35 protein-coding genes, 1 tRNA gene and 2 pseudogenes (1 of these 38 only partly in view) are annotated in these 43229 nt (G+C 62.0%); 10 read left to right on the top strand and 28 right to left on the bottom strand.

Annotation, left to right across the window (positions count from 1 at the left end; all coding sequences use genetic code 11):
* Together HMPREF2912_RS12765 and HMPREF2912_RS11050 are read left to right on the top strand one after the other, a co-directional pair.
* Positions 1 to 245, top strand: a 245-nt coding sequence (locus HMPREF2912_RS12765; protein WP_148139419.1) for an integrase core domain-containing protein, incomplete at its 5' end; no start/stop codon positions are given.
* A gap of 19 nt (positions 246 to 264) precedes the next feature.
* On the top strand, positions 265 to 1311 hold the full coding sequence (locus tag HMPREF2912_RS11050) for an ROK family transcriptional regulator (RefSeq protein ID WP_070532436.1): 1047 nt from the start codon (positions 265 to 267) through the stop codon (positions 1309 to 1311).
* Here HMPREF2912_RS11050 and HMPREF2912_RS11045 read toward each other — a convergent pair.
* The 6 genes from HMPREF2912_RS11045 to HMPREF2912_RS11020 all read right to left on the bottom strand — a co-directional run bounded on the left by HMPREF2912_RS11045 (position 1308) and on the right by HMPREF2912_RS11020 (position 6337).
* Positions 1308 to 1514, bottom strand: coding sequence for an HAD-IA family hydrolase (locus tag HMPREF2912_RS11045; protein WP_070524703.1), 207 nt, complete (start codon positions 1512 to 1514; stop codon positions 1308 to 1310). The genes HMPREF2912_RS11050 and HMPREF2912_RS11045 overlap by 4 nt on opposite strands.
* 442 nt (positions 1515 to 1956) lie before the next feature.
* The gene (locus HMPREF2912_RS11040) at positions 1957 to 2325 is read right to left on the bottom strand and encodes a hypothetical protein (protein ID WP_083299238.1); all 369 of its coding nucleotides are present in this window, start codon (positions 2323 to 2325) and stop codon (positions 1957 to 1959) included.
* A gap of 135 nt (positions 2326 to 2460) precedes the next feature.
* Positions 2461 to 2949 carry a ferritin gene (locus HMPREF2912_RS11035; RefSeq protein WP_070524707.1) on the bottom strand — a complete coding sequence of 163 codons (489 nt, stop codon included), beginning with the start codon at positions 2947 to 2949 and terminating at the stop codon, positions 2461 to 2463.
* A 228-nt stretch (positions 2950 to 3177) separates the two neighbouring features.
* Positions 3178 to 3960 (bottom strand): HtaA domain-containing protein, encoded by a 783-nt coding sequence (locus HMPREF2912_RS11030; protein ID WP_083299245.1) that lies wholly within the window; start codon positions 3958 to 3960, stop codon positions 3178 to 3180.
* Positions 3961 to 4086: 126 nt separating this feature from the next.
* Complete coding sequence (locus HMPREF2912_RS11025) at positions 4087 to 4749, bottom strand: biliverdin-producing heme oxygenase (protein ID WP_180963879.1); 663 nt, start codon at positions 4747 to 4749, stop codon at positions 4087 to 4089.
* Positions 4750 to 4927: 178 nt separating this feature from the next.
* On the bottom strand, positions 4928 to 6337 hold the full coding sequence (locus HMPREF2912_RS11020) for a SulP family inorganic anion transporter (RefSeq protein WP_070524759.1): 1410 nt from the start codon (positions 6335 to 6337) through the stop codon (positions 4928 to 4930).
* A 348-nt stretch (positions 6338 to 6685) separates the two neighbouring features.
* Between HMPREF2912_RS11020 and HMPREF2912_RS11015 the strand changes: the two genes are divergently transcribed.
* Positions 6686 to 7861: an esterase/lipase family protein gene (locus HMPREF2912_RS11015; RefSeq protein WP_070524711.1), complete on the top strand. Its 1176-nt coding sequence runs from the start codon at positions 6686 to 6688 to the stop codon at positions 7859 to 7861.
* A gap of 15 nt (positions 7862 to 7876) precedes the next feature.
* Here the strand turns inward: HMPREF2912_RS11015 and HMPREF2912_RS11010 are convergent, their stop codons facing one another.
* Genes HMPREF2912_RS11010 through HMPREF2912_RS10990 form a run of 5 tightly spaced genes read right to left on the bottom strand, consistent with a single transcriptional unit; the run spans position 7877 to position 13766 of the window.
* Positions 7877 to 8935, bottom strand: a complete 1059-nt coding sequence (locus HMPREF2912_RS11010; RefSeq protein ID WP_070524713.1) for an HtaA domain-containing protein — start codon at positions 8933 to 8935, stop codon at positions 7877 to 7879.
* Positions 8936 to 8938: 3 nt separating this feature from the next.
* Positions 8939 to 9745: a heme ABC transporter ATP-binding protein gene (locus tag HMPREF2912_RS11005; RefSeq protein WP_070524714.1), complete on the bottom strand. Its 807-nt coding sequence runs from the start codon at positions 9743 to 9745 to the stop codon at positions 8939 to 8941.
* The gene (locus HMPREF2912_RS11000; RefSeq protein WP_180963883.1) at positions 9745 to 10788 is read right to left on the bottom strand and encodes a FecCD family ABC transporter permease; all 1044 of its coding nucleotides are present in this window, start codon (positions 10786 to 10788) and stop codon (positions 9745 to 9747) included. The genes HMPREF2912_RS11005 and HMPREF2912_RS11000 overlap by 1 nt, the downstream gene beginning before the upstream one ends.
* Positions 10781 to 11839, bottom strand: a complete 1059-nt coding sequence (locus HMPREF2912_RS10995) for a heme/hemin ABC transporter substrate-binding protein (RefSeq protein WP_070532438.1) — start codon at positions 11837 to 11839, stop codon at positions 10781 to 10783. The genes HMPREF2912_RS11000 and HMPREF2912_RS10995 overlap by 8 nt, the downstream gene beginning before the upstream one ends.
* A gap of 43 nt (positions 11840 to 11882) precedes the next feature.
* The gene (locus tag HMPREF2912_RS10990; protein WP_070524721.1) at positions 11883 to 13766 is read right to left on the bottom strand and encodes an HtaA domain-containing protein; all 1884 of its coding nucleotides are present in this window, start codon (positions 13764 to 13766) and stop codon (positions 11883 to 11885) included.
* 125 nt (positions 13767 to 13891) lie between these two features.
* Between HMPREF2912_RS10990 and HMPREF2912_RS10985 the strand changes: the two genes are divergently transcribed.
* Positions 13892 to 14413 carry a hypothetical protein gene (locus HMPREF2912_RS10985; RefSeq protein ID WP_070524723.1) on the top strand — a complete coding sequence of 174 codons (522 nt, stop codon included), beginning with the start codon at positions 13892 to 13894 and terminating at the stop codon, positions 14411 to 14413.
* Between the two features lie 18 nt (positions 14414 to 14431).
* Here the strand turns inward: HMPREF2912_RS10985 and HMPREF2912_RS10980 are convergent.
* From HMPREF2912_RS10980 to HMPREF2912_RS10955, 7 genes and pseudogenes are all read right to left on the bottom strand, one after another.
* Positions 14432 to 14842: pseudogene (locus tag HMPREF2912_RS10980) on the bottom strand (Sir2 family NAD-dependent protein deacetylase); the annotation flags it as partial.
* On the bottom strand, positions 14740 to 15516 hold the full coding sequence (locus tag HMPREF2912_RS10975) for a type I restriction endonuclease (RefSeq protein ID WP_070524725.1): 777 nt from the start codon (positions 15514 to 15516) through the stop codon (positions 14740 to 14742). The gene HMPREF2912_RS10975 and the pseudogene HMPREF2912_RS10980, both read right to left, overlap by 103 nt.
* Before the next feature lie 9 nt (positions 15517 to 15525).
* Positions 15526 to 16173, bottom strand: a complete 648-nt coding sequence (locus tag HMPREF2912_RS13285; protein ID WP_227485839.1) for a restriction endonuclease subunit S — start codon at positions 16171 to 16173, stop codon at positions 15526 to 15528.
* Between the two features lie 90 nt (positions 16174 to 16263).
* A complete protein-coding gene (locus tag HMPREF2912_RS13280) occupies positions 16264 to 16752 on the bottom strand; it encodes a restriction endonuclease subunit S (RefSeq protein WP_232748495.1) in 489 nt (162 codons plus the stop codon).
* Positions 16753 to 16759: 7 nt separating this feature from the next.
* Positions 16760 to 19300: pseudogene (locus HMPREF2912_RS10965) on the bottom strand (type I restriction-modification system subunit M); the annotation flags it as partial.
* 168 nt (positions 19301 to 19468) lie between these two features.
* A tRNA-Met gene (locus HMPREF2912_RS10960) sits at positions 19469 to 19545 on the bottom strand.
* 157 nt (positions 19546 to 19702) lie between these two features.
* A complete protein-coding gene (locus tag HMPREF2912_RS10955; RefSeq protein WP_070597329.1) occupies positions 19703 to 22681 on the bottom strand; it encodes a UPF0182 family protein in 2979 nt (992 codons plus the stop codon).
* Between the two features lie 123 nt (positions 22682 to 22804).
* On the opposite strand from HMPREF2912_RS10955, the gene HMPREF2912_RS10950 reads away from it, so the two are divergent.
* Both HMPREF2912_RS10950 and HMPREF2912_RS10945 read left to right on the top strand, forming a co-directional pair.
* Positions 22805 to 23395, top strand: a complete 591-nt coding sequence (locus HMPREF2912_RS10950; RefSeq protein WP_070520224.1) for a PPA1309 family protein — start codon at positions 22805 to 22807, stop codon at positions 23393 to 23395.
* A 93-nt stretch (positions 23396 to 23488) separates the two neighbouring features.
* Positions 23489 to 24163, top strand: a complete 675-nt coding sequence (locus tag HMPREF2912_RS10945) for a beta-N-acetylglucosaminidase (RefSeq protein WP_070684161.1) — start codon at positions 23489 to 23491, stop codon at positions 24161 to 24163.
* 20 nt (positions 24164 to 24183) lie between these two features.
* Here HMPREF2912_RS10945 and HMPREF2912_RS10940 read toward each other — a convergent pair whose 3' ends face one another.
* Entirely contained in the window at positions 24184 to 25260 is a 1077-nt protein-coding gene (locus HMPREF2912_RS10940) for a YlbL family protein (protein ID WP_070684159.1), read from the bottom strand.
* A 93-nt stretch (positions 25261 to 25353) separates the two neighbouring features.
* Between HMPREF2912_RS10940 and HMPREF2912_RS10935 the strand changes: the two genes are divergently transcribed.
* Entirely contained in the window at positions 25354 to 26772 is a 1419-nt protein-coding gene (locus tag HMPREF2912_RS10935) for a zinc-dependent metalloprotease (protein ID WP_070520214.1), read from the top strand.
* Here HMPREF2912_RS10935 and HMPREF2912_RS10930 read toward each other — a convergent pair.
* Positions 26769 to 27266, bottom strand: a complete 498-nt coding sequence (locus HMPREF2912_RS10930) for a M48 metallopeptidase family protein (protein ID WP_070520212.1) — start codon at positions 27264 to 27266, stop codon at positions 26769 to 26771. The genes HMPREF2912_RS10935 and HMPREF2912_RS10930 overlap by 4 nt on opposite strands.
* 74 nt (positions 27267 to 27340) lie before the next feature.
* Between HMPREF2912_RS10930 and HMPREF2912_RS10925 the strand changes: the two genes are divergently transcribed.
* Positions 27341 to 28171 carry a TOMM precursor leader peptide-binding protein gene (locus tag HMPREF2912_RS10925; RefSeq protein ID WP_070520210.1) on the top strand — a complete coding sequence of 277 codons (831 nt, stop codon included), beginning with the start codon at positions 27341 to 27343 and terminating at the stop codon, positions 28169 to 28171.
* Here HMPREF2912_RS10925 and HMPREF2912_RS10920 read toward each other — a convergent pair.
* From HMPREF2912_RS10920 to HMPREF2912_RS10885, 8 genes are read right to left on the bottom strand one after another with little or no spacing between them, the layout of a single operon-like run.
* Positions 28168 to 30222 carry an ATP-dependent DNA helicase UvrD2 gene (locus tag HMPREF2912_RS10920; protein WP_070684157.1) on the bottom strand — a complete coding sequence of 685 codons (2055 nt, stop codon included), beginning with the start codon at positions 30220 to 30222 and terminating at the stop codon, positions 28168 to 28170. The genes HMPREF2912_RS10925 and HMPREF2912_RS10920 overlap by 4 nt on opposite strands.
* Positions 30191 to 30925 (bottom strand): NAD(+) diphosphatase, encoded by a 735-nt coding sequence (locus HMPREF2912_RS10915; protein WP_070684155.1) that lies wholly within the window; start codon positions 30923 to 30925, stop codon positions 30191 to 30193. Before HMPREF2912_RS10915 ends, HMPREF2912_RS10920 begins: the two co-directional genes overlap by 32 nt.
* Complete coding sequence (locus HMPREF2912_RS10910) at positions 30925 to 32037, bottom strand: potassium channel family protein (protein ID WP_070520204.1); 1113 nt, start codon at positions 32035 to 32037, stop codon at positions 30925 to 30927. Before HMPREF2912_RS10910 ends, HMPREF2912_RS10915 begins: the two co-directional genes overlap by 1 nt.
* 42 nt (positions 32038 to 32079) lie before the next feature.
* Positions 32080 to 35292: an ATP-dependent helicase gene (locus HMPREF2912_RS10905; RefSeq protein WP_070684153.1), complete on the bottom strand. Its 3213-nt coding sequence runs from the start codon at positions 35290 to 35292 to the stop codon at positions 32080 to 32082.
* A complete protein-coding gene (locus HMPREF2912_RS10900) occupies positions 35285 to 38461 on the bottom strand; it encodes an ATP-dependent helicase (RefSeq protein ID WP_246816533.1) in 3177 nt (1058 codons plus the stop codon). The genes HMPREF2912_RS10905 and HMPREF2912_RS10900 overlap by 8 nt, the downstream gene beginning before the upstream one ends.
* 3 nt (positions 38462 to 38464) lie before the next feature.
* On the bottom strand, positions 38465 to 39238 hold the full coding sequence (locus HMPREF2912_RS10895; protein WP_070520200.1) for a hypothetical protein: 774 nt from the start codon (positions 39236 to 39238) through the stop codon (positions 38465 to 38467).
* 32 nt (positions 39239 to 39270) lie between these two features.
* Entirely contained in the window at positions 39271 to 40212 is a 942-nt protein-coding gene (locus HMPREF2912_RS10890) for a DUF3152 domain-containing protein (protein ID WP_070684151.1), read from the bottom strand.
* A gap of 32 nt (positions 40213 to 40244) precedes the next feature.
* On the bottom strand, positions 40245 to 40466 hold the full coding sequence (locus tag HMPREF2912_RS10885) for a DUF3107 domain-containing protein (RefSeq protein WP_070520196.1): 222 nt from the start codon (positions 40464 to 40466) through the stop codon (positions 40245 to 40247).
* Positions 40467 to 40570: 104 nt separating this feature from the next.
* Here HMPREF2912_RS10885 and HMPREF2912_RS10880 point away from each other — a divergent pair, with 104 nt between their 5' ends.
* Together HMPREF2912_RS10880 and HMPREF2912_RS10875 are read left to right on the top strand one after the other, a co-directional pair.
* Positions 40571 to 41959, top strand: coding sequence for a DEAD/DEAH box helicase (locus HMPREF2912_RS10880; protein WP_070684149.1), 1389 nt, complete (start codon positions 40571 to 40573; stop codon positions 41957 to 41959).
* On the top strand, positions 41956 to 43229 hold the 5' portion of the coding sequence (locus tag HMPREF2912_RS10875; RefSeq protein ID WP_070684147.1) for an Rv3212 family protein. 28 nt of this gene lie beyond the right edge of the window; 1274 of the gene's 1302 nt are visible here — the first part of the coding sequence; the start codon lies at positions 41956 to 41958; its stop codon lies beyond the right edge, outside the window. Before HMPREF2912_RS10880 ends, HMPREF2912_RS10875 begins: the two co-directional genes overlap by 4 nt.

The following is a 43229-nucleotide window of genomic DNA, read 5'->3' as shown; positions in this document are numbered from 1 at the left end:
TTCGCCAATCCATGGGAGCGGTGGGAACGAGTGCTGATAATGCCCTGGCAGAATCATTTAACGCCACCTTAAAGCGTGAAGTCCTGCGTGATCGGAAAGTCTTTGACAATCCCATCGTCTGCCGCCAAGAAGTCTTTCGATGGTGCATGCGCTACAACACGCGCAGACGGCATTCCTGGTGCAACCTTCTAGCCCCCGATGACTTCGAAGCACTCACATCAGCTACACTGACCCAAGCAGCATAGCTAACCCCCGACGTGTCCACTGTCCGGGGGTCAGGCCCGTCTCCACCTCGTACGCCTCAATCCCATCATCACGCGCAGCGAGCTCGTGGAGGCCACCGGACTGTCCCAGCCCACCATCACCCGCGCCACCGCCGCTCTCCTCAAGGCCGGCCTCATCCAAGAGCGCACGGACCTCACCCGCTCCCAAGGTCGCGGCCGCCCCACGGTTCCGCTCGAGGCCTCCGATAACGGCTGGCTCCTTTCCGGCATCGCGGTCGGCACCACCTCGACGTATATCGGCCTCTACGACACCCGCGGCCGCATTATCCGCGAAGACAACGTTCCCACCCCGGTCTCGAAGCTCAGCCCCGATGACTTCGTCGAGCACGTCATCGCTGGCGTCAACCGGCTCACCACCGGTGTCGACCGCACACTCGTTTCCGTCGGCGTGACCACCTCCGGCTCCGTCGACGAAGAAGGCAAGGTCCACGCGGCCAACCTCGGCTGGGACGGCATGGATATCGCAGGACGCCTCGACTTCCAGTTCGGCGTCCCCGTCACTGTCACCCCGGCCGTGCCCGCCATCCTCGCTTCGGAGACGCAGGCCGCTCCTCTCGGCGACGAAGCCCGCACGCTCGTCCTCTTCGCGGATGACTCGATTGGCGCCGCCCTGTCCGATGAGGACGGCGTTGCCTCCATCGAGCTCCCACAGTTCGACGGCGCCGACCCACGCGACACCCTCGTCAACGCCGCGCTTGCGCCCCGTCTCGCTGAGGCTGCCGATGCCCCCTCGGTCCTTGCCCAGCGCGCCTCCGACCTCGGCCGCCTTACGGCCCAGCTTATCGATGCCCACCGCCCCGACACCGTGGTCATCGCCGGCTCCGCCTTCTACGACGTGCCCACCGCGCCGAAGCTCTTTGCCTCGGCCGCACGCGGCGAGCTCGACCCCGATCTCGCGTCCGCGACGGAGCTGCGCATGATCCCCAACCACAAGGAGATCGTCCGCTCCATCGCCCGCGCCGTCGCGCTCGACCCGCTCCTGCGCACGCCGCTTGAGCTGAACACCGCGAAGGTGCGCGCCGCCTAGGCCAGCCCGCACTCCGCACGCAGTTCGGCAAGGTTGCCGTCGTAGAGATACCCGCGCAGCCCTGCCGCCCGTGCTGCGTCGACGTTGCCCTGGGTGTCATCAATAAAGAGTGTGTCTTTCGCACTCGCACCCAACGCGTCCATCGCCACGTCGAAGGCCCGCTTGTCGGGCTTGACCACGCCAATCTCGCCACTGAGCACCACGGCGGTGAATTCCTTGAGTCACGAGTCGTTGCGCTCGCGCACCATACGACCGAGTCCCACCGGAATATTGGACAGCACGCCCACCGCATTGCCCGCGCCAAGCAACTCCTGGGCGACCCCACGACGTCGAGGTCCGGCGCCGTACACGGCTCGAAGTCCTGAGCGACGGCCTCAGAGATATCGAAGTCCGGAAGGCCTAGGCGCACCTGCATCTGGCGCCACCAGCGTTCGTCGCTCACCACGCCCGCGTCATAGGCCGGGCGCAATTCGTTATACGCCGTCCAAAAAGCGGCCGGATCCTCGGCACCGACGAGACGTAGCAGCGCCTCCTTCGGCTCCGGTGGGCGATGACGGAGCAAGACTCCGTAGAAATCGAAAAGATACGTCGACATACATCCAGACTACGGAAAGCCGCGCAGACTCGTCCCAAAACGACAGAGTTCTAGAAACGGAACAAGCGTCCGGGCAGCCCCGTGGGCACGAGCAGCACCGCCACGGCACCCAGCGCCGCGCCTCCTGCATACAGCGGCACAATGGCGTCCGGAATGATGCCGAGCGGCGTGAAGATCACCAAGCCCACGGCGGCAAGCACGAGCGCGCCGCCGACTGACGCAATGGACTTCTGCGGCAGGCTCACCGCGATGAGCGCAGCAAAAAGAAAGAGACCCGCCCCCGCGAAGGGCCCCAGCATGAGTGCCGCACCAAGCAGAAAAGTGCCGAGCGCAACGTGCGTACTGCTCAACGCCATGCCGACGCCCAAGGCGACGGCGAGCGCGAGGAGCACGACCACGGTCCAGGTTTTCTGCTTCATAGACATATAAAACGCAGTCTCCCACCAACCATGGGGTTGGTGGGAGATATTAGGACAATCTTGATGGGTTTGTTACCGCATGGTCACTGTCCCTTGACCTTTGTGTATTAGCTAGGCCTTGATGGCCACGCGTGACTACTTTGCGCGGGAGCCCAGAGTGGCGTCGATGCGCAGGAGGCCGGAGCCATCGTTGCCCACGAGCTTGATCTGGTCAATAATCTCGGTGACGGTGTCCTCTTCCTCAATCTGCTCGTCGAGGAACCAGTTCACGATCTGGCGGGACTCAAGGTCCTTCACCTCATCAGCGGTACGAGCGATCTCGCGGATCTGCTCGGAGACCTTCTGCTCGTGTGCGTAGGCAGCCTCGAAAGCGTCGAGCGGGGTCGCGGCCTTCACAGACGGAACCGGGACATCGGTGAGCTCCACGCGGTAACCGCGTGCGAGGAGGTGGTTGGCAAACTTCTGAGCGTGCTCGCGCTCTTCCGCAGCCTGAGCGTAGAACCAGTCACGCATGCCCGGGAAGGAAAGATCATCCATCTCGTAGGCCAGCTGGGTGTAGATGAGGGCGGCGCCGTGCTCGTTAATAACCTGTGCGTTCAGCAGGCTCTGCAGCTTCTCGTTCATTGAATATCCTTGCCTTTCGGTACCTGTTCAATAGGTAAATTTCTGTCTTTTCCGACGGCTATCCAACGGGTTTCCGGCGGTATAGTCTCCCATAATACAGATATTCAAAAATGCCGCTAGCTAGGTTAGGGTTCCCAAACATGCAGGCCAAAGACAATTTTGGTCACGGTAACCTAAGTTACCACAACCTGATCAACGCCCGAATCCACACAAACGGAAGCAATCGAACTAGAGTCGGATGCCCGCCCGCTTGAGCGCATCAAGCACCAAAGGCATCCCTGCCACCGCGGTACCCACGAGCGCCACAACGCCCGCAATCACCCCCACGAGGATGCCGATACCCTCGCTCGACGGTTCCTCCGAGCTCAGCGTTCCCAACTGCGCGGAAGCCCGGGCAAGTCCCGTCGACTTATGCCCCTCGACTACCCCGGCATCCTTGCCATCAGCGAAGTCCAGCACGAGATCAACGTCGCCGCCCTCAAGTATCTGACCTTCCTTATAGCGCAGTAGCGAGCCCTCCAGGCCTGCACCCGCGGTGGCCTGGCGATCCTGCGCGCTCACATCGGTCCCAACCGCGATGGGGGCATCGAGGGTGAACGTGACCAGCACGTCATCATCGCCATCCCTGTCGACCTGCGCGCCCTTATCGCCCGGATCCCCGGACAAAACGTAGTCTCCAACGAGCTCGACCTTCGTGCCTTGCACCTGCAGCTTGAGATCTGAGTAGGTGAGATCGAGGCCGGCCGAGCCGCCCGCGCCCAGGCCTTTGTAGGCCACGATATGCGCCGAACCGTCAAGGACGATGGTGCCGTTGCCGTCCGCATCTAACGTCGTCTCAGCGACGTTGACCGGAAAGAGCAGCTGATTGTCCTTATACGTCGCCCCATCCGTGGTCGTCCAACGGCCAGCTGCCATTGGGCCAGCAAGATGCTCCATAAATGAGGTCTTGATGGGCCAGGCGAATGTACCCGCCGTCAGGTCCTGCGTTGCAGCAGTAGCCGGAACAGCCATTGCAGAGACGATAAGAGCAGATGCGAGAGAAGCAGAAGAGATTTTCTTCACGCGACAGACCTCCAGGTCACTTTAGAAATACAGATAAAACAAGAAGGGGGAAGAGAGGAAATAGTGAACCCGGCGCTACGCTGCGCCCGGATACAGCTTCGCTAGCTCGGCGAAGACTGCCGAGTTACACGCGAAGGCGGCCTGTGCCTCGGCGATGAGAGCGGCACGCTGGGCATCAGAAAGCGCGAGCTCGTCGAGCGCCTTGCGGTACGCGCTGCGGTAGGGCGGAATCTTGCCAATCGCCGCGAAGTTATAGAAATTGAGCGCATCCGGGTCGATACCGTAGAGAGCCCCCAGGCGCGCGGCAATAACCTGCCCACCCGAGATATCGCCAAGGTAGCGCACGTAGTGGTGAGCAACGACCCGGGGCTCCGATCCCGGCGTATCGAGCGATTCCAGGCGCGCGACGTAGCGTGCGGTGGCGGGAAGGATACGCACCTCGTCGCGCCACTGCGGGCCGTACATTTCCGCGAGGTCGAGTTCCAGCGCATCGCGGCGTTCCAACCGGGGGTCGGCCACCGCTCCGGCGATGCGAGTATCCGCTACCGTGCGGACCGCGCGCTCAAGCGCCTCATAGATAAACCACAACTGCCCAGTAAAGGTGGCGAGTGCCTCTGCGCTGAGCTCACCCGCCATCAAGCGGGTCATAAAATCTGAGCCCTCTGCGCTGGCGTGCGCTCGCGCGGTTTCCTCACGCAGCATCTGCGAAAGCGGCGTCGTGGTCATGGCAACGGTCATGGCCAAATTCCTCCTGATTAAGTAACGCTTGCCTAACCTTAATGTGGATAGTCTAAACAAGGCAAGCCTTACATATCAAGACCTATGCCATACTTCATGCCCACAGTGACGCATATTCGACCGAAAGTATGACTAATCGTCGCACCCCCATGCTCAGCGCACATCTCTCCCCCAGGTTTTAGTCCCCCAAATTGCCCGAGAGCCGGTCGAGGCGCTGCTGACTGACCGGATCAAGACCCCGAATATCCACGGTCACGCCGCGCTGCGCGTATTTCTCACGCACCGCATCCAGCGTCGCCACAGTCGAGGCATCCCATACCTGCGCAGCCGACATGTCGATATCGACCTCAGAGACTCCCAGCGTGTAGTCAAAGGAATAGACAAGGTCGTTGGACGAAGCAAAGAAAAGCTGGCCGGTGACGCGGTACGCGGCGCGGGTGGCATCGGAAGCAACGAGCTCGACCTGGGTGAGGTGCGCGACGCGACGCGCGAACGCAATCATGGCCGTGAGCACGCCGGCGATGACGCCGACCGCCAGGTTGTGAGTAACCAATGTCCCCACAACCGTCACGAGCATGACCAGCGTTTCCGACAGCGGCATGCGGTGGATGGTGCGCACCGAGTGCCAATCCACCGTGTCCGCGGCGACGAGGATCATGACGGCGACAAGCGCAGTCATGGGAATCGCACCCACGGTATCGCCCAACACAAGGATGAGAATGAGGAGGAAGATGCCAGCGAGCAGGCTCGACAGGCGCGTGCGAGCACCAGAAGCTTTGACGCCAATCATCGTCTGGCCAATCATCGCACACACGCCCATGCCGCCGATGCTCGCCGCAAGGACGTTGCCAATACCCTGACCGAGGGACTCGCGCGTTTTATCCGAGTGGCTGTCCGTAATGTCGTCGACAAGTTTGGCTGTGAGCAGCGACTCCATGAGGCCGACGAGGGCCACGCCTACCGCGTACGGGCCGATGAGCGTGAGCGTGTCGAGCGTGAGCGGCACGTCAGGGAAAACGAAGCCCGGCAGGCTCGTGGGTAGCTCGCCTTGGTCCGCGACGTCCGGAATGTCCCAGCGGAAGACGACGACGAGCACTGTGATGACGAGGATCGTGATGAGCGGGGCGGGGACGACCTCCGTGAGCCTCGGCCACAGAAGCATGATGACCACACCGAGCGCCACGAGGGGATAGACGATCCACGGGACGTGCATGAGGTGCGGCAGCTGCGCGGTAAACATCATGATGCCCAACGCGTTGACGAAGCCAGTCATAACGGAGCGCGGGATAAAACGCATGAGCTTGGCGACCCCGAGGAAAGCGAGAACGATCTGCAGGACTCCCGCCAGCAGCACCGCCGCGAGGACGTACTGCAGACCGTGGGAGGCAGACAAGGGAGCAATGACCAACGCGACCGAGCCGGCCGCGGCGGAGATCATGGCAGGACGACCACCAGTAAAGGAGATGGAGATTGCCATGATGACGGACGCGAAGAGTCCAACGCGTGGATCCAGCCCCGCCAGGATCGAAAAGCTTAAGACCTCGGGGATAAGCGCGAGGGCGACGGCGAGGCCGCCGAAGACTTCCATGCGCAGGCGCGCGGGGGAAGAAAAGACGTAGCGAAAGCTCGCGAGCACGCCGGTAGGCGCAGGAATTTGGGCTCGTCCCCCAACTACCACTTCCAGAGATAAACGAAGGCCCGTCAGCTGCGCGCTGACGGGCCTTCTCCCCATGACTAATCTTTCGGCACTTACCGTAAGAAGGAAGTGGAGCGCGACCTTCCTAGTAAGCAACCGCCCGTGATTAGGCAAGGCTTAGTTTATAAACCTTTAGTTGGATGGTCAAGGGGGAACGAGAACTTTCTCCCGCGATCCCGCGAAATATCACCGTTACCACTAATAATTCCGAAAAATTAATGTATCGCGGCACGAAATAGGATGAGAGTTATGGCAACAGATTCGTTCAAAGAACCGCTCAAAGAACTCGAAACCCTCATCTCCGAGGGACTCGGGCGGTTCTGGCGTTCAGACCCGACTCCCCCTTCCGTCAGCTACGACGCCACCGAAGGCCTGCCGGAGACACCGGCGGCGGAACAAGTTTCAGACTCTCCGCGCCACGGCATTACCACCCCTGCGCCCGCTAACGCCTTGCGCGAGGAAGTGGCCGACGAAATCGCCGAGCTATTGCGTGCCGAGCGCCGCAGCTTCTTCGACCTCGACTTTCGCCATCCACGCGGGTCCGCAGGCGACGACCACGAGGCAGAGACCGCGGCACGCCTGGCATCGCTACCGCTCGGCGCACGCCTGAAGCCACGCGGCGTTTTCGAAGACGACTGGGCAGCGCGCCCGGATGAAGACCACCCATGGCCCATCATTCTCATCCACGGGACGACGGATACGAAAGGCGTATGGCAGCTGCTCGGCTCCGAGCTGCGCGAGGACGGCTGGACCGTGTTCGCACCGGACTATGGCGCCCGCGCCACCGGCCCCATCGCCGCCTCCGCCGATCAGGTCGGCGCGTATATCGACGCGGTCCAAGCCGTCACCGGCGCGGAACAGGTCGTGCTCATCGGACACTCTCAAGTCGGTATCGTCGCCCGCTACTGGATGCATAACCACGATGCGGTGGACCGCGTGCGCCACATCATCTGCCTGTCGGCGCCCAACCACGGCACCACCCAAGGTGGAATCGTCAGCTCGTTGATTTCCAGCCGCCGCCAAGAACACGTCATGCGCTCCATCATCGACGCTTACTTCGGCCCAGCCGGCATGGAACAAATCGTGGGCAGCGCGACGCTGGAGGAGCTCAACCGCAACGGTGACCTGGCCCCCGGTGTGAGCTACACGTGCGTGGCCACTAAGCAAGACTCCATCGTCGTGCCGCCGGAAACCTGTTTCTTGGATCCCGGCGACACTCCCGACGGAACGGTGCGCAATGTCTATGTGCAAGACGTCGACAAACGCGCCGTCGTCTCACACATGGATATGCCCATGGACAAGCGCGTGCGCGCCATCGTGCGCACGGTGCTCAAACAGCTCTCCCCCACCCTGGACAATCCTCACGACGCCCAAAGCCACGCCCTTGCCAACGCGGGTCACGCCGACTCGGAATAGACCCGTGCAGGTTCGCTAACGCAGGCGCGCCAGCAGGGGATTAAGAACGCCGGACTGCACGATGGCGCCGCCGATGACCGCAAACATGCCGCCCAGAGCGGTCAGCGCCAACACGATATTCCACACGTTGGAAAAAGAAGAGCCTTCTTCGCCCTTGTTATCCGTGCCGCCTTGGTTCTGATCCCGCCCCTTTTCCGGCTTCTTCTCTGGGTCCTTCTCAGGAGTCTTTCCTTGGTCTCCTGCCTGGTCCTTGCCCTGCTCGTCGCGGCCCGGCTCGTCCTGCTCCCCTGGGGTGGTCTCGGTGCCCTCATCGGCAGGACCCACACACTCGGACGCGGTCTTCAAGGTCACCTGTGCATCATCAAGTTCCGGCTTGTAGCTCTCGTTGTACATGCCCATGAAGATCACGTCGATACCCTCGATGTGCTGGATCTTCGACTCGCGATCGTAGTAGGTACCCGCCTTCGGCTTGTACGTCACGTCGGTCGCATTCAGCGTGAGCATATCGCCGTCCTTCGACCATGCGGCATTGCCCTCAGCGAAGGTATCCGTGCCCGACTTCTTGTTTTCTTCCGTGCGGTCCTCCGGGGTGTATTCCGTCATGCCCTTGCCCGGCACGTAGTAGCCCTCGTAGGACGTGCCCGCCTTTGCCTGCCCTGCCTCCGTGAGGACATAAGGCGAGAGCATCTTGGTGTACAGCGCACCGTGGTGGCCCTCAAACTCCAGCGTCGAATCCTTGGTTCGAATATCGGCTTTCGTGACGGTGCCGTCTTCGCCCAGGCTCACCGAGGACGCAGAAGGATCCACCTCGAAGTGGAACTGAAAGTCTGCTCCGCCTTTGTTACCCTCGTCCTGCGTTACCGCGCCGGACGTGGTCCACCCACCCCTCGCGATGGGGCCGGTGATGTAGTTGCGGAAAGATTCCTTGATGCCCCAATTCACAGTTCCGGAGACAATGCGGGTCTCCAGGGTCTGGCCAGGGGCGCAGGTGGGGGCATCGGCAGCAAAGGCTGCCGGAACGGTCAGCGCCGAGGCGGTCAGCGCCAGCGCGAGAGAAGAAGAGACAATACGCATGAGTTAAGACTCCTTAAGTAGATCGACAAAAGACTGCTCGGGATCGGCGACCTGACATCGCGCGGGATGGACTGAGATGTGGCCGTCTGCCTTGCTCACCTGGATGGGCCAGCGATAGACCTGCGACAAAATCTCGTCGGTGTAGACCTCGCGCACCGGGCCGGCGGCGGCAACTGCCCCGTCTGCTAGGCACACGATGTGATCGCAATAGGCCGCAGCGGCGCCCAAATCGTGGAGTACCACCAGCACCGCCACTCCAGCCTGCGCCGCGATCGAGCGCACCAATCCCAAGACTTGTTCTTGGTGGCGGATGTCCAGCGCCGCAGTCGGCTCATCGAGAAGAATCACCGGGGTCTGCTGCGCCAGTACACGGGCCAACGCCACACGCGCACGCTCCCCGCCAGAGAGCGTGGCAATATCGCGGCCGGCCAAGTGCGTCGCATCCACCGCCGCAAGCGCTGCGTCGATGATCGCGTCGTCCTCGGCCTGCCTGGCGGTGCCCTCCCAAGGGCGCCGGCCCATGGCCACTACATCACGCACGAGAAACTGGAAGGACACAGTAACGTCCTGCAGCATCACCGCACGCGCACGGGCCAACGCCCCTGGGGAGGACACCGCCGGATCCTGCCCCACGAGGGAAACGGAACCGGTGTAATCAATATCGCCGGCGATGGCCGCCAGCAGCGTGGACTTGCCCGCACCATTCGGGCCGATGAGGCCGGTGACCTCCCCTGGGCGGGCGACAAAGGAGACATCGGAAAGCAGGTTCCGCTCGCCGATCGAAACGGAAAGATTCGCAACGTTAATCATCAATGCATTCCCTTCTTCATCATCCGGCGCAACAGCACGAAGAAGGTGGGGCCACCCACGAGCGCGGTAAAGATACCGATGGGAAGGTCGGCGAAAGGAATGAGCGTGCGCGCAGCGACGTCGGCAAAGCCAATGAGTACGGCGCCCGCCACCGCAGAGGCCGGCAGCAAGACCCTGTTTTCTGGGCCGATGATCGTACGCAGCAGGTGCGGCACGATAAGGCCGACGAACCCAATAAGTCCGGCGAAAGCAACTGCGCCGGCGGTAAGGATCGCCGAGGCAGCGATGGCGATAATGCGCAGTCGCTTGACGTCGACGCCAGTGTGTTCCGCGGCGCGCTCGCCCAGCGCGAGCACATCTAGCTGGCGGCCAAGACGCAGCGCAATGGCCATCCCGAGGAGGGCGATGGGGAGGCCCACCCACACGTGTTTCCACTGGGAACCGTTGAGCGAACCCATTTGCCAAAAGATGATTTGCTCGCGGTTCGCGGTAGGCGCCAGGTACATCATGAAGGAGATGATGGCGTTGCACACCGCGTTGATAGCAATGCCGGTCAGGATCAGATTGACCACCGCCACACGCCCTCGTGAGCGCGCCAACTGGTAGATCAGCGCGGTAACCAGCAGCGCCGTAGCAAACGCCGCGAGCGGCACCGTGAAGGTACCCAGGACGGAGATATTAAAGACGATTACCACGGCCGCGCCTACACCGGCACCGGAGGTCACGCCCACGATGGAGGGCTCAGCCAGCGGGTTGGCGAACACGGCCTGCATGAGCGTGCCCGCCACTCCCAAGCACGCGCCGACCAAGAAACCGAGCAGAATGCGCGGCAGGCGGATCTGCCACACGACGTTGGCCGTCAAGCCACCGCCAGGGCCCGCGGCCATAATCTGCACCAAGTCACCCAGCGCGACGTAGTACTGCCCCAGCGCAAGCGACAGGATGAAGGCGACACCAAGCAGCACCCCAAGCGATACGAATACACCAACCCGCAGGCGGGAGCGCCGAGCGAAAACCTCCGTGGGGGCCGCCGGTTTAAGCATTGTCTGGGTCATAGATTGCCTGCGCAAGTTTGAGAAGGGTCTGTCCGGTCAAGGGCCCGAAGGCGAGCGATTGCCCGTCTGGGATGGTCACGATCCGCTGCTTTTGGCCCGCGGTGGTTTGTGCAATGCCGGGGCGCTCGAGGAGGCCTTCGACGCCGCCGGTCGACTCCAGGCCGCCCGTCATCATGATGATGACCTCAGGGTTAATCTTTGCCAAAGATTCGGCGTTGGCAGGTTCGGCGTAAGAGAGGTGGTATTCGGTGCCGAGGTCTACGCCGCCCACACCCTCAATGAGGTCCTTGGCACCCGTGCCTTCTCCCATGATGAAGAAGATGCCGCCGTTGCCGCGCGCGTAGAGGAACGCCATGCGCATTGGCTCCTCCGGCACGATGTCTGCGATGGCCGCCTTATCTTTTTCGATTTCTTCGACGGAGCGGTTGGCCAGCGTTTCGCCTTCGTCTGGCAGACCCACGACCGCGGCCAGGTTTGTGATGTCCTCGGCCACCGAGTCAATGGTGCGTTTCGGCTCCATGACCACGGTGGTCACCCCTGCGGCGCGAATCTGGTCGATGGCGTCGCGTGGGCCGATCGAATGATCGACGATGACCAGCGTGGGCCGGAGTTCGAGCACGGCTTCCACGTTGATGTTGTGTCCGCCCTGGGTCACGACGGGGCGATCGGCGATAGCGTTTTCCGTCGACGACACCGTGCGACCCACGATATTGTCCGTAAGCCCTAGGCCCTCGAGGGTTTTCGTATACGTACCGTAGAGATCCAATGCCACGATTCGGGACACATCCGTAACGGAGACGTCGTAGCCGTCAGCATCCGTGAGCTCTACCGGCAGCGCGGGAGTAGGCGACTCCGCCACCGCGACGACATCCTCGAAGTCCGTCACATTCGACACACCCGTAAACGAGCGCGGGTCTTTGGCCGACTGCGCGTCTGGGAGGGCGTCGCGCAGCTGCGCGTCTTGGGATTCATAGGCGCCTTGGACGCCGCACCCTGTGAGGGCGAAGACACACGCCAACGCCACCAAAAGTCGTTTCATGCGAAACGTATCCTTTCTCAAGTCTTGGGTAACAAGGGGTGCGCTACGCCGGGTTGCGCAGGACGACGGAGCCCATGGAACCGCCGGCGATGGCGAGGCCTGCGATAAGCAGCAGGAGCCACGTGCTCGCCTCCGGCGAGGAGCCCGCGGCCGCGGCCTTCTTGATCTGGAAGTTGCCGCTGCCGTCTTCATAACCAGACGTGCTCGTGCCGGCCGCGGCCTGCGGGCCGTCTCCCGCAGAGCTTTCCGATGCCGCCCGCTTTGCCGCCGCAGCGCTCTGACCGCCGGAGGTCGTCGCCGCACCAGTGTGTGCCGTAGTTCCGCTCGCCCCGGCGCAGTCCCCGGATCCGCCAAGTTGTGCATGCAACGAAAGCGGATCAAGGGTCGTGCCCGGCTCATAGAAATTCGCGAACGCATCATTGCCCGCTGCGGTCAGCGTGACGGTGGCTTCGCCGTCGACGGCGGAGTCACTCACGTCGAGCAGGCTAAACGACACGTCTCCGAGCACCGTGCGTCCAAAGTCCTTGCGCTCGCCCTCCATGTTGGAGGAACGCACGTCGGCGATGAGTTGACCGCTCGTCCCGTTGAACCGGACTTCCAGGTTCGCGATATTGAGATCGAGGACTCCGTTGTGGCCGGTAAAATGCATAGCGCCGCCGTAGCGGATGGAACCTGACTGTGCCGCAGTATCCACATCTCCGCCGGTGCCCGTGAACTGGAAACGCGAGTTGTCGTACCCTACGCCGTCGAGCGTCCAGGCGCCCTTGGCGATGGAGCCGGTGATATACGACTGGAAGGACTTCTTGACACCCCACTCGGCGGTCGCAGCCTGCACGCCCGTGGCTACGCAGGTTTCTGACTGCCCATCACTAGCCGCGGACCCGGGGTCCTGTGGCCGCGCGGTTCTTGTGGTTCCAGTAGCACCAGTAGTGCCGGAAGTACCCGAAGTACTGCCCGAAGTACTACCCGAAGTGCTCGAAGTACTACCCGAAGCACCCGAAGGGCTCGCGGTGCCCGAAGTGTTGGCTCCCGACGCGCCTGAACCACTCGTGGTGCTAGTGGTAGTGCTGGTGGTCGTGCCCGTGGCGGCTTCCGTGCGAGAACGGAAGGATTCTAGCTGGTCTAGGAAGGACTCCGTGTTGCCCATGAAGGTGGTCAGGCCATTCATGGTGTCGTTCGTTTCCTTCAGAATCGCCATGGCTTCTGCATTGCGACCAGTAAACGTGCCCGAGATTGTCCCCAAGGACTTCGAACCGCTGCCTGAACCGCCAGAGGACCCGCCGCAGCTGCCATCCGTGGCCACGGTCCCTGACGAGGGGTCCATCGACTGTCCCGACTCATAGGCAATGAAGAGTTTGTGTCCTTCGTCGGTGAGCGTGACGTCGCCGGAAAGGTCGAGCGTGTGCGCGGACGCGTCGACGGGTTGATCTAGATCGATCCCCGCGATGACCACGTTATCGCCGGTAATCTGCGGGCCGCGTGCGGACTTATCCACCATGTCAGATTCATAAGAGACGTAATCCACCACGATCGCCGCCCGGTTGCCGGAGGCCTGAATCTGCCAGTCTGTCAGCGTCATATCCAACAGATCGTCGCCGCCGTAGTTGTGTCCAGTGAAGTGGATGACGCCGCCGAAGGGGACGGTGACGGTATCGCCGTTTACGGAAGCCTTGCCCGGAGTGAAGGTAAAAGCACCGTCTGCGCCGGTTTCGGAACCGGTAAAACCAATGCCGTCCGTTTCCCACTGGCCCTTGGCGACTTGGCCTTGGATATAGCTTCGGTAGGACTGCTTAATGCCCCAATTCCAGGAGCAAGTGCCGGCAGCCGAGGCGACAGGAGCGTTGAGCGCGACCGAAGGGAGTGCGATGAGAGTACTGGCAGCAAGAGTGCCCAATATTCGACGGAGAATCACGGAGAGAGTCCTCATGAAGTATTGATGCGATGAACAAAAAGAATCAGAAGTTAGGCTACACATACCTAAGCAGTTTTGTATAGGCTATACTAACCTAGATTAGGTAAGCAACCCCCAACAAAGGACACCCTCATTCGGTCATGACATCGTCGTCTACCAGCGCCTTCAAAAATCTGTATCCCGACGTAGACCCCACGCGTGGGCTACCTCTCAGCGTCTCCGAGCGCCTTGCGCTGTCTCTCGCGCTCGCGATTGCAGCTTATGGAGCCGTCACCGCAGACATGCTCGTTGCAGGCGCCGGCGTGGCCTTCACCCTCATCGCCTCGGTGCTGCAACAGCACAAGACCGCGCGTCGGATTCGCTCCGAAGCGCGCACTCGCTTCCCCGGCGAAGACTGGGCCGAATACCGCGCCACGCGGCGGCTCAACCTCGGCGTCCTAGTCCCCTTGTGGGTCTGCATCATCATCGCCTTGTGCGCGGCCGGATACTGGTTCGTGCCGCTCGAATATGCAACTCCCGCCGCCATCGTCATCGCGGTTCTCGTTGCCCTGCTCGCCTGGTTCATGCCAGGCATCAGCCCCCTGTGGCGAGGCAAGCAGACCGATCCCCCGGCACCAGAGAAAAACACCGACACCGCAGTCATGTACTTCGAGAAGCTTTAGGCCTGCCGTACCCCAGCCTTACACATCAAGCAGATCCAGTAGCTCATCAAAAGCCGGCGCTACCTGCGTGCGCCACAGCGTCGTCGCCTTCGGGTCGCCGCGTCCGGGGCCGCCGTTCACCACAGAGACCTCTTTGCCCTGCTTGAGCGCGTCGAGCATGAAGCGATAGCCACTCATCACGGCGAGCGACGAACCGGCGACAAGCAGCGAGCGCGAGTCCGCAAGCAGCGCACGCGCGGCGTCCCGCCGCTCCACCGGAACCGGCTCGCCGAAGTAGACGACGTCCGGCTTGAGCAGCTCCGAACCGCAGCGGACGCACGGCGCCATCACGAACTCGTCGACCGCCTGCTGCGACAGCGCGACGTCGCCGTCCGGGTTAACTTCATCCGCGCGCACGACCCAGCGCTCCAGATAGCCCGGATTCGCGGCTCGTTGTTGAAGTCTGCCCAGTGGAAGAAGTAGTCCGGGTTGAACTTGCCTGCGCCCGGGTTGGCGAAGTAGATCGTCTCTTCTGGGGTCATGGCGACGAAGATTTGCACCAGTGAGAAGATTCCCTGGTAGACGCCCTCGTGGGCGTACTTGGCTATCTGGTTCGCACCTTGGGAGACCGGCACGCCGGAGCGCTTCAGCTCGATGTGGAAGACCGGCATACCGTTAATGAGCAGCATCAAGTCGCCACGTCGGGTGGGCAGCAGCTCATTGGCGGTCTGGAAGCGCGGCTGGACGGCAATCTGGTAGCGCGACTGGCCACCGGCAATCTCTAGGCGATCGTAGATTTTCAGGCTAACCTCAGAGCCGAAGTTGGCGGCCTGCGGTGCATCTCGGGTAATGGTCACGGTGCTACCGTTGATGAACTCGTTGAGCGCCAGCGGCGTACGCAGGTTGTTGACCTGCTCGATGATTTGCGCCATCTCGCCCTCGGTGAGCGGCACGTCGCCAAGCAGGTTACGGCCCCGGTTGTTGGCGTAAAGAATGTTCGCCCAGTTGTCGATGAGCTGCTGCTCTGTCGGGAAGCGCAGCAACTCCTTGCTCCAGCCGTGGCGGGTTAGCAGGTCGATGAGTACCGCCTCGAACTCAGCCTCAGAACGAAATGGTGTGGTCATAGCTGCTCCTTAGATGAACATCCGTTGCAGCAGCGCCGCCTTGGCCTGCTTAAGGGACTCGATGTACTTGGCCTCGGTAGCAATGAGCGTGTCCAGCCGTGTGAACACTGCACCGATGGCCTGTTGTTCTTCAAGGGTGGGTGGAATGGTAGCCGCCGCCTCTGCCAAGTGACGGGCGTTCAGTGACGGCAAAGCACCGCTCTGAGTGAATCGGGTCAGGTCCACCGTCTTGAGGTAGGTATCGGCAAACTGAACATCCCAAGATTTGGTGTCCAAGGAAAACGCCATGAGATTGTTGTCGAGGAGGAATGTATCGGTAGCGAGTCTTTTGCGCCCTAGGAAGACAGCAGCACCAACCTTGGCGAACAGAATCGCAGGTACAGCTGTTACAGGCACCCAGTGATTACGAACAATCTGTTCCTCCGTCACATAGTGGTTGGCGGAGCGCAGTTGCAGCTCATTCCCTGGTGCGGAGAGGTCCGATACCTTGTAGAAAGGTAGGCCTGCTTCCCCGCCTTGTTCACGTTCCGGGAATCCGACGCCTGACTTGAACGAGCCGAGTTCACCCAGTGTTGTCGTCTTCCACTCACCGTCGAAGCCCTCCAGCCGCAACTCCGGCACCGTCTGCCCCTCCTCCTGCGGGAACATCCGTTGCATGAGAGCAGTTTTGGCCTGCTGCAGGGCCTGGTGCTTCTTGGTGTGCTGGTTGATGGCATCGTCGAGGTTGGTGAAGATAGCGCCGATGGCCTACTGTTCTTCGAGAGCGGGCGGGAAATAAACAGCCTGATTGAACAGCTCAGTCTTCGTGATACCTTTGATGGTGCTACCCTGCAGCTGGTCAGCGAGTCCCTCCATACGCCGCTTAACAGTAAGAGCGATGTATTCAGGGTCACCGGAAAGGTCTGATAGCGATACAAAGTCCTGGCTGGTGGCGTAAGGGAACGGCATAAAAGAGACCTTGCCAACGCCAACACGAGTGACGACTGCAACAGAGTCGGCAGGAATCTGCATAGCAGCAGAGCGTGAAATAGCTTCCTCGGTGATGTGCTTACGAGGGGCGACCGGGGCGACCCCCTGCTCCGCAACATCAGAGGATTGAATCCAAGGGATGTCCCCGGACCAGTAGCCCGGTTCATCGCTAGATGGCGTACCGCCACCGTAAGTCCTTTCGCTGAGGTCTCCAATGGCTTTCAATTCCCACTCACCATCGAAGCCCTCCAGGCGCAGTGCGGGCACGTTGTGACTATGCATCGCGACCACCGCCCAGCAGCTCCTGGAGTGCAGCCACGGCCTGCATGTCGGCGGCGTTGCCGGTAAGCCCGCTCAGTAGGCCAGCGAGTTCTTGCTCCGTCTCGCGAATCTTCACGTCGAGGTCGGTCAGCGCGACGGCGTACTTGTCGTGCAGCGCCTGGACGCGGCCGGCCAGGCCTGCAAGCACGTGACCAGGGATTTCGCGCAGGTCATCCATAAGTGAAGTAATCCACTTGGCGGTGAGCACCTCATCGACCTGCGCTTCGGTAAGCGCTTCAATGGTCGCGTAGGTGTCTTTCTCCAACTGCTCTTGCGCAGCCTTGAGGTTCTTCTTGAGCTTGTCCCGCTGGGCGATAAGTGCCTTGGCGCTGAGCATGGCAGCCTCAGTGCTGTCCTCCGGCCAGGTCTCGCCCTTGGCCAGCTTCGGCAGGTCCTTGATGGCCTTGTTCAGCTCGGTCTTCTTGAAGGCGTCCTGCTTGTCGTTAAGTATCTCGGTCAGGTCGGTCTTGTCGACTTCGCTTAAGCCCTCGACAAGCTGTGTTAGCTCAGATACAGCTGTGTCCACGTCGCGACTTAGCTGCGTTACCTGGTCCTTCTGTTGCGCCAGGTAGAAGGTCTGCACCAACTCGTTGGGAGCAACGCGCCCGTCCCATCCGATTTGGACATAGACCTTTTTCTTTTCCTTGGTCTTCCACTCCATCACGGGGTGGTTGACCCGCAGGGCATCGAAGCCTTCGGTCTGGATGACTTCTAGGTCACCGGCGGTTTTGACCCAGCTGTCATGCAGTACCTGGTAGCCCTCGTAGGCATCAACCAACGGTACAGGGTCGAGTCGGTCGAACAGGTCTGCCTTAAGCTGGTCCTCGGTGGTGGTAATGGGCACGGTGGCCGCGCCGTCCACCAGCAGCGCGTGCAGCTTCTCCGGGAGGTCGGATAGTGCAGCGTCAACCTGGTTACGCAGTGCCTGGGCTGCAGGGTGCTTGTCGATGGTCTCGCGCAGGTTGGCGGTCTTCAGCTCCGCGTAGCCTTCTACCTTCTCGGTGAACAGCGCCTCACGCAGTCCCGGTAGGGCGGTCCAGTAGTGCTCCAAGGCGGCAATCTCACTGGTGGGGATGCCGCCGTGCATGGTGGCGTACAGGTCTACAGACTCTGGCGGCAGGGTGGCGGACACGTAGCGCGGGATGTTGAGGTTGTGGTCGTTGGCACGAATCTCGTCGCGGGTCACGACCTTAGCGAAGTGTGGCACGTCAACGCGGTTGCGGACGGCATCGACGATGCGCTGGATGTCGCGGGCACGCAGGTGGTTGTACTTACCCTGCTTGATGAAGCCCTGCGAGGCGTCGATGAACAGCACGTCATCGCGGTCACGTTCTTGCTTGAGCACCATGATGATGGTCGCGATACCGGTGCCGTAGAAGATGTTGGAAGGCAGGCCGATAATGGCATCGATGTGGTTGGCCTCGATGAGATTGCGGCGGATGTCGGCCTCCGAGCTGCCACGGAACAGCACGCCGTGCGGCAGGACGATGGTGAGGATACCGTCGGGTTTGACGTGGAACAGCTCATGCAGCAAGAAGGCGTAGTCGGCCTTGGTCTTCGGAGCTAGACCAAACCGTGCGAATCGCGGGTCAGCCTCGTTGCCTTCGGGTTCCCACTTCTGGGAGTAGGGCGGGTCGGAGACTACGGCGTCCACATAGAGCGGCTGGTAGGTCTGTACCGGGTCGAACTCGTCGAACATCGGCCAGTCATGGGCCAAGCTGTCACCGTTGCGGGCGACGATGTTGTCCGCCTTCACGCCGCGCATGACCAGGTTCATGCGGGTGAGGTTGTAGGTGTTCTCGCGCAGCTCCTGGGCGAAGTACTTAATACGGTCTGGGTCCCCCATGCGCTTGGCGACGGCATGGCCGATGTTAAGCAGCAGGGAGCCAGAGCCGGAGGTCGGGTCGTAAATCTGAATCTCGTCGCGGTCCTTGAGGTGGTCAGCGACGATGTTGCTCATGATGAGCGAGACCTCATGCGGGGTGTAGAACTCGCCTGCCTTCTTGCCCGCGTTAGCCGCGAACTTCTCGATGAGGTACTCGTAGATGTATCCCAGCACGTCATAGCCCTGCTTGCCATCAGTGGGGATGTCATCGATAAGGTCCAGTAGCTTCTTGATGGCTGAGGTACGGGCAGCGTCGGTTGTGCCCAGCTTCGACAGGCTGGTGTCCAGGGTGTTAAGGATGCCCTCGAAGACGTGCTTGTGCTCCGGGGCGATGTTGCGCTTGAAGGTAGCCAGGCCGTCGCGCACGTGAGCGATGGAAAAGTCGTTACCCATGTCCCGCCACGTCGAGTACAGGTTCTCGTAAGTGAGGAAGTAGCCCAAGTTGTTACGCACCAGGGCCACGGTGTCAGTGTCGGTCTCAACGAGCGCATCGGGCAGGTCTTCCGGTTCAGCGTCGTTATTGAGCATGAACTGCTCTACTTGGTCGGACAGGAACTTATAGAAGATGAAGCCGAGAATGTAGTCCTTGTAATCCTGCGCTTCGATCTTTGAGCGTACCGACGATACCGTACAGCGAGAAGATTTTACTTTCTAAGTGCATGGCTTGGGGGGAGCGGCGAAGTCCTACGTGGTGCAGGATTCAAAGCCCCAAATGGCGATTCCAGCACAAAACAGAAAAGGCCCCTACCGGTGTTTCCACTGGTAGGGGCGGGAAGTTGGTAGCGGGGGCAGGATTCGAACCTACGACCTCTGGGTTATGAGCCCAGCGAGCTACCGAGCTGCTCCACCCCGCGTCGAGATGTACTTCCGAACATCAAGCGCTTCAGCACACTGTGGTTAATCACTGGGATTGTTACCCCGTGTGCCGGCGACTCATGTAACTATACAGACGCCATGGCGCCTACCCAAATCCCCTGGGCAGGCGCCATTTTTCTGGACTATGCGGAGCTACTACTGAGACTGCAGCGAGCGGTACTCCTCCACTGCCTTGTCCAGCTCGTCCAAGGCCTTGCCGTACTCCTCAAAGGAACCGTTCTTAGCCTTGTCCACGCCATCGAGAGCCTTGTTGATGGCGTCGATAGCCTCGCCTTCACTCGATGCCTTCGGAGCGGAGGCCGGTGCGGAAGCGTCGGAGTCCTTGGAGTCAGCCGCATCCTTCTTGTCACCGCCAGCGTTTCCGGCCTGGTCACCGTCCTTGCCGGTATCGCCTTCGATCTCCGTGATGTTCTGAGCGGCCTTCGGGTCGATTCCAACCTGGTCGAGGGCCTCACCGATGGTCGGGGCATAGCCCACACGGCCCTTGTAAGAGACCAGCACGCGCAACAGCTTCGGGAACGCGGACTCTTGGCCCTTACGTTGCGAGTAAATCGGCTCGAGGTAGAGGATCTCCCCATCCCCCACCGGCAGCGCCAAGAGGTTACCGTTCTTCAGGTCATTCGAGCCCTGCCACAGCGTGCGGTCACGCGCCACCTGGTCGGAAGACATCATCGCGTCCTGTGCCTGCTTCGGGCCCTGGGTCTGGGTATTCGTCGGCAGCACGCGCACGGTGATGTTGCCGTAATTGTCCGGGTCAGAGGACACCGCCATGTGTGCGGAGAGGAACTGACGGTTCAGGCCACGGTAGGAAGTGATGAGCTGGAAGCTCGGCTTCTTGGTCTCCGGGTCGGCTGCCAACACGTAGTACGGCGGCTGGTTCAGTCCCTGAGATTCACCGGCGGTGGGGTCCTCCGGCACGGACCAGAAGGCATCGTTGTTGAAGAAGACGCCCGGGTCATCCACGTGGTACTTGGCCAGCAGATTGCGCTGCACCTTGAACATGTCCTCCGGGTAGCGCAGGTGCTGACGCAGCTCGTCGGAGATCTCCGACTCTGGCTTGACGACGCCCGGGAACACACCCTCCCACGCCTTGAGCACGGGGTCCTCGGTGTCGAACTCGTAGAGATCGACGGTGCCATCGTAGGCGTCGACAGTCGCCTTGACCGAGTTGCGGATGTAGCCCACCTGGTCGTTGACCAAGCGCTGCGTCGTGCCCGTCGGGTTCTGAGTGTCCTGGGTGGTCTCCGTCAGGGAGGTGCGCTGCGAGTACGGCAAGGAATCCAGCGTGGTGTAACCGTCCACGACCCACTTGACGCGGCCGTCGATAACCGCCGGGTAGGTGGAGGAATCCGTGGTCAGCCATGGGGCGACCTTCTCCACGCGCTCGCGCGGATCGCGGTCATAGAGCAGCTTGGATTCCGAGCCAACACGGTCCGAGAGTAGGAAGTTTAGCTCCTGGTATTTCAGGGCGTAGGCGGTGCGGTCGACGATGTTTCCGATGTCTACGCCGCCCTTACCGTCGTAGGTGTAAGTGGAGGTATCGGTATCGTATTCCACCGGCTTATCGCCGGTCTTGCCCACGATGGCGTAATCCATGCCGTCCTGTGCGCTAGCGATCACAGGGCCGAAGTAGGTGCGCGGCTGGTCTACCTTGATGCCAAGGGATTCCTCAGCGTTCTTGGTCTCGCCCTCGCCTTCGGCGTCCTTGCCCGCCTGGGTCTGCAGGTCAGCAACAGTGAAGATGGGGAAACCACCGCGGGCGGAACCGGCATCTCGAGCCACCTCATCGACGGTATTTGCCTGCGCGGCGATAAAGCCGTTGCCGTGGGTGTACACGGTGTGGCGGTTGATCCAGTTCTGCTGGTTCTCCTGCAGCTCGTTGGGATCCAGCTCGCGCGCGGCAACCACGAAGTCACGCAGCTCACCGTCGATTTCATAGCGGTCCATCGCCAGCGTCTCTGGGAAGCCATAGAAGTTCTTCAGCTGCTGCATCTGGGTGAACGTCGGCGCCAAAATGTCCGGGTCCAGCAGGCGCAGGTTGGAAATGGTGGAGTCATCGGAGGCGACCTTGTCATCGGAGACGTCGTCAGCACCCCAGTTCTCCTCGTAGGTCACCTTGTCATCGGTGAGGCCATAAGCAAAACGCGTGGACTCAATGTTGCGGGAGATGGACTCCGCCTCTTTAGCCTGGCGGTTCGGGTTCACGGAGAAGCGCTCCATGATGAGCGGCCAGCCCTGACCAATAACCAAGGAAGACAGCACCATGAGCACCACGGCCAGGCCGGGGATGCGCAAGTCCTTGATCACGACGGCAGAGAAAATCGCCACGGCCACGAACACGCCGATGATCATGAGAATGATCTTCGCCGGCAGGTAGGCGTTGATATCCGTGTAGGAACCACCCGTAAACAGCGAGTGCTGGTTATACAGCAACTCATAGCGGCCCAGCCAGTATCCAGCCACCTGAAGCAGCATCCAGATTCCGGCGGTCACGGCAAGTTGAGTTCGCGCCGACTTCGACAGCGAACCACGCACACCCGAGGCGCGGTTACCCAGGCGAATGCCACCGAGAATGTAATGCCCCACGAGTGCGATGAGGAAGCACACGGCAACCAGCATGGAAGCAGCGCTGACCAGCATCGACCACACCGGCAGGCGGAAGGCGTAGAAGCCGAGATCGTGGTTGAACTGCGGGTCCGTCACCCCAAAATCGTGGGAGTTCAGAAAGAGCATGACGGTGCGCCAATTTGCCTGGCCCAGCAGGCCAGAGACAACACCAACGAGGACCGGGATGACCTTGAGGAAGACCCTCATCGTGCTTTCAATGGATTTGCGATATTGATAAACCGGGGAATTGAAATCCGCCATGTCCATCGAATCGCCGCGCCCGCGCCAGACAATGAGCCCCGCTACGTAGGTGACGGCCGCCGCCACTAGTCCGAAGAGGACGAAGAGCACGATGCGCATGATCAGGGTCTTGGTGAAGACCCCGCGGTACTCAATCGCGCCGAACCACTTCCAATCCGTGTAGAAGCCCACGAGCATGGGGCCAATGAACAAGAGGACCGCGATGATGGCGACAACCCACGAGAGAAACTTGGGCGGACGTTTCATCGGGGCGGTGGGTCGGTTGAGTCCGGAAGCCAACTCCAGCTCCAATCAAGTGTCGTGCGAATATAGAGGTATCAAGCTTCTAGTCTAGAGAAGCACTATGACCGTCAACGAACAAGGACGCTTATGAGTTCCCAACCTTCCTCCCAGCCCGCTGTACACCGCGCGCTCAACAAGGCCATGCGCGAGGCCGTGGATTTCATCCACGCCGAGGGTTGGGATGCACCTCCTACCCTTTTTGCTCTCGTCCCCACTGAGCTGGTGGCCGCACAGCTCGGTGACGTCGACGACTCCTCTCCCCTCACCCTCGTGGTGCAGGAATTGCCGGAGGGCATCGAGCCGGGCTCGGAGCACCTCGCGGACTACGTCTCGCGGCTGGCGTGGCCGCGGGAGATCGCCGGCGTCATCCTGGCACAGGAGATCATGTTCAAGGACACCGCGGACGCCGCGCTTGGCGACGCCCGCCCCGCGCGCCTCTTCTCCGGAGTCCTGCGGGCTACCGCCATGGCCGGCAGTTCCACAGCCGATTCGGAGGATATCGACGAGGACGGCGCCGAACTCACGCTTCTTCAGCTGCGCCCCACGGAGGAGGAACTGGCAGAAGCTGGCCCCTTCGCGCAGGACGATATTCAGCTGCGCGGCGGCCCGAACGTGGCACCGGGGGTCATCGCCGCCCTGCGCTACGGATTGGAGCAAGATCCGGAGGAGATGCTCTAATCGGCTCAACCTCTCATCGACTAAACTCAGTCTGCAGTGGCCATTAACGCTCAGCTCTCGGGGCTGGGCACGGAATCGATAGAGGAGTCTCTCGTGCGCTTGACATCTCGCTTCACCGCCGCAGCATCGGCCGTGCTTGCCACCGGCTGCCTGCTCACCGCATGTGGGAAGGACGATGCGCCCTCCCCCGAGCCGGCTCCTGCAAGCGAAGAAACCACTGCAGCCGCGGAGAAATCCAGCGCGCCGGCCCCGGCAACCACTGCCGAGGAATCCGAGACGCTCTCTCCTGCCGCATCCGAGACTGAGACCAGCTCGGACGCGGAGGAAGAATCCTCCACCCGCAACCCCGCCGACCGAAAAGACAAGGACTCCAGCGAGTCCTCTGAACCAAGCGGCACATTCACTGATTCCGTGGAGCAGGCTTATGAGATCTTCGGTGGGCTCGTCCCGGAGGAGATCTTCGCTCAGTTCGACCGCTGCGATCCCAACGGCGTGACGGATTCCTTCAACTGCTCCGGTTCCGAGGTGGGACAGTTCCAGTTCTTCAAGTCCAAGACCAAGGCTTCCCAGACCACCCAGGTTCTCACCGAGCTGCGCAGCTCCCGCGTCATCGAGGACAGTGGCAACCGCGTGGTGGGCTGGTCCATGCTGGGCAACACGGCCATCCTCACCGTCGTGGACAACGACGAAGGCCTCATCATGCAGCAGATGATCTCCACGGACCAGGACGATCCGGAAGAGCGCCTCAAGGAGCTTGGCTTGGTCTAGGACCGCAACTTCCTTTAGGGCTAGCCTTCGCAGGTCTCGACGGGCTTGCCCTCTGCAAAGTCGTGCATGGCTGTGATGGCGTCATCCAGCGTGTGGACCTTGGCCACCACCATGTCGCCGGTGCCACGGCTGACCGCCTCCGCGCAATTATCTGCAGGTGCGAGGAAGAGCTCGGCGCCCGCTTCCTGCGCGGCGTGTACCTTGTGGACGATGCCACCAATGGGGCCGACCTCGCCGTCCTCACCGATGGTGCCCGTGCCGGCAACAAACCGGCCGCCGGTGAGATCCTCATCGGACAACTTGTCGATCACCGCCAATGTAAACATCATTCCGGCCGACGGTCCACCGATGTCCTGTAGGTTGTAATCCACGGTGATGTCTTCGGTGGGCACTGAGGTCATGAGGATGCCCAGCAAAGCTACGTCGTCGTGCTCTGGGTGTGCGCCGAGGGTCACCGGGACTGTCTTTTCCTCGCCCTTGCGAATAATCCCCAGCTTCACCTCATCGCCGGGCTTAAGAGCGCGGATCTTCTCCTGTATCTGGCCAGGCTCCGTGACCTTGTCGCCGTTGACGGCGGTGATGATGTCGGCGTCGTCAAGCGCGCCCGCAGCGGGGCTGTCATCGAGCACCTGAGCCACCTCGATACGCACGGGCTTGTGCAGGTAGTCCATGGCGGCGACGGTAGCCGCCGACTCAGACTGGGTAAAAGCCTGTTGATTGGCTTCCTGAACTTCCTCATCCGTCTTGCCTTGCGGGATGACGCTGCCGATGGGGACGATGGTGTCATCGGTGAAAAGCCACCGACCGACGGCCTGCGCTAGCGTCATGTTGGTGCGCACGGAGACCGTCGTCATGTTGAGATGCCCCTGCGGCTGGAACGTTTCCGGGGCCTCGACGTTGACCACCGGCTCCCCTTCCACTTCACCCAATGTGTCCACGGTAGGGCCTGGTCCTTCGGCGGCGTAGGGCACCGACAGGGTGATGTCGGTGCCGGGGATGTGGTCGACGCTGAGCAGGGCTCCCGTCAACACCACCGGAATGGCTCCCCACGTCAGGGTGGACAGGCGGCGGGATCGGGGGTTCTGCGAAGATTTCACGGAGGATCAGCCTACAGCCTCGTGATGCTTGTTCGCTCTCAGCGTTGCCGTGGTCCTAGAATCCGCGCTAGGAAACCTAGTAGATTAGGCCCCATGAGCAACGGATTCGGTTTTTCCTTCCCCAATAACGACGATGACGATGATAACGATCGTCGCGACCAGAACCCGTTCGGCGCCTTCGGCTTCAGCGCGGGCAACGGTGGCCTAGGAGACTTGTTGAATCAGTTTGGCCAGATGCTCTCCGGTATGGGTTCTTCCATGAATTCCCCGGAGGGTGCCGGCCCGGTCAACTATGACCTGGCCAAGCGCATCGCGCACCAGCAGATCTCCGGCGATAAAGAGATCAATGATAAAGACCGCACTGCAGTGCAGGAAGCCGTGCGGTTGGCGGAACTGTGGCTGGATGATGCCACGATTCTGCCCACTGCCTCCGGCACCGTGACCGCGTGGAATTCTGCGCAATGGTTGGATGAGACTCTGCCGATGTGGCAGCGCATGGTCACCCCGGTGGCGGAGCACATGAACTCCGCGCAGCTGGAATCCCTGCCGGAAGAAGCCCGCGAGATGATGGGGCCGATGACCTCGATGATGAACTCGATGTCCGGCATGAACTTCGGTATGAAGCTAGGCCACGCCCTGGGTGACTTGGCCGCACAGGCTCTTACCGGTTCTGACTTCGGCTTGCCGGTCTCCCCCGCAGGCACCACCGCACTCTTGCCGCACAACATCCAGGCCATAGCGCGCGATCTCAACGTTCCGGGCCAAGAAGTGTTGGTCTATATCGGCGCCCGCGAGGCCGCCCGCCAGCGCCTGTTCAAGCACGTGCCGTGGTTGGTTGAGCGCCTCGTCTCCTCCGTGGAGGAATACGCCATGGGCTTGGTCATCGACACTTCTCACATCGAGGAAGCCACACGCGAGCTCAACCTGGAGTCCGGTGACCCGCAGGCCATCCAGGATGCGATGAACAAGCTGCAGGGCATGGACCTGTCCCCGCGCATCACCTCCCGCAATGCGGGCGCGGCTTCCCGCTTGGAGACTCTCCTGGCACTCGTCGAGGGCTGGGTCGAGCACGTAGTGACCGAGGCCCTGGGTGAGCGCATCCCGTCCACGAAGGCGATGAATGAGGCGTGGGCTCACCGCCGCTCCACCGGCGGCTCCGCAGAAAAGGCCTTCTCCCAGGTCGTTGGCATTGAGCTAAACGCGCCGAAGGTAGAGGCGGCAGCTGAGCTGTGGCGCCGCGCCACCGTCGCAGTGGGCGCCGATAAGCGTGACTCCGCCTGGGACCACCCGGACCTGCTACCTACCGCAGAGCACCTGGAGAACCCGGCTTCCTTCATCGACGGTTTGCTCGATGACACCCCCGACGAGGGCTTTGAAGAAGAGTTTTCCAAGCTGGAGGAGATGCTCCGCCAGCAGGACGCCAGCGCCAGCGATGCTGCTGGCGAGGACAAGAACACGGACGCTGGCGAGGATAAAGAAAACAAAAAGGACAAGCCGGAAGACGAGAACTAGCGGAAGCGCTGGTAGGCCTCGAGGTATCCCTTCGCGCGCTCGGCTTTGGGGGCTCGATCGGCCCACTCCCAAAACTCCGGGCCATGGCCCGGGATGAAGGTGTGTGTTAGCTCGTGGATGATGACGGCGTCGAGGACGTAGTCGGGAACATCCTGCAGCCGGTCAGAAATCCGAATATCTCCCGTTGAGGTAGTGCAACTACCCCAGCGGGATTTTTGGTTACTCACCCACCGGATGGATCCCACCGTGGCGCGGCCCTCCAGAAAGCGGGCATTCAGGGTACGGGCGCGAGAGGACAAGGAGTCGTCGGAAAGCTGCGAAGAGCTGTGCTTCTTGCGGACCTTCGCCACGATGCCATCCACTGCTTCACGTTCCTCCGCCGCCGACATCCAGGCGGGGATGCGCACCTCCACGACGCCATCAACGACGCGGGCTTGGACAGTGCGGCGGCGCCGGGCGGAGCGGATAACGCGTACCTCGGGATTGCTCGACATGACAGGGCATTCTACCTGTGGTGCAATGGTGGCTAAACACAACTGGGGTGGGTTAAAGAACGGGGAGGAAAATCATGGGTGCTAAGACGTACATGTTGGCGCCAGAAACCGTGGTCATTGAACGCGAGCCTGGAATTCTCCAATGTGGGATGGATGCCACGCGCGTTGGGGTCTTCGAAGCCCACCCGCAGCTGGCGGGGCTGCTCAACCGGCTGCGCACTCCGCTGACCCGGCAGACCATTGAAAAGTCCATCGAGAACACAGGCGTTAGCGCCTCCGCTGCTCGCAGTCTGGTCGATGATCTGATTAGCTACCGCGTTCTGTGGCCGGCTCCCCGTCCCCAGCGCGTGGCGGTTTTGGGAACCTCGGTCCTGGCTAATGAGCTGCGCGACGTCCTGCTTAGCGATTCCTTCCAACCCCGTTCCCCTCTCCACAGCGAAACCCCCGCCGAGTACATCGCGAACGTGGCCGGGCACCTGCCTATCGTGGCCGTCGATATGTTGGATGGCGCCACGGAATGGGCACAAGCACTGAGCAATTCCCCGGCGACCTGGCTGCCAGTGTCCATGCTCGATGCCCGCGGCATCATCGGACCGGTCCGCGTAGCTGGAGCCGGTCCCTGTCCGATGTGCGCGCACCTGCACCGCATCGAAGCTGACGAGCAGTGGCACGAGGTGGCTCACCGCGCCGCAGCGGTAGAGCCACCGGGTGATCCCATCGTGCGCACGGCGATAGTGATGCATGCGGTGGTGACCATTCGCCGGCTCTTGGGAAGACCCGCCCCACCCGGGGCACCCGGCGGTAAACCGCTAGCTGGTGAGCTCACGGAGATAGACCTCTACGGCATGGAGCAACGCCGCCTGCTCATTGAACACCCGCGCTGCGCGTACTGCGCCGGTGTTTAAGCGCGGGCAGACGCGATGATCTGCAGCACCTCCGCGCCATAGCGCTCCAGCTTGGAAGGGCCTACCCCGGAGATATCGAGCAGCTCCGCTTCGTTTGTGGGAAGCGCCTCCGAGATCGCTTGCAGGGTAGCGTCAGAGAACACGACATAAGCAGGTACCTGAGAGTCCTTCGCCACGGACGCGCGCCACGCGCGCAGTGCGTTGAAGACATCCTCATCGCCCTCGTATTCACACCACTCGTGGCGGCCTAAGACCTTTTCCGCTGGGCTGCTGAGCTGGCCCGAGCACACCCGGCAGCGGCGCGGGCGATAGCGGCGGTTGGAGGACTGGCTTTCTTCGATTCCTGGCACCACGCCATCCAAGAAACGAGTGCGCTCACGCGAAGCCCGCGAGCCGGTGGTCTTTGCCAGAGCCCACGACAAAGCTAGGTGCTCGCGCGCACGAGTAATGCCGACATAAAACAGCCGGCGCTCCTCCTCCACGTGCTCATCGCCGGCCTTGATGGCGTGGTTGATGGGCAACAGTTTTTCGGTGAGGCCCACGAGGAAGACCGCATCCCACTCCAAGCCCTTGGCTGCGTGGATGGTGGCCAAGGTGACGCCCTCCATCGTGGGGTTGTGCTTATTTTCGGAACGGCGGTGCAGCTCACCGAGCACGCCGGGAAGATCGATGCCCTCGTTGTCCTCCACGATTTGTGCGATGAGATCCACCAGTGCGGTGAGCGACTGCCAGCGCTCACGGGCCTGCGCGCCCTGCGGCTCCGTGGCGGACAGTCCCAGCTCCACGAAGGCCGCGCGCGCCACGGCCACCGGATCGTTCGGCAGATCATCGCGGCGCGTGGCGGCGATGAGCACGCGGATGGCCTCCAAGATCTCTGGGCGGCGGAAGAAGCCTTCGCCGCCGCGGACCTGGTAGACCACTCCGGCGTCGGCAAGCGCCTGCTCAAACTGCTCCGACTGCGCGTTGATGCGGTAGAGGATCGCAATCTCCGAGGCCTTAACTCCCTGGTTGAGCAAGGTCAGAACCTGGCCCGCGACCTCCTTGGCCTCAATCTCCTCAGACTCATAGGCCTTAAACGTGGGCTCGGGCCCTGGCTCGCGCATACCCTGCAGCTCCAGACGGGTTCCCGCAGCGCGGCCCGAAGCCTTCGAGATAACTTCGTTGGCCAAGTCCGTCACCTGCGGGGTGGAGCGGTAGTCTCGCTGCAGCTTCACCACAGTGGCCTGCGGGTAAGTGCGGGAAAAATTCAGCAAGTACTCCGGAGAAGCCCCGTTGAAGGAGTAGATGGTCTGGTTAGCATCGCCCACAACCGTCAGGTCATCGCGCTCCCCCAACCACGCCTCCAATACTCGCTGCTGCAGCGGCGTGACGTCCTGGTACTCATCCACCACGAAGGTGCGGTACTGCTCACGGAATACCTCAGCCACCGAAGGAACGTTCTCGATGGCACCGGCGATATGCATGAGCAAATCATCGAAATCGAGGTACATGAGATCCGGGGTGGCCTTCATGTCCTCATAGCGGCGGAAGACCTCCGCCACCTTGGCCGGGTCCCCCGGTGCCTCGCGGTCCGTGGATTCGATGATTCCGGGATAGCCCTCGGGGCTGATCAGCGAGGACTTTGCCCACTCGATTTCCCCCAGGAAGTCACGGATGGTGTCCTTGTTGTTGTCCAATCCGAGTGAGCGCACCGCGCGCCCCACGAGGCTGAACTTGTTGTCGATGAGCTGCCAAGGCAGATCCCCCGCAACCTGCGGCCAAAAGTACTTCAGCTGACGGCGCGCCGCGGCGTGAAAGGTTTGGGCCTGCACTCCCCCGACGCCCATGTGATTGAGACGCTCACGCATTTCGCTTGCGGCACGAGTAGTAAACGTGACGGCCAGAACGCGTTGTGGGTTGACGAAGCCCTGGTCCACCATGTGGGCGATGCGATAGGTAATCGTGCGCGTTTTGCCCGTACCGGCACCCGCGAGGATGCAGACCGGACCGCGCGGCGCCGTGGCTGCGGCCCGCTGGTCTTCATCGAGCAGGGACAGATCCGGTCTCATCACCGTGGAACCACTCCATAATCATCGTGTGTGCAATTGAGCCCTTGCGGGCAATGGTCAGTTCTGGCAGTTCAGCGCGGGACACCCACCGCACTTCCGCGAGCTCTCCGTCAGTATCGCACACGGGCCGGACATCCTCCGTGACCGCGGAAAAGCCCACCATCAGCGAACCGCTCGGTGGCCAGGGTTGCGAGCCCCAGTAGGTAACTGATTCAACGCGGCGACCGGTTTCTTCCAAAGCCTCGCGGACCATGGCCTCTTCGAGGGTCTCGCCGGGATCAACATAACCGGCAATGAGCGAAAAGAACCCTGAACGGTGCCGGTTGCGAGCCAGAAGAATACGGTCCGTTTCCGGGTGGCGGATGATGCCGATGACGGCCGGATCGAGGCGCGGGAAAACGAGGCGCTCGCCATCGTGGCCCACAGCCCCCGGGGCAGGATAGGACAGCTCACGCCCAGTGCGCGGATCAAAGCGCGCTTCACGACGGTTACGAATCAGGTGCAGCGCTTTGAGAATATCGCGCTGGCCGTTGAAGAAGGTGGCATCGCGCAATGTCCCGAGCCGTTCGGCGGACTCAGTGTCCATGAGGAAAGCATGGATGGCCCCGGCTGTCACCACGATATCCCCCGCCGGCTCAGCCAGGTAAACAGGTTGCCCTCGTGGCGTTACCGGAACGCGGCCGGCTTCGGTGACGGGCAGGAACATTAGTTGCCTTCGTCCTCATCTTCATCGGTATCTTCCGCGGCTTGCTGCATCTCGTGCTTGATGTAGAGCAGGCGGTCACCGGGCTTGAGCGCGTAGGCATCTGCCGTGTCGACGCGGTGCAGCTCGTTATTACGCAGGACGGCCAGGACAATGTCCGCGAGGTGGCGCGGGTTGGAGCCCACCTCGAATTCGCGTACAGCGCGCTCGGCCACGGAGAAGCCCTCATTCGGAGAGAGGAGGTCCTCCATCATCTCCACCACCGTTGGCGTCACGGTGGCGAGGCCCAGGAGGCGGCCGGCCGTTTCCGCGGAGGTGACCACCGAGTCGGCACCGGACTGCAGGAGAAGGTGGCGGTTTTCGGATTCGCGCACAGACGCGACAACCTTGGCCTTCGGATTGAGCTCGCGCACAGACAACGTGCACAGCACCGCGGTATCGTCCGTGGACGGCGTCACCACCACGGAGGAGGCGTGCTGCGCGCCGGCGATGCGCAGGACATCCTGTTTGGTTCCGGAGCCATAGATGGTGACAAGGCCATGGTGCTCGGCGCTGGCTAGGGCCGCACGGTTATTGTCTACGACCACGATTTGGGAGGCTGGGACGTCATCGGCGATAAGCGCGGCGACCGCACCGGCGCCCTTGGTGCCATAGCCGATGACGACGGTGTGGTTACGCAATTGCTTTCTCCAATTCTGGATTTCAAACGTGCGACGGGCTCGATCCGTCAGAACCGACAAGGTAGCACCGACCAACAAAACAAGGAAGAGCAGGCGGGCCGGAGTAACAATAACGAGGTTGATAAAGCGCGCCGTGGGGGTCACAGGGACGATATCGCCGTAGCCCACAGTGGTCAACGACACCGCTGAATAATAGGCGGCATCGAGGAAGGACAGGTCTTCGCTGTAGCCATCGCCGTCGAAAAAGACGACGATGGTGACGAAGACCAACAGCCCCATGGCCCAAATAACGCGGCTTGCCAGCTGTTTCCACGGGCTGGTGCTCTGCGTGCGCGGAATCGTGATGACGTCGATCAGCGCATGATCTGGCTGCGAGGTCAGCTCAACCTGCGACAAGAAACGCGATGTAAAGCGTTTACCTAAGTGCTTGGGCACGAAGTGCCAACCTCCCTAGACAGTGCGGATTTCCTCGTGAGACTACCTTAGACTCAACCCCGGTGGCGTGGAAACTGCGGAGCTTAAAAGCTCAGCCAACCGTGCTCCGGTGGGCAAGTCATCCGGCTCCAAGAGATAATTCTCATGCACGTAGAAGAACGCCGCGCGGACGGTCTCCACACCGTGGATGCGCCGCCATGCTTCTGCGTAGACAGCCAGCTGAATCTGCGCCGAAGCCAATGCGGCGCCCTGCGGGCGGCGGCCGGTCTTCCAGTCCACGATGAGCCAGGAGCCATCCGGCTGCTGGAACACCGCGTCCATGCGGCCGCGGACAACCGAGTCCCCAATGGTGATCTCGAAGGGTGCCTCGACATAAGCGGGAGTGCGCTGTGCCCACTCGGAGGCCAGGAAAGACTCCTTGAGGGATTCCAAGTCATGGTCCGGTTCGTCGTGCGAGCCTGGCAGCTCGTCCTCCCCCAGCAAGGCTGGGGAACCGAAACGATCCTCCAGCCAGGCGTGGAAAGCTGTGCCGCGCTTGGCATAGGAATTGGGCTTGAAGGGAATGGGGCGACGCTGGCGGCGCGCGAATTGGGTGGGATCCGCCGACATAGCCACCATGTCGGAGGCCGTCAGCTCGCCAGGCAGTTCAACATCGACCACGGGGGCTTGAAGGGCCTTGTGTTCTTCGATGAGCGCACTCGCCTCCTGCTCCCAGAGCCCAAAGACTTCGCCATCACGCAGCGACGGTAAGTCCTCCATCGCCGCGCGCACCGCGTCTGCTGCTTTCAGCGCTTCCGCTTGCGGGGTCAGCGAGGGGAAAGACGCCTCTGCAACCGCGCCTTCCGCTTCTTCTTCCGGAACCTCGGGGACCTCCCAATGGACCACCAGATCTGGGTGCTTATCCGCCAGCAACTGCAGGTAGGAATAGGGTCCCTTCTTGTTCTTACCCTTCATCCTGTTGGTGCCGGAGCCCGTCACCGTCAACGTGGACTCCGTGCGGGTCATGGCCACGTAGAAAAGACGCGCCGCTTCCTCTGCTTGGAACTCGCGGTTTTGTTCTTTGAATGCTGTGCACGCCTTGTCGAAGTCGGTGCGTGTCACCGCATCCTCGGGGACATCGATGACGTCATCATCGCCCGGGGCCTTCTCGATCTTGGTCAGGAAGGTTTCCGCCTGTGCCTTGTAGCTCGAGGAATCCGCATGTGCCACGCAGACGTGCTCCCATTCCAAGCCCTTGGCCTTGTGCACCGTCATGATCTGCACGCGGTTGCGCACGAGCGGGACCTCTCCCAGCTCGAGTCCATCTTCCTTCTCCTTCGCCAGCTCAAGGTAGTCCAAGAGGCCCGCCAGGCCATCCCCGTGGAAGCCCGCGACGAAGTCAGCGAAGGCGTCGAGGTGCGTAGTCCCACCAGCCTTACCGGAAGCGAGGACTTCGGTGCGCAGGCCGAAGAGTAGCTCAATGTCGGCGATGATGTCATTCAACGACTTCCCCAGGGAATAGGTGCGCAAGTGACGCAGCTTGGAGGAAACCTCCTCCATGCGTTCCAATCCTTCGGCGCTGTAGCGATCGCGTTCGCCGAGGTCTGCGAGGGCGTCGGCAAGCCCCAGCACCTGGTCCGGGCCCTCCGCAGTGATCTCTTCGACCTGGATAGCCAGGTGCTCCAAAGGATCACCGCCCTCCCACCGCGTGCGGCCCTCGGTGGCGCCTGCGAGGTTGCGCTGACGCGAATGCAGCGCCTGGATATCGGCGATGCCCAAGCCGCACATCGGACCGGTCAGCACACGCAGTGCCGCCGCGCTGTCCTGTGGACGCACCAAGAGCGTAGCCACCGCCACGAGGTCTTGGATCTCTGGCTGCCAGAGCAGGCCACCCAGGCCGAAGATCTCATTGGGCACGCCAGCCTCATCCAAGGCGGCGGCGATCAAAGGCGATTGCCTATTGGTGCGCACGAGCACGGCGGCGCTGAAATCCTCGCCTTCCGGCGTGGACTCATAGAGCTGACGAAGGTGCTCAGCGATGAAGGCGCGCTCCTCGTCCTCAGATGTGAAGTAACCCAGCTCAACCGTGCCGGCCGGTGCCGTGGGCTTGGGCGACAGCTCATCGACGGGGCGCTCGCCGGGGCTTGAGGAGAAGAGCTCCGAAGCCACGTCATTGGCCAGCCCCAGCACCGTCGAAGGGTTGCGCCAAGAGGTGGTGAGCTGATCCTTCGGCGCCGGGGTGCCATCAGGCTGCGGAAAGTCCGTGACAAAAGCCTCCAGGTTTTCGGCCGTCGCGCCACGCCAGCCATAGATGGACTGCATGGGGTCACCGACCGCAGTAACGGATAGTCCCTCGCGCTCGCCACCAAAGAGGGAGCGCAATAGGATGCGCTGCGCGTGAGAGGTGTCCTGGTACTCATCCAACATGATGACGCGGTAGCGCGCGCTTTGTTTCTCACCCAAAAGCGGGAAGTTTTTGGCCAGGGTGGCGGCGATGGACATCTGCTCACCGAAAGTGATCACTCCGCGCTCCGCTTGCTCTTTCTTGAGAGCTTCCACCAAGGGCAGGTACTCCAAGCGCAAGCGCTGGGTATCCAAGTACTTCTGCAAGTCTTTGCCGAACTCGCCTTTAGTCCGCTTGCTCTTTTCTAGATCCTCAGCGGTCTTTCGGAAGATATCCTCGTGCTCATAGAGATCCTGCGGATCTTTGAGCTCCCCGTCCATCGTTTCCGCGAGCTTGAGCAAGGTCGCGGTCACCGTGGCCACCGCATTATCGGTGCTCAGCGAGCCCGTGTAGTTGCTGACCACCTCATGAGCGATGGCGTAGCGTTCCGCCTCCGTGATGATGCGGGCATTCGGCTCCACCGGCATGAGCAAGCCATACTCGCGGACGAGATCGCCTGCATAGGAGTCATACGTGGACACGTTGGGGGCGATATTCTCTACCGCCTCAGCCGCCGGGCTGCCCGGGGCAAGGATTCCAGAAGATCGCAGCGTCAACAGCTGGCGGCGGATGCGCTGCTCCAGTTGCTGGGCCGCCTTGCGGGTAAAGGTGAGGCCGAGGACCTGCTCCGGCCGCACCAGACCGTTTGCCACGAGTGAGACCACGCGTGAGGCCATCGTTTCCGTCTTACCAGCGCCGGCGCCGGCCACGACGAGTTTCGGACCGAGCGGGCCATCGATAACAGCGGCCTGTTCCGGGGTGGGAGGAAAAGGCTTGCCCAGCGCGGCAGCAAGCTCCTCAGGGCTGAAGTGTTGAGCCGGATTCTTAGGCATTGGTCACCAGACCTCCTTCATTCATCACGGGGCAAATAGAGCGGATCGGGCAGCGATCACAATCGGCGTTTTCGCGCGCGGTCAGATCCGGTCCGCGCAGCTCAGCCACGAGCGCGGGCAGCATTTGTGCAAATTCCGCAAGCTCTTCTGGGGGCTTGGTGGCTTGTTCTCGGGTGGGCACGGAGGCAGCGCTCGACCGCGGGAACACCAGAACACCACCGCCGCGCGGCAGGCCATCACCGGTCCGGATGGACACGTCATGGGATTCGCTACCTGGTTCTGCTGCAGCCCCGACGAGCTGGCCGTGTGCTAGCGCCAATTGATACGTCATGAGCTGAGTATTGTCCTGAGCGCTGGTCGCCGACGGGACTTTTGTCCCCGTCTTGAGATCCACCACAACGTAGTCCTCGCCGGCTTTTGCCAGCCGGTCGATGAACCCACGGATGGTGACTTCGGGGCCAATATCCACGGTGACGGGGACCTCGACACCCACGGGCTCGAGCGAGACTGAACTCGAGAGCACCCAGCCATGGGTGCGGTCGATGAGGCGTTCAAAGTCCGCGCGTTCAGCTTCCCGGTGCCACGCTGGGCCTTCCACAAGCGAGTCGAAAGCATCGAGCACCAGCCGCTTCGCAGGCTCTGCGGCCGCGCCGCGGCCTAAAGCCTCCAAGAAGGCATGCGCCAGGTTGCCCCGCACGAGGTTGATGTTCGAGGAATCATCTTCCACCAGCTGCCCCAACACGGCGTTGAGCGGGCACGTGAGCAGGGCATCGACCCGAGACGGCGATACTGTGCTCGAACCACGCAGCGGAAGCTCGGAGGCCACGCCGCGCGCGGCCCACCAGTGATCGGGATGCGCCCCTGGGACCCCAGCCTTTGCCAAGCGTGCCAACTGCCGTACTGCTTGGGAGCGCTCCGCCTCTCCGGTTTCCGGATCGGTAGCGCAGCGGCGTAGCTGCGCCACGAAGGAAGGCACTGACAACACCGAGACATCGAGGGGATCCACTTCCTCATCGCCACGTGAACCGCTGTGCAGTGTGACCGGGCTCGGATCCGGAACCTCGAGGCCCAACTCCCGCGGCCAGGCCTGGCGCGCCAAGCGCTGGCCGGCCTCCCGGCGCGCTTGTGCCCCGGGAACATCGACTCCGCGTGCAGAAAGGAATTCGTCGATGAAGCGGGAGGGTTCCTCCACCACATCGCCCTCCGGCGAATCCACCGCCACGATGAGCAGGCGGCTCAAGTGGCGGGTGGTAGCCACGTGGAAGAGGCGGCGCTCCTCCGCTAAGCGCCCGGACACGTGGCTCACCGGTGTGCCGGGCGTAATGTCGCGGTCGATGAGATCAATGAGGTCTTCTTGTCCAAAGAGGGAGCCGGTCTCCCCCACCGAGGGCCATGTGCCCTCTTGAACGCCCGCCACAATGACGGTGTCCCACTCGCGCCCCACCGCGCCGTGCGCAGTGAGGATCTCTACAGCATCGGGCAAGGCCGCGCGGCGGTCGCGCACGCCGGTAGGCAGCTCCTGCTCCGTGATGTGCAAGATGAAGGATTCCAACGATGCCGCCGGACGGCGCTCGGCGTAATCACCGGCAGCGTCGAACAGCGCCATCATCGCATCCAGGTCGCGGTCTGCCTGGGAGCCCGCGGCACCACCGCGCAGAGCCGCTGCCTGCAGGCGCGTGTCCAAACCGGTGGCCTGCCACACCTCCCAGAGGACTTCCTCAACGGCAGCTCCCGCACGCAGGGCCGCGCGCCCAGCAGACAGCACCCCGCGAATGCGCGCCAGAATCGCTTCTTCGCGCTCCGTGAGGAGGTTGTTGAAGTCCGGCAACTCACCGTCCAGCAGCTCACGCAGCGATTCCATTCCGCGCTGTTCCGGCTTCCAACGGCGCAGGCCGCGGATGAGTCGGCGCAATGTTACCGGGTCAGCTCCACCGACAGGCCCAGTAATCAGGTCCTCGAGCTCTGCAGGATCGAGTTCATTCTCCAAGGCGCGCAACGCCAGGAGCACTGCTTTGACCAAGCGCTGCTCAGCAAGCACGACGTCCGTGGGATTGATATGTACCGGCACGCCAGCGCTAAGCAGTGTGCGACGGGCGGGACCAATATCCCCGGTGGAGCGCACTATCACCGCGATATCGCGCCATTGCACCCCGTCTTCGAGGTGGCGGCGGCGAACCGTATTAGCCAATACATCACGCAAAGTACCGCGGGAATCCACAACGCTGACGCACGCCGGGGAAGGCGTGCGGTGCGTAGAGCTCAGACGCAGCTCGTTCTCTGCCTCCCAAGTGGTGAGGAATTCCGAGTTGGCACCGCGGAAGGCAAAGACCGCTTGGTCGGGGTCACCACCAATCACTGTGAGGCGAGCGGTCTTCGCCAGCTCAGCAATCAATTGCCCTGAGGTCGGGTCCAGCAACTGGGCATCATCGACCACGATGGTGTGCCATGGATGCTCACGCAGCAGCTCCGGGCGCAAAAGAACCTGGCTAACCAGCTCTGCAGCGGAATAGGAATGCGAACCCGCCAGCGCCTGGGTGCGCTCATATTCGCGCAGGAACTCGCCCGCGGCCGCCCACATGGGCCGGGAGTAGCGCTGTCCCAACTCCTCCAAATCTGAAGGCCCCAGGCCGCGTTCGATGGAGCGCAGCAACAGGTCACGCAGTTGGCGCGCAAACCCCACGTACTCAAGGGATGGGCGCATCTCCTCCGGCCACGCGCCCCTGCCATCGGCAGCATGCCCCTGGAGCAATTCACGGATCACCGCATCCTGCTCAGCACCGGTAATGAGGCGCAGCTCTTCCTCGCTGCCTTGGCGCAGGAGGGCGAAAGCCAGAGAGTGTACCGAGCGCACCATCGAGGTCTGCGCGGCGTAGTCATCGAGGTTCTCAGCTAACTCGCGGCGCAGCAACGAGCCGGATTCCTTGGACGGGGCAACGACAAGGATGCCGGAGGCATCGGCGCCGGCGTTCAGTTGTGCCAAGACAACGTCGATAAGCAGGCTCGATACTCCCGACCCCGCCGCTCCCAGGACTCGCCACGTGCCCTGTTGTGGCAATGGCACGTCCCACGTGCGCGAGGCGGCACGACGTCTTCGGGGAATAAGGCGGACATCCGGCGAGGGGGGAAGCGTGACGCCGGTACGTGTGGGGGATTCGCTGCTGTACTTCACGCCCTACAGTCTGTCAGATGTTGCGGACACGAGGGCCGCTTCTACCCTTTCGATGTTCGAACGCACGGTCGCCTTTGACCGCGGGTGCAGGATATTGACGTAACGGCGGTACGCCACAGCACGCAAGAGCAACTGCTGTATACCGGGCACTGACGCAAAGCGAGCACAAATCTCATCGTCCACCGCCCCTGCAATGAGGCCATCCACCATGACCACCGCGGCGGACCAGCCCACCGGGCGCGGGGCCGCGGAAGGCACAATATCAGTCAGCGCCGGCGGGTTAGCCCCGGAGAACACCGTGGTCCCCAGGACATCCACGTGCGCGGTGACCAGCGGAAGCCCTGCAAGCTCAGTATCGGAATAGGCCTCACCGCTCTCCTCCCAGGCAGCCCTCTCCGCCCGCGCAAAAACATCTTCGCGCCTATCCAGCGTGGGCAATGGCGCCAGCGCTAGGGCCTCATCGAGCCGCAGCGCCAACTGGGCAGTCTCATCAATGCGCCCGCGCAACTGCCCCTCCACGAACTGCGTGGCCTTCCACCCGGCAGCCGTGTAGCGCCCATCCGCCGTCAGCACCGGGCGGGCAATGCGCGCTCCCGGCAGACTGAGCTTCTCGCGCACCTTGGCGGACCAGCTGGTCCACGCGCGAGCTTCGGCAAAGACAATATCCCCGACGCGAATCCCGTTATCCCAGGCAGGCCCCACGAGCTCTCCCTGCGTTCTGCGGGGATGGAACTCAGCGTTAAAGGCTGCAAGAACGGGCTCAGGAGGCAATGGCATTGGGGAAACAGTCCTTTTAGCTTCGGGCCGATTTACTCGGGTTTGGTGTGATCGGAACTTGCGGGAGTCGGATAGGGCCAGGGGTTCGGCTCACAGGTGACATCCTCATCCGGATAGATCTCGTTTGGCTCTTTCTCAAAGAGCTGCGCGTTGTTCAAGCTCAGCGTCTGCTGCATCATGACCGGTGCGAGTTTACCGGCGCCGCCGCAGGGCTGGTGCGCGGCGAATCCGATGGCGTGGCCAAACTCGTGGTTGATCAAGTACTGGCGGTAATTGCCCACATCCCCCTCAAATGGTGCAGCGCCCCGGACCCAGCGAGACTCGTTGAGGTTCACCGTGGACTCCCCGGTAATAGTGGTGTGGCACGAGGTTTCTGATTCCAACTGCGCGCCGCACAACTTCGCCGTAGTCCCCAGCGAGGTGAGGCGGATGTGCGTATCGGGATTGTCATCAGCCTTGACGTGGATGAACTCAAAGTCGCCGTTGGCGGTCCACCCGCGGGGATCGGCCAGGGTGGCGTCGACCAGCGCTACGACGGCCCTATCGCCGCCATAGGCGGAGGTGTCCACACCATTTTCGATTTCGACTGAGAACCGGATGGTCTGTTTTCCGCCCTTGCCCGCGTGCATAGTAGAAGGGCCGGCATCGCGGTAGGTTTCATCACCTTGCTCCGTGAAGGCACCGCCGGCGGGCAAGCCATCCTTGGCCGCGGCAACTGCACTGGCATTGGCGGGATCAGGCCCCTTGGGGGAGGGTGCGTCAGCAGCCGCAGTGCTTGCCGACGTCTCCCCTGCCGCCGACACCTCCGCATCCTGGGCTGGGGAACGAAAAACATCAACCAGCACCCACACCGTGATGACGACCATGACGGGGATCGCCACCACTCGCCACCAGCCGTACTCGCGAGCGAAACGCTCCACCGCCGAGACGAACTGTGGGCGCTGCTTAAGTTCCGCGGGATTATCCATGGCCATTTAGGCTACCCGCTGAGGCAGCGAGCGCGTACTTAGCCTGCGAATCCAACGGTGTGGGCGCGCACGGTGCCGATTTCCACGTAGACCACACGCTCGGTCCGCACGATATAGGTGCGGCCCTTGGTGTCCTTCAATTCGAGAGTGGAGTTCTCCCCCAAGGCGTTGTTGATGGTCTGGGTCAGCTCTTCTCGCTCACCATCCGCGTGAATGACCAGTTCGCGGGCGGTATCGGCGAAGCCAAATTTGATGTCCATGTGGTGTCTACTCCCTTAAATCGTGTTCTTTAGTCCGTGCCATGAGGCCTGCGCCCCCGGCGCTCTAATGGCCCCACTATAGCCACGTCCTCTACTATCAAGGTGTGCTTGCCCCGAAATCATCCCGCGATTCCCGCGAATCCCCTACCTTTGCCGAGCTCGGCGTCGCCGTAGAGATCTGTGATGCCCTCGCTGAGAACGGGATTACGCACACCTTCGCCATCCAAGAGCTCACCCTGCCCATCGCCCTGAATGGCCACGACCTCATTGGCCAAGCGCGCACCGGCATGGGCAAGACCTATGGTTTCGGCGTGCCGTTGCTGGATCGCGTTTTCGATGACGCCGACATCCCGGAGCTCGACGGCACTCCCCGTGCACTGGTCATCGCGCCGACCCGTGAGCTGGCCATCCAGGTCAGCGGGGACCTCAAGGTTGCTGCCGCTAATCTTCCGCTCAGCGTCGTCACCCTGTGCGGCGGACGTCCCTATGAAGAGCAGATCACACAGATCAAGAGGGGCGCGGACGTCGTCGTGGGCACTCCGGGCCGCCTGCTCGATCTCTGCCAGAAGAAGCACCTGTCCTTCGACCAGGTCAGCGTTCTGGTTCTGGATGAGGCCGATGAGATGCTGGACTTGGGCTTCCTGCCGGATATTGAGAAGATTCTCTCCCTCCTGCACGGCAACCCGCACCAGACCATGCTCTTTTCCGCCACCATGCCCGGGCCCATCGTGACGTTGGCCCGCACCTTCCTCACCAAGCCGGTCCACATTCGCGCCGAGTCCGGCGACGCCCAACAGACCCATTCCTCCACGCGCAAGGTCACCTTCCAGGCACACCGCATGGACAAAATCGCGGTCTTGGGAAAGATCCTGCAGGCAGAAGGCCGCGGGCGCACCATCATTTTCACGCGCACCAAGCGCTCGGCAGCCGCCGTCGCAGACGAGCTAGCGCAGCGCGGCTTTAGCGTGGGCGCGGTCCACGGCGATTTGGATCAAAAGGCTCGCGAGCGCTCGCTCTCCGCCTTCCGCGAAGGCACCGTGGAAATACTCGTGGCCACGGATGTCGCCGCTCGCGGCATCGACGTCGATGATGTCACCCATGTCATCAACTATCAGGTGCCGGATGACCCCATGACCTTTGTCCACCGCATTGGCCGCACCGGCCGCGCTGGCCACACCGGCACGGCGGTAACGCTCGTCGGCTTCGATGAGCTGAGCAAATGGCAGATTATCAACGATGAGCTTTCTCTGGACCAGCCCGAGCCGCCACAGTGGTTCAGCACCTCTCCTGAGCTTGCGCAAGCGCTCGATATTCCCGAGGGTGTTTCTGACACCGTTGGTCCGCCCACCAAGGTGCTGGGCGCAGCGAAGCGTTCGGGCTCGCGCGGGGAATCGCCGCGTGGAGGCTCCTCGCGTTCCTCGGCGGCTTCCGCCCGCGCCTCTCGCCGCACCCGTTCCCGCAAACGCAATCCCCGTCAAGGAGGGCACCGATGAGCACCGAGCACACCCAGGAATCCCAGCTGGATAAGGCCCGGGCAAAGGTCGACTCGTCGAAGAAGGCTCCCATCCTGCGCTCCACGAAGGCGGACTGGATTGCCGTGGGCGCGATCAGTGCGGTCTGCGCCATCGCCATCGGCGGCGCGGTCATCACCGCACCCATTCATAAGGCGGAGCTCACCCCGGCGGTGGACGCCGCGTCCGGCGATGAACCGGCGCTTCTCGATGCCATCCCGAGCTCCCTCACCGAAGCCTTCAGCCTTCCCAACACTCTCGTGCCGGGACAGGCTCGCGCGGTATCCTCCAGCGGCCTGTTAATCACCCATGACGGCGATATGCTCAGCGCTTCGAACGCCTCCGGCGACGAAGTGTGGACCTATCAACGCCGCGATGCCGACCTGTGTTCGCTCACCACAGCGTGGAACAAAATTGTGGCTTCCTATGACGCAGGCAATGGTTGCGGCGATGTAGTGGCGATCGATGCCGCCACCGGCCAATACTCCGATACCCGCAGCGCCCGCAATTCCGAGGAGGTGGTCCCCATCATGTCGAATGACCGCGTGGGCACCGTTTCCGCAGAGCGCGTAGAGCTCTGGCGCTCGGATCTTGTGCGCTCGGTTGAGTACGGTGATGTCGACGCCAAACAGGAGCCAAACCTCCAGCCCCACGAGGACTGCGCCATCACCTCAGCGCTGACCCGCACCGAAACACTGGGTATCACCGAAACCTGCCCAGATTCCCCAGACTCCACGTGGCTGCGCATCCAAAATGCCACTCCTGAGGATTCCCGTTCTCCGGAAATTACAAAGGACATCGAAATTGAGGATCCTGGTGCGCGCCTCATCGCCTACGGCCAAGAGGCAGCCGCGGTCTTCCTCCCCGGCGATTCACCGCGCATCGTCTCTTATAGCTTTGAAGGTGAAACACTGTCTTCCACGGACGTTGAGCCTTCGAAGTCCATCACCAACGCCGCGTCCCCCTTTGCGCCCGCGATTGCGGATCTGCCGCACCACATGTCGTGGTTCGACGGCGAGCGTCTTTATCTCTTTACCCCTACAGAGCTCAAGGTGGATCACATTCTCGAGCAAGCGGTGGGAACCGGCGTCGCGGTCGACGAACGCCTACTCGTCCCCACTGAGGAGGGGATCGACGTGGTGAACTGGTCTACCGGGAAAACCGAGAAGACCATCCCCGTTGACCGTGACGGCTATTCCGGCCCGATTTCGCTAACGCTAGCGGGCACGGTCATCGTTGAGCAGCGCGGCGA

The sequence above is a fragment of the Corynebacterium sp. HMSC056E09 genome (assembly GCF_001813425.1).
Taxonomy (GTDB): domain Bacteria; phylum Actinomycetota; class Actinomycetes; order Mycobacteriales; family Mycobacteriaceae; genus Corynebacterium; species Corynebacterium hesseae.
The sequence above is the reverse complement of the archived record's forward strand: the minus strand, read 5'-3'. Positions and strand labels throughout refer to the sequence as shown.

Bases quoted from the DNA above. Each gene is read 5' to 3' on its own strand.
- HMPREF2912_RS11040 (WP_083299238.1), bottom strand. From the start codon at position 2,325: ATGAAGCAGAAAACCTGGACCGTGGTCGTGCTCCTCGCGCTCGCCGTC.
- HMPREF2912_RS11035 (WP_070524707.1), bottom strand. From the start codon at position 2,949: ATGAACGAGAAGCTGCAGAGCCTGCTGAACGCACAGGTTATTAACGAG.
- HMPREF2912_RS11030 (WP_083299245.1), bottom strand. From the start codon at position 3,960: ATGGCTGTTCCGGCTACTGCTGCAACGCAGGACCTGACGGCGGGTACA.
- HMPREF2912_RS11025 (WP_180963879.1), bottom strand. From the start codon at position 4,749: ATGACCGTTGCCATGACCACGACGCCGCTTTCGCAGATGCTGCGTGAG.
- HMPREF2912_RS11020 (WP_070524759.1), bottom strand. From the start codon at position 6,337: ATGGAAGTCTTCGGCGGCCTCGCCGTCGCCCTCGCGCTTATCCCCGAG.
- HMPREF2912_RS11015 (WP_070524711.1), top strand. From the start codon at position 6,686: ATGAGAGTTATGGCAACAGATTCGTTCAAAGAACCGCTCAAAGAACTC.
- HMPREF2912_RS11010 (WP_070524713.1), bottom strand. From the start codon at position 8,935: ATGCGTATTGTCTCTTCTTCTCTCGCGCTGGCGCTGACCGCCTCGGCG.
- HMPREF2912_RS11005 (WP_070524714.1), bottom strand. From the start codon at position 9,745: ATGATTAACGTTGCGAATCTTTCCGTTTCGATCGGCGAGCGGAACCTG.
- HMPREF2912_RS11000 (WP_180963883.1), bottom strand. From the start codon at position 10,788: ATGCTTAAACCGGCGGCCCCCACGGAGGTTTTCGCTCGGCGCTCCCGC.
- HMPREF2912_RS10995 (WP_070532438.1), bottom strand. From the start codon at position 11,839: ATGAAACGACTTTTGGTGGCGTTGGCGTGTGTCTTCGCCCTCACAGGG.
- HMPREF2912_RS10990 (WP_070524721.1), bottom strand. From the start codon at position 13,766: ATGAGGACTCTCTCCGTGATTCTCCGTCGAATATTGGGCACTCTTGCT.
- HMPREF2912_RS10985 (WP_070524723.1), top strand. From the start codon at position 13,892: ATGACATCGTCGTCTACCAGCGCCTTCAAAAATCTGTATCCCGACGTA.
- HMPREF2912_RS10975 (WP_070524725.1), bottom strand. From the start codon at position 15,516: ATGACCACACCATTTCGTTCTGAGGCTGAGTTCGAGGCGGTACTCATC.
- HMPREF2912_RS13285 (WP_227485839.1), bottom strand. From the start codon at position 16,173: ATGCAACGGATGTTCCCGCAGGAGGAGGGGCAGACGGTGCCGGAGTTG.
- HMPREF2912_RS10955 (WP_070597329.1), bottom strand. From the start codon at position 22,681: ATGAAACGTCCGCCCAAGTTTCTCTCGTGGGTTGTCGCCATCATCGCG.
- HMPREF2912_RS10950 (WP_070520224.1), top strand. From the start codon at position 22,805: ATGAGTTCCCAACCTTCCTCCCAGCCCGCTGTACACCGCGCGCTCAAC.
- HMPREF2912_RS10935 (WP_070520214.1), top strand. From the start codon at position 25,354: ATGAGCAACGGATTCGGTTTTTCCTTCCCCAATAACGACGATGACGAT.
- HMPREF2912_RS10930 (WP_070520212.1), bottom strand. From the start codon at position 27,266: ATGTCGAGCAATCCCGAGGTACGCGTTATCCGCTCCGCCCGGCGCCGC.
- HMPREF2912_RS10925 (WP_070520210.1), top strand. From the start codon at position 27,341: ATGGGTGCTAAGACGTACATGTTGGCGCCAGAAACCGTGGTCATTGAA.
- HMPREF2912_RS10915 (WP_070684155.1), bottom strand. From the start codon at position 30,925: ATGTTCCTGCCCGTCACCGAAGCCGGCCGCGTTCCGGTAACGCCACGA.
- HMPREF2912_RS10905 (WP_070684153.1), bottom strand. From the start codon at position 35,292: ATGCCTAAGAATCCGGCTCAACACTTCAGCCCTGAGGAGCTTGCTGCC.
- HMPREF2912_RS10895 (WP_070520200.1), bottom strand. From the start codon at position 39,238: ATGCCATTGCCTCCTGAGCCCGTTCTTGCAGCCTTTAACGCTGAGTTC.
- HMPREF2912_RS10890 (WP_070684151.1), bottom strand. From the start codon at position 40,212: ATGGCCATGGATAATCCCGCGGAACTTAAGCAGCGCCCACAGTTCGTC.
- HMPREF2912_RS10885 (WP_070520196.1), bottom strand. From the start codon at position 40,466: ATGGACATCAAATTTGGCTTCGCCGATACCGCCCGCGAACTGGTCATT.